Here is a 57,671-nt window from a genome sequence, read left to right on the forward strand (position 1 = left end):
TCCAGGACATGCGGCGTTTACCTCAATGCGTTCTCGTGGTGCTAAAGCAACGGATATCGTTGTACTAGTAGTAGCTGCAGATGATGGTGTTATGCCACAAACAATCGAAGCGATTCAACATGCAAAAGCTGCTGGTGTTCCGTTAATGGTTGCGGTGAATAAAATCGATAAAGAAGGTGCAGATTTTGACCGTGTTAAAACTGAGCTTTCTCAACACGATGTTATTTCTGAAGAATGGGGCGGTGAAAATATCTTCTCATTCGTATCTGCAAAAGTAGGTACTGGTGTTGATGAATTATTAGATAGCATCTTACTACAAGCTGAAATGTTAGATTTATCAGCTGTTTCAACGGGTCCTGCATCTGGTGTTGTTATTGAATCTCGCCTTGATAAAGGTCGTGGTCCAGTTGCATCTATTCTAGTACAGCAAGGCGAACTGAAACAGGGTGATATCGTACTTTGCGGTCTTGAATACGGACGTGTTCGTGCAATGCGTGACGAAAATGGTAATTCAATTGAATCTGCTGGTCCGTCTATTCCAGTTGAAGTTTTAGGTTTGTCTGGTGTTCCACAAGCGGGTGATGAAGCGACCGTTGTTAAAGATGAAAAGAAAGCACGTGAAGTTGCGTTATACCGTCAAGGTAAATTCCGTGATATTAAACTTGCTCGTCAACAAAAAGCGAAACTTGAAAACATGTTCTCTAACATGGAATCAGGTGAAGTATCTGAGCTTAACTTAGTACTTAAAGCGGATGTACAAGGTTCACTTGAAGCAATCTGTGAGTCACTAAACAAACTATCTACTGATGAAGTTAAAGTTAACATTATCGGTCGTGGTGTTGGTGGTATTACTGAAACTGACGCTTCATTAGCATCAGCTTCTGGCGCAATCGTAATCGGCTTTAACGTTCGTGCAGACGCAACAGCACGTAAGTTAATCGATAACGAAGCGGTTGAATTGCGTTACTACAGCATCATCTATGATTTAATTGATGAAGTGCGTGCTGCAATGAGTGGTTTATTAGCACCTGAGTTTAGACAAGAAATTACAGGTATTGCTGATGTACGTGAAGTATTTAAATCTCCTAAGATCGGCGCTATCGCTGGTTGTATGGTGACGGAAGGTACTATTAAACGTAATAACCCAATTCGTGTTCTACGTGAAAACGTGGTTATATACGAGGGTGTACTTGAATCACTACGTCGCTTTAAAGATGACGCAACTGAAGTACGTAATGGTGTTGAGTGTGGTATCGGTGTTAAAAACTACAACGATGTACGCGTAGGCGACCAAATAGAAGTATTTGAAATTATTGAAGTAAAACGTACTTTATAATTTCAATTTATAAATAATGATTAATAATGGGGGCTTTTGCCTCCATTCTCATTTAAAACAGCGCTAATAAGTGTTGTGCTAGGAGTTAAAAATGGCAAAAGAATATAGCCGTGCTTCTCGAGTTTCTCAGCAAGTACAAAAAGAACTTGCTCGAATCTTACAACAAGAAGTGAAAGATCCACGCATTGGAATGGTGACTATTTCTGGTGTTGATATTACTCGTGACCTTGCTTATGCAACGGTATACGTAACCTTTTTTACTATTGGTGAACAGACAAACGATGAATCATTAAAGGGCTTAAATGCTGCTGCTGGTTATATTCGTCGTTTACTTGGTAAGGCAATGAAATTACGTATTGTTCCTGAAGTACGTTTTTGCTTTGACGAAACACTAACTGAAGGTTTACGTATTTCTGAATTAGTAAGCGGTGCAGTAAAAAATGATAAAGTTAAGCTTAAAGAAGCTGGCCGTGAAGAAGACGAGCTAGAAGCAACAGAAGAAGAGGAAGCGAAGTAATGGCAAAACGTGGAAAGGGTCGCCCGATCAATGGCATCGTATTATTAGATAAACCTACGGACATCAGTTCCAATCATGCATTACAACGTGTTAAACGTATCTTCTTTGCACAAAAAGCAGGGCATACTGGTGCATTAGATCCATTAGCAACCGGTATGCTGCCTGTTTGTTTAGGTGAAGCAACTAAGTTCTCGCAGTTTTTATTAGATTCAGATAAACGTTATACCGTGACCGCTACATTAGGCATTCGCACCGATACCAGTGACTCGCAAGGTGATGTGGTATGTGAAAAACCAGTTTCGGTAACGCAACAACAACTCGATACTGCATTAGATACTTTTCGTGGCGATATCATGCAAGTTCCTTCAATGTATTCAGCATTGAAATTTGAAGGAAAGCCATTATATAAATACGCACGTGAAGGCATTACGATTGACAGGCCTGCTCGTCCTATTACTGTTTATGAAATTAATCAGCTACGTTTCGAAGAAAATGAAATTGATCTTGATATTCATGTTAGTAAAGGTACCTATATTAGAACAATTGTAGATGACCTAGGTGAATTATTAGGTTGTGGCGCACATGTGTCGATGTTACGCCGTACACAGGTTGCAGACTATCCTTATGAACGCATGATCACTATTGACGAGCTAGAAGCGTTAATTGTAAAAGCAAAAACAGAAGATATTAGTCCTTACGATCTGCTTGACCCTCTTTTGCTAGAGATGGATACAGCCGTTAAAAACTATCCTGAAGTGAATATTTCTGATGAAATGGGCGCTTATGTTTTGCATGGCCAACCGGTACAAGTATTTGGTGCGCCAGATAATACGATTGTTAGGATCACTGTCGGTGAACAGCATACTTTCATTGGTGTTGGTGAAATGAACGATGATGGCTTAATTGCACCGAAACGTTTAGCAAATTTAGATCTTTAAAATAAAGCTGAGGTTTTTAAATAGAGCTCAGCGTTTTAAATAAAATTTATATTGAAATAGATTGGCATAGTTAAGATGACTAAAATAGATTTTTCTCAAATAAATAAAACTGCCGCTGACTCTTTTAATCAGCAGCGTAGTGTAATTAAACGCCTTGCTAAGGGCAAAACAGTACTTTGCGAGCAATGCCAGCAACCGTTAACGTTGACTGTCATCAGTGAAGGCGAAAGTGGTGTGCAATGCAGTAAAGGTTGTACCCAGATAAATTTAGAACTCGATAGTTAATCGGTCGAAAAAGGTAGGTTTTATGAGCTCAGAATTATATTTTATTTACGACTCTCATTGCCCATGGAGTTATGCCGCAACACCTTTAGTTGTTGCTTTAACTGAAGCGTTTCCTGAGATGGAATTACATGCTTGGCATTGTGCTAATTACGATGGTGGTAATAGTGTTGGTTTTAATACCATTAAAGCGGTTGAGAGAGAAAGTGATGTGACTTTTTCACAGGAATATGTGCGTTTTGCGGATAGCCCTAAAAATAGTATCATCAGCGCGAATCTATTAACTTGGGTTGCAACTAAACAGTCAGATAAGTTTTTGCCGGTTTTAGAAGCTTTACAACATGAACATTTTGTTAACGGTAATTCTTTAGGTAAAAAGATAGATTTCAATGAGTTAGCTGAAGATCTTAAACTATCAATTCCAAACAAAGTTTTTAAAGAAGAATTAAGCAAAGATGCGATGTTTGTGCAATCTGAAATTAGTGATTTACAAGCTTTTATGGGGACCGCTGCTTTCCCCGCATTACTGTTAGTGCACAATGACAATGCGGTCTTATTGAATCATGCTCAATACATTGGCGCACCTGAAAGTATTGTAGCGGATGTACAAAAACAACTGCAAGACTAAACCTGCTATTATTTTATAGTTAATCTACTGGTTTTTGAATTCAAGTAATAAGTGAAATAATGGATATCATTATTTCACTTTCTCCTTAATTCTTTTTTGATAACAGTTCTTTTCTTCATTTATTTCACTTCTGATAAGTTGTACGGTGCAATGATATAACCCACTATTTCATTTTTAATCGTAAATTTCTTTATTGATAACAGTTCTTTCCTGTACTTATTGCACTCCTGATAAGCTATGCGCATACTAGAATTCCTTTTAATATTTGTATTGAGAATCGAATATGGCTGATAGTTTTTTACTTTTTGATATTGAGCAAAAAGATCAGTTAGCTGAGCATTTGTTGCCTTTTTTTAAACAAGCCATTTTACCTCGAGCTTGGGAAGAAGGTGATGTCCACTTTAGCGTAGATAGTCGTGTTTATGCTTATCTCAACGACCAACAAACACCAGCTGTTATAGAGGCGGCGATAGAAGGGGGGTGGCATCTTGCTATTTTACCTCACCCTGACTCTCGTTATGCGAAACGTGGATTTTGTGCTCATCGTAACCTCGAAAAAGCGATTCAAGAAGCGGAGCTAAGTAGTCCTGAACAAGTTGATATTGTTCGTTGTAATGGCAATATATTACTTTCATCATTGGTGATTGGTGAGAGTTTTAGTTTATTACCTAGCGCTAAAATATTAGATCTAGTCGAAAGGGCTAAGTTGGCTTGGCATAATGCCAGTAAAATTCGCCAAGCGTGCCCTCAAAAAATAATTTTTAATACTGAAAATGAAAGCAAGATCACTACAGCCGCTTTAGGTGTTGTTGTCGTTGGTCATGTCCATGGTTCATGGTTAGCTAGACGCATATTACCCAATAGCCATATTAACGATGGTATGTGCCATGCCATGATCATTGCTCCACGCAGTATCATGGAATTATTACGCTTTTTTGTTGTATCAACATTAGGCAGACATTACAGCTTGCCAAGCTTCTTGGGATTAATAAAAACCAAGCAATTAGAGATTTCTAATGGCGAACAATTAACTTATCAGTTGGATGGACAAGAGCAACAAACCGAATCATTGTCGGTGACCATTGATCATCATGTATTGAGCCTCTTAGTAGGTGAAGAATTGCCGATCATCGATACCTCCAGTGCGCAAAAAGAACAAATTAAAATTGAAAGATTACCTGCGGGTGAGGCGGTAATGGAAATGGTTGCTAAGCCGTTAGCTTTTGTTGGGCATGCGGCAACAGACGAATTCAAAGACTTATATCAATTGCTACGCGATAATGCGACTGCAACATCTGCTTTTTTAACGTTAATGGCATTATCTACGTTATTAGCAAGTGTAGGGCTATTTGCAAGTTCAGCACCTGTAATTATTGGTGCAATGATCCTTGCCCCGCTTATGGCACCTATTATTTCATTATCGATGGCCTTAGCAAGACAAGACCCTTCTTTATTAACAGCAAGTGCAACGACTTTATGTATTGGCATGTTGGTTTCTCTTGGTTTTTCTTCTTTTGCTAGTTTTATTATTCCGATGGAAATAGTGACTCCTGAAATTGCTGCAAGGTTAAGCCCAAGTTTACTTGATTTAGGCGTTGCTGTTATTTCTGGTATTGCTGGTGCCTATGCACATGCTCGTGTCGATGCAGCCAAAAGTTTAGCCGGTGTCGCGATTGCCGTAGCACTCGTTCCACCTTTAGCCGTTACTGGGATTGGTATTGGTTGGGTAGACTTTCATGTTGCCTGGGGCGCATTATTGTTATTTCTAACTAACTTGGCTGGTATCGTTTTCGCTGCTGCTTTGACCTTTTTAGCGTTAGGATTTGCGCCATTTACACGCGCAAAAAAAGGCTTGATGATTGCTTTCATCGGTGTTGCGCTTGTCTCAATTCCACTGGTCTTTAGTTTCATACGTTTATCCGATGAAGCCGCCATTATGCAGCAACTTGAGGGTAAAAAAATAGGTGAAGTAGTGATTAGAGAAGTGCACGCAAGGGCACTTGAACCAGTAGAAATATCGGTTAAATTAATGACCCCAACGACCTTAACCTCAGAAAAATTAGATACGATTAAACAAAGCATTGAATCACAGCTGCAACAAAAAGTGATCCTTGAAGCACAAGTTATTATTCGTCGATGAGTGTTTATTAAAAATAGCTTCCTATTCACCTAAAGTGGCTGGTTGGAGATTACTGACCTGCCATTGATTTTTTTATCACCAATGGGTTGAAAATGCTATGCTTACTCTTTTCTTAATTACTCACTGCGTATTGTTTTATGTATCAACTTCGTCCTTATCAACAAGATGCTGTTAATGCCACACTGCATTATTTTCGTCGTCATAGTTCGCCTGCCGTTTTAGCGCTTTCAACTGGTGCGGGTAAAAGCCTGATCATCGCTGAGCTTGCTCGAATAGCCAAAGGCAGAGTGTTAGTACTTGCTCACGTTAAAGAATTAGTTGAACAAAATCATGCTAAATATGAAAGTTATGGCGTAAAAGCATCTATTTTTTCTGCAGGATTAGGACGTAAAGAGACATCGCAACAAGTCGTCTTTGCCTCGGTGCAGTCAATTGTAAATAACCTTGACCTGTTTGCTGATGCTTTTTCACTGTTAGTGATAGATGAGTGTCATCGTGTCCCTATGCAAGGTGATTCTAGTTACCAAAAAGTGATTAAACACTTACAGGCTATCAACCCAAATTTAAAGGTTTTAGGTCTAACGGCAACACCTTATCGCCTAGGTTTAGGTTGGATATATCAATATCATACCCGTGGCCAAGTGCGCAGTGAAGAAGCACGATTTTTCCGTGATTGTATTTTCGATTTGCCTATTCGGTTTTTATTAGACGAACAGTTTTTAACTGAGCCCAAAGTTATGGATATGGCGGTACTCAGTTATGACTTTTCTCAAATATCTGTAGCTAATACTGGAGCTTATCGAGAGTCTGATTTAAATAAAGTAATAGAAAAGTCTGGTCGAGCTACGCCTGAAATTATCAAATCAGTAATTACTCATGCCCGAGACCGTCAAGGTGTGATGATATTTGCCTCTACAGTAAAACATGCAGAAGAAATTTTAGGTTATTTAAAAGATCAAAGTGCGGCATTAATTATTGGTGATACAGCCGCTAAAGATCGCGACCAGATCATTCAAGATTTTAAAAATAAAAAAATTAAATATTTAGTTAATGTTTCGGTCTTAACTACTGGTTTTGATGCCCCACACGTTGATTTAATTGCTATTTTGCGCCCAACTGAATCCATTAGTTTATATCAGCAAATCGTCGGGCGAGGGTTGCGTTTATCGGAGGGGAAAAAAGATTGTTTAGTGATGGAGTTTGCTGGCAATTGTTATGACCTGTATCAACCAGAAGTGGGGCAAGAAAAACCAGAAAGTGGCAGTGAAATAGTGAGTATTCCATGTCCAGCTTGCCAGTTTACTAATAACTTTTGGGGCAAGGTGGACCCCGCTGGTTTTGTGATTGAGCATTATGGTCGTAAGTGTCAGGGGTATTCGTTAAAAATTACTGAAGATGATGATGGCAATAAGTTTGAACAACGCATGCATTGTAATTATCGTTTTCGCGCTAAGTTTTGTGACCAATGTGGAATGGATAATGATATTGCAGCACGAGTTTGTGGTCATTGTGAAGCCGTGTTAGTTGACCCCGATAAAAAGTTAAGAGAAGCATTAAAGTTGAAAGATGCGATGATCATTCGTTGCGATGATATGGCACTTACTGCTAGCAAGAATAAACATGGGAAAAACCAATTAAAGGTTACCTATAGCGGCGGTCAAGGACAAATAAGTGAAGTATGGCAATTGACCACTGCAAAGCAAAAAGCGCAATTTTTACAGCGCTTTATCCAACCACACTTAATTGATCGTTTTCGTCCTTTTACTCACTCATCAGTGACCAAAGTGATGCATAATGAACACCGATTACAAGCACCTGAAATAGTCATTGCTAATAAAGTGGGGCGATTTTGGCAAGTAAGAGATAAGTTATTTAATATTGAGCAATTTCCCAAAGCTGTAGAAGTATTAGCTCAGTTGCAACCTGAATAGCGATGGAGAGTTATATTGCCAGCTAAGCATAACCAGCTATATAAGCGCTATACACAACTAACATAAATAGTTAAGTTGAAACAAAAAATACAAGGACTTAAGAGAATGAATAAAATTTTAATTATAGTGACGGCAATTTTCGTTGTGATAGTAATCGCTTTTTTTGTGCTAGGCGTAATGTCTAAAAGTGGACATGCTCCCGGATTAAAACAAGGTCAATTACAGGCTTGTACTAGTATTGAAAATTGTGTGTTTAGTGAAAATATTGATGGTGTTGAAAATAATATCCAACCTTTTGCTTTTGATGGAGAGAAAGCGGTGTTCCTTACTCAACTAAAAACTAGCGTCGAATCAATGGGCGGGAAAATTGTCGATATTGAAGATGGTTATATTGCGGCGACCTTTACATCTGCTATTTTTGGATTTGTTGATGATTTGGAGTTGAGGGTTAGTGACGATTATTTGTTACATTTCCGCTCTGCATCCCGTGTAGGAAAAAGTGACCTTGGTGCTAATAAAAAACGGGTCGAAGCCCTCAAGCTTTTATTACAAAGAGCCTCTAAATAAGTGTTAAAAGAATAACTTGATTCAGAAATAAGCAATATTAGTTGCTAACTAGAGTAGTAGAAAATCGGGAATAATAAATGAATAAAAATATTCAACAACTGCTAACGTTAGTGGCTAGCTGTAATGATCAATTAACGGAAAAATATCCGCAACTTTCTACTGCGGTGGGCTTACTAGAGCAAAGTTTACAGGCATCTAATGCGGTGACCATTGATAATGTTAAGCTTAAAAAAAGGTTAATGTTTATTATTCTTGATGCACACCCCGAAATAGTCGGTATTGGTACCGGTCAATCCGGTACTGAAGACTTTACTTTTATTAAGCAAGTGTCATTGACTGAAATATCACAAAGTTTATTGATCGAATTGTTAGAGCAGCATATTACAGATTGATAGTTAGGAGGACGATGCCTCCATTGAAAGTAATAGGATTGACAGAAAATGTTTAAACAATATCAAACTCAATGTGAAGGTTTTATTGCTGAAAATATGAAAACTGATTTAGCGCATGATCTGTTGCATGTTAAACGTGTGGTTAAGTTAGCAACCCTGATAGGGAAGAAAGAGCAGGCGGAATTAAATGTTGTATTACCTGCTGCTTGGTTACACGATTGCGTTAGCTACCCTAAAAATCATCCTCTACGTAGTCAAAGTTCATTACATGCGGCAGATAAAGCCATACAATTTTTAGTAAGTATCGAATATCCAGAACAGTACTTAGATGCTATTCATCATGCAATTGCAGCACATAGTTATAGTGGTGGGCTAATAGCCAATAACCTTGAGGCAAAAATTGTGCAGGATGCTGACAGATTAGATGCGATTGGGGCGATTGGTATTGCGCGCTGTATTCAAGTTAGTAGCCAATTAACGCGACCGCTATATGCGCCCGAAGATGCATTTGCTGAGCAAAGATCCTTAGATGACCAACGTTTTACACTGGATCATTTTTATCAAAAGTTATTAAAGCTAGCTTCCTTAATGCATACCCGAACGGCGCAAGAGATTGCAGCGCAGCGGACGCAGTTTATGGAAAGTTATCTGCTGCAGTTAGCTTTAGAAATTTAAAGCAATAATTATCCAGGCACTGGCGATTGGGGTATATTGCTTTACTCTAATCAATTCTATTTTCAACAACATTACCCTAATCAACTCTATCCTAAATAACATTCCCCTCAATAATTTGCTCTAATCAAATTACTTAAAACAAGTGCCTTTTAGCTAATTCAAATATCCTTTAAATAATATAAAGAAATAATTCGCTAACTGTCATATTGATATTAATAATTAATATTGACAATTTACCTGCCTAGGCAGTATTATTTTTTCTTGCCTAGGCAGGTAATAATCAGGAAATATGCTCACTATGACTCATCAGCTAAACATTAAATCATTAGGTTTACCACTAGCGAAACTAATTGGCTTAGTAAATCAACATAAAGAGTTGTTACTAAATCAATATTTAGCGCCTTTTAATATCAGCTCTGCACAGTTTAAAGTATTAGCTGCAGTGCATTATTATGAGATTAATTCTCCGGCAGAGCTGAGTAAATATCTCACTATTGATGGGGGCTCAATGACCCGAATGGTGAGCCGGTTAGTAAAAAAAGAATTATTAGATAAACAGCCTAACCCTAAAGATAAACGTGCTGTCATACTCCAACTAACCATCGCAGGAAAGGTATTGTTAGATCAATGTGTGGAGTGTCTTGACAATCAAGTGGCTCCCTTATTGACAGGGGACTTATCTGTGCAAGAGATAGAACTGTTGAGTGCGCTTCTAACCCGTTTATTACCAACCCGAGCAACCTAATTATAAGCACAAGCTTGAGTGTTACATTCCTATTTTATTTATCTCCTATAACAACACAGAGTACTAACAAATAAGTGGTAAAGCATGCAGACATCAGAAAAAATAACAGCAAGTGCTATGGGTAATGAGCCCGTTAAAAAAGGTAAGCGCAAAACTTCTTTCTTGATTTTATTTATAGCCTTAGTTGTGATTGGTGCTGCTTGGTTTTTTTATTATGAGGTTTATGCAAAATACTCTGAAGAAACAAACGATGCTTATGTTAATGGCGATTTAGTAGTTATTTCTCCTCAAATTTCAGGCACCGTGAGTAAAGTGGTCGTGGATCAAGGGGATTACGTTAAAAAAGGCCAAGTATTGGTCAGTTTAGACTCCAATGATACACAAATTGCGTTACAGGCTGCGGAAGCTAAATTAGCTAATTCAGTGCGTGAAGTACGTAGCTTATATGCGACTGCTGGTAACGCGAAAGCGAGTTTGGAAGCCACTAAGGTAGAGTATAATCAAGCGATTAGTGATTATGAACGTCGTCAAAAGCTGGCTAAATCAGGGGCTATTTCACAGGAAAATTTAAATCATTATCAAGATCTGGTTGAAACCACTAAAAGCCAATATCTTGCTTCACAACAAGCGCTTAAAATGGCTATTTCATTAGTTGATAATACTGTGCTGGAAACCCACCCTGCGATTAAATCAGCAGTGGCTAATTTACGTCAAACTTATTTAAATAACCTACGAGCAGACATTGTTGCTCCAATCAGTGGCTACGTCGCAAAACGCGCAGTGCAATTAGGTAGTCAAGTCCAGCCTGGCACACAGATGATGGTGATTGTCCCATTACACCAAGTGTGGGTGGATGCGAACTTTAAAGAAAGTCAAATGCGCGATATGAGAATTGGACAATTGGTTACATTAACCTCTGACTTGTATGGAGAAGATGTAGAATATAAAGGCGAAATTGAAAGCTTAGGTATTGGGACTGGCAGTGCTTTTTCACTATTACCCGCTCAAAATGCTAGCGGTAACTGGATTAAAATTGTTCAACGGTTACCGGTGAAAATACGCTTATATAAAGATAACCAAGCACAATATCCCTTAAGAATTGGTTTATCAATGTTAGCTAAAGTGGATATTAAAGACACCTCTGGACCATTATTATCGAAAAGTGTGCAGCTGGAAGCGCGCTTTGATACTGATGTTTATCAGAACACGTTGCAAGAGGTTAATCATTTAGTGACCCAAATACTGCATGAGAATGTAGGTATTAATAATATTAACCCTGAATAGGGACGGTTATGAATGATCAAACCTATACGCCGCCGAGTATTGTCCTAGCAACTATTGCATTGGCTTTAGCCACTTTTATGCAAGTACTGGATAGCACCATTGCTAATGTTGCTTTGCCAACGATTGCTGGAAATTTAGGCGTTAGCTCAGAGCAGAGTACCTGGATCATTACTTCTTTTGCGGTGTGTAATGCTATTGCATTGCCACTCACAGGATGGCTTTCACGCCGTATTGGAGAACTGAAGTTATTTATTATTTCTGTTTCATTGTTTACGTTAACCTCTTTTTTGTGTGGTATCGCCACTAGCATGCCAGAGTTGATTACCTTCAGAGCGTTGCAGGGCTTTTTTGCTGGACCAATGTTCCCAATGTGCCAAACGTTATTACTTGCTATCTTTCCTTCGATAAAGCGAGGTGCTGCATTAGCTTTGATTGCGATGGTGACAGTAGTTGCTCCGATAGTAGGGCCGATCACAGGAGGTTGGATCACCGATAATTATTCTTGGCCTTGGATCTTTTTTATTAATATTCCAATCGGTATTTTCTGTTGTGTAGTGGTATGGGAGCAGTTAAAAGATCGAGTAGAAACAACGGCAAAAATGCCCATTGATTATATTGGTATTGCATTGTTAGTGTTAGGGGTTGGTTTATTACAAGTAGTATTAGACTTAGGCAATAATAAAGATTGGTTTGAATCCACACAAATTGTGATCATGAGTATTATTTCTGTTATTGCATTAATCTCATTTGTTATTTGGGAACTGACAGAGAAAAACCCAATTGTAGATTTATATTTATTTAAAGATCGCAATTATACCTTCGGTACCATTGCTTTAGTTTTGAGTTATGCCGCTTTCTTTGCCATCAATATTATATTGCCGCAATGGTTGCAGCTATATATGGGCTACACCTCTATCTGGGCTGGTCTTGCCGCTGCACCGATGGGAGTACTACCTTTAATATTAGCGCCATTAGTAGGGAAATATGCACATAAATCAGACTTAAGATTGCTCGCGAGTATTTCATTTGTGGTTATTGGTATTTCTTGTTTCCTACGCGCTAACTTCAATACATTTGTGGACTTTGCTTCAGTGGCCGAAGTGCAATTATTTATGGGGATTGGTATTGCTTTCATGTTTATGCCATTGACCACTATTTTCTTGTCTAACTTAAAAGGTCATCAAATAGCAGATGCTTCCGGTTTAACAACTTTTTTAAGAGTATTAGGTGCGAGTTTTGCGTCTTCCTTAACCACTTGGTTTTGGAATCGCCGTGCCGACTACCACCATGCAACTTTGACCGAGCACGTTAGTAATTACCAGTTAGGGGCGATGGACTATTTAGATAAAATGGGAGGCGCGACACAAGTTAATCTAGCATCCGTTAATAACATTGTTACTCAGCAATCATATATGATGTCGATGAATGATTACTTTTATATGCTAGGTTGTTTGTTTTTTGTCTTAATTGGTCTGATATGGTTTGCAAAAGGGCCTTTTATCAAATCGGCACCAGCGGTAGCTGGGCATTAAGCATAAACTTGTATTAGTTGAGTGGTTGGCAATAGGTTTTTCATTTAAGGTTGCTTAATGTAACTTATTGCTTTTGATTAGGAATAAATTATGTAATTGTGTCTCCATAATGCCCATTTTAATACTATTTTTTCAACACTATTTATTCAATGCTACTTTCAAATGTTATTTTTTTATAGGAAGGTTTCAATAAAAAAATAAAGCTACAAAGGTTACTTTACAGGGATTAATCATGACTGAATTAGAACAGCAATTAGCGTTTATCATCGAAATAGACAAACTAAAAGCGGTATACCGTCAAACCACGGTTAAAGAAGATAAAAACCGCCATGAAAATAGTGCAGAGCATAGCTGGCACATCACACTTACTGCACAGTTATTGCAAGGTTATGCAGAACAGCCGATTAATATGACGCGGGTAATTAAAATGCTATTGATCCACGATATTATTGAAATTGATGCGGGAGATCTATTTGCGTTTGCCAAACAAAAAGACCATCAGCAACAAGCTTTAAAAGAAGAAAAAGCGGCACAACGTTTATTTGGTTTATTGCCCACTTCACAAAACGAAGAGTATAAAAGTCTGTGGCTTGAGTTTGAAGAAGCTAACACTAGCGATGCACAATTTGCTAAATCTATGGATAGAATATTACCACTCGTGCAAAACATGAATAACCAAGGCGGTAGTTGGGCTAAACATAAAATCAGTCAATCTCAGGTATTAGCACGCAACAATCACTTACAAACTATAGCGCCTAAATTATGGCAATATGTTGTCGCGCAAACAGAGCTTGCAGTGACCAAGGGATGGTTACTTTAAACTCGTTCATTGAAGGTTCGTTTTTAACGTTTTGTCGATTGGAGTTACTGCTTTAACTTTTGTGAATAAGCCTTCCTAAATAAAGGTCTGCATAAACGTCTGCATATAGCCTTAAGCTGCCAATTGAATAACGTTGCTGGTTAAGGCTATTTGTATTTTTAAATAACTCCTATTTATCAATACTCTCTGTTTATAAATACTTTCTGTTTATAAACAATGTAACTCTATAAATGAACTCTGCTTATCAATAAACCATTCATCAAAAAATTCAAACAGCCTCTGCTTTGCCTTAGTATTTGTAACAAGAATTGTAAAAAATTAAATTATTTTTGTTCGCTTTTTAGCTGTACTATTTTATCTCTTCAGTCCTTTCAATAGTAGCTTTCAAGCGGTGCTAGATGTATTGTGACTAGCTAATAGTTATCAATTAAATAGCTGTCACAGGTTTGATTAAAATGAATGCGATAAAGAGAGATGATATGAGTAATAAAGTAGATTCTGTTATACCTACTGCCCCGATTAAACCCTACGTACACGACACTCACGGACATAAGCGCAAAGATAATTATTTTTGGCTACGCGATGATAAGCGAGAAGACCCTGAGGTACTGGCTTATTTAGAAGAAGAAAATAACTATACAGAACAACAAATGGCTCCTTTATCTTCATTGCAACAAGCGTTGTATGATGAGATGGTCGCAAGACAAGAGCCTGAAATAGAATCCGTTCCATATTTCAAAAAAAGCTTCTGGTATATCTCTCGTTACGATCAAGGTAAGGATTATAGCGTTTATACACGCCGTCAAAGTACCTTAGAAGCACCCGAAGAAATCTTTTTTGATTGTAATGAGCGAGCAAAAGGTTTTGCCTACTATCAATTAGGTGCACTTGCTTTATCGCCTAATTCAATGCTTTTGGCTTTCAGTGAAGATACGGTTAGCCGTCGTCAATATACTTTACATTTTAAAGATCTGCGCACTAATGAGATATTTGCAGATAGCATTGAAGATGTGACTGATGTAGTTTGGGCAAACGATAACAAAACGGTTTTTTATGTAAAACAACATACGCAAACATTATTGTCATATCAGGTATATCGTCATACCTTAGGAGAGCCTACTGCGAACGATGTTCTTATCTACGAAGAAACTGATGATACTTTTTCTCTGGGTTTATATAAAACACGATCAGAAGAATATTTAGTGATTTGTGCTGATAGCACAATGACCTCTGAATGTTTGATCATCGACGCAAACCAACCATATAAAGATTTTAAATGTTTCTTACCAAGACAAAGAGACCATGAATACAGTGTTGATCATTTCCATGGCCAATTCTTTATACTGAGTAATTACAGCGGCAAAAACTTTGCTTTACACACAATAACGACACAATTGGATGAGTTGCAAACGGTCCAACCTGAACACTGGCAAACACTAGTACCGGCAAGAGAATCTATTTTGTTGGAAGGTTATGAGTTAATGCAGGACTGGTTAATTGTTGAGGAGCGTGAACTAGGCTTGCCAGTATTACGACAAATCAATTTTAAAACCGGAGAGTCCCGTGCTCTGACTTTTCATGATCCCGTTTACACTGTGTTCAGCCACCATAACCCACAACCTGCGACGAGTAAATTTCGTTATCAATATACCTCTTTTACAACACCCTCTACAGTCTACGAATTAGACCTTGATAGTGGCAAAATTGTGCTGCTAAAACAAAGCCAAGTAATGGGGGACTTCGATAGTGAAGATTATCAAAGTGAACGTGTTTGGGTAACCGCAAGAGATGGTGCAGAAGTGCCTGTTTCATTGGTTTATAAGCGTGAACTATTTAATCATAATAATCCATTACTTGTTTATGCTTACGGCTCCTATGGCCATAGTTTAGATATTGGTTTTAGCTCTGCTAACCTAAGCTTGCTAGATCGTGGTTTTGTTTATGCTGTTGCGCATATACGTGGTGGTGAAGAGTTAGGTCGTGATTGGTATGAACAAGGTAAATTACTGCAAAAGAAAAATACCTTTAATGACTTTGTTGATGTGTCGAAGGCTCTGGTTGCAAAAAAATATGGCGCTGAAGATAACGTATTTGCAATGGGAGGGAGTGCTGGTGGTTTATTAATGGGGGCTGTTATTAACCAAGCTCCTGAATTATATCGCGGCGTGGTTGCTGCTGTGCCCTTTGTGGATGTTGTTTCAACGATGTTAGATGATTCAATTCCATTAACTACGGGGGAATATGATGAATGGGGTAATCCAAATGATCCTGAATTTTATCATTATATGCTTGAATATAGCCCCTATGATCAAGTTAAAGCCAAAGCTTATCCGAATATGCTAGTTACCACTGGATTGCATGACTCTCAGGTTCAATATTGGGAACCTGCAAAATGGGTTGCCAAGTTACGCGAGTTAAAGACTGATGATAATCAGCTAATGTTATATACCGATATGGAAGCCGGACACGGTGGTAAATCAGGAAGGTTTAAACATTTTGAAGATACGGCCAGAGAGTTTGCTTTTTTGATTGGCTTAGCGAACTGTTAAACTTTGTTTTGACTTGTAGGTGGTCTTGGATGGCTTACTTAATTAAAAAACTGTGCGACTGATTAATGGATTAACGCTTAGATAACAACTAATAAGTGATAAAAATGTAGCCCGTTTTTATCACTTATTTTTTACACATAATGTTAGCTAAAACTCCTTAATCTATTCATATCAAATTAATACTAAAACACTTCCACTTTTGTACGCCACTTTAGTAAGTAAGTTAGTAAGTTAAGAGCATGAAAGTAAAGGTATAATTGTTTTGAAAAATAACAAAAAAGGTGAGGTTTTATTGAAAGTGTTCTTTTTTTGATACTTACCCCTACGGTTGCTTTAGTCTTGTCGGATTAATTTACAGCCGTAAATGGATAACTTGAAATAAAAATCTATCCAAATATTCGATAACCTTCAATATTAAATGATGAAATAATATTATCTATACTTCTTTATGAGTGCTCTAGTTTAAAAAAGTATTTTTAATACTCATAAAAGAGTAAAGATATTTAGCCATGTTTTTTATATTCTAAGTATTTATTCTTACTCATACTCTTCATTTTTTTATGCATACTCTTTAAGCTTTTATATTTATATTTACTGACGATTTCTTTTACACTTAAAAATATAACTCTATGAGCTTATTTTTACATTTGCACTTAATCTTCTTAAAAAACAATTACTTAAATAGTTGGCCTGAAACCTGCAGTGTACTATACATACAAGTCACATTGACATGTTATTGAGTTTCAACCGATAGATACATGTTTATTTTTACAATAAAGGAATATAAAAATGAAAAAATTATTCGCACTTTTTACTTCTGCCGCACTTTTATTTGTTTCTAGTGTTGCTTCTGCTGTTCCAATTGATGGTTCAATTAAATTTTTTGGTGTTGCTAATACAACGACTGTAGCTGGAGTTGCTACGAAGGTTATATTTACAAATCAATTAGTAGGTGTGTCATCAGGAGATTTTGCTGTAGTGGCTCCTCTTACTGCAGCTGCGTTTACTAACTTAAACCCTGTAGTACCAACAGCTTCTTTATGGTCAGTGGGTGGCTTTACTTTTGACCTTTTGAATGTAATTACTAATACAGTTAGTGGAGCAGGTGCTGTTGAAATCTCTGGTTCTGGTATTGTTAGTGGTAATGGTTATGATGCGACTATATTTAGTTGGTTGTACACAGCACAACAAGGTGCTAACCAAACATTTTCAGCGAGTTCAATTCCAGCGCCTGCAGGTACTGCGTTACTAGGTTTAACATTACTTGCATTTGGTTTGTCTCGTCGTAACAAAAAATCATAATAATTAATTTTAAATAATTATTAAATATAATATTTATTAAGCTCAGGTTAAGTGAAAACTACCTGAGCTTTTTTGTTTTTTTTGAAGGCTATGACTATAGATATTCTGCTTGCGTCTATTTTAGTTATTCATTTTTATACTATGGTTTTATAAATTTCTTTAGTTATCTCCTATTTAGAATTTAAATTACTCAACACGCCCCCCCTGTTATTTCTTTATCAAAATACTTTTTTCATCCTCCAAGTTTGTAAATAAATTTAACTTATTACAATATTTATTTTTATACTCAATTGATGGTTTTACCATGATAATATTTCTTTTTTTGCTTATTGCTAACTTTGTGTTTTGAGGTTTTTATGGTTAAAAAAGATTCGTTACTACTCTCTTCAAATTATCTTCATATCAACTTGCCTTATTAGCGAATTACTTGATCTAGTTATATATACACTTAATATAATCAACTTATAGTTTGATTATAGTTTGATTATTTTTTTTTAATTAAGATCTTAAATTATTGATTTAAAAGTTTATGAGTGTATTGTTGAATTGAATTTATCAAGCTAATGAAGTGATTAGTTATTAATAAGGATATAAGATTCTTCTTCCTCTAAGTCATTAAGTAATGGAGACCTGAATGTACCTATTTAAGTATTTTGAGCCCGCTAGGTTGGATGTCATTGAAAGTGGATGTATTCGTTTAACGCAACCTATCGACTTTAATGATCCTTTTGAATTAAAGCCTGTTACTTCTATTTGTGGTATCAAAGATGCTATGCCAGATCTATCCAGCACAGAAGAAAACTTAGGTTCAAATAATAAAATAGATAAGCTACCAATAAAAGTGTCGAGCCCAGATTTAGAGTTTAAAGTTATTAAAGCGAATAAAAATTCATTCGAAGAGCAGCAAGTGCTTGCAACTACGCCGCCAGAGACTAATGGTGTTATGGGTGAAACTAGCGAACAAAATCAGGGAGAAGTAATAGGTGTACTTTGCTTAACTGAGGAGCCAGATAATTTATTAATGTGGTCACATTATGCTGACTCTCATCAAGGGTTCTGCGTTAAATTCGATACTTCTAATTACTTTTTTAATCAAAAGAGAACCAAGCAAGACGATTTTTACCATCTTAGAAAAGTTGAGTATATTGAGCAACATCCAATTAAAGTGATTAAGTCTAATGTCGGTGTAGACTTACTATTACATAAATCTGATACCTGGTCACATGAAAAAGAGTGGCGGTTTTGTGCAGTTTTGCACGACTCAGATATGCTTATCGAATGTGCGGATAGCGATATACATTTATTTAAATATCCTAAAGAAATCATTAAGGAGATTATTTTAGGAGCGAATGCTTCAGAGGAGCTTGCTGACAAAATAAAAACAATTATTGACCAAACTCCAGAGTTTTCACACGTGAAGTTGACTAAAGCCTATATTGCAGAAAAGTCCTATCGCTTAGAATTTAAAAGTTTATAAATACACTTATTATTTGAATCCAAGTAATTCCCTAAGTGCTTTTTTGTAATAAAAAATAGTCGTAACGCTCGATTAGTAACATTCGATTCGTAACATTCGATAAAGGTTAAGCTTATTTATTGGAGCAAGTTATCATTTAAATCACTAAACTGTACCTTTACGCCCTGAGCTCCTTTTTGCACAAAGAGTTACTTTTGTACAAGGAGCTACTTTTTGAACATCGAGCAAGTAACTAAGGTATAAACGAATAAGCATAAGCGGCTTAATTCAGGACATTTAACCCTTATTTGAGTCACCAATGCTAACGCCTTTAAGACTCTATTTGCTTACGAAAAAACTGCACCATTTCATCACGGGTCTTAAGGTGTTTGAGATGAAAAATATCCATCGGGAATAGTAGTTCAATCACGCCAGTATCAAAGATACGTTTTACTTCGTACTCATTATGAGCAACATCTTGTTGGTATCTATAATTTAACCAAGTTTTATTCGTATGGATAATAAATTCCACTCGCATACCGCCTAAACGAGCAAAAAACTTCATCATAGCTGTTTTATCACTCGACCCTACTGCGCGACCTTGATATTGAGAATGTTCACTTAAAGTGTCGGAGATATCCTCTAAAACCATTAAAGAATTAGCTTTTGAAGCGCTACGCGTAAGGTGTTGTTGAAAAGCTTTTACATCGCTTACCGAATCAAGTACAGCCATCAATCCAAGTTCATCATCTACTGCAACCGCTGGATTTTTTTGGTTTTTTCGTAATAACTTTAAAACCTTTGCCTGCGGTGGTTTTTTTCTAATAGAAACATAAATGGGTGTTTTTTTCACTCCGACGGTAAAACTACGACGTTTTAATAGAGTTAACTTTTCACCTTTTGCTAGTTGTATTAACTTAGCCTGTGCTGGATCCAAAACCGTTACTGCATTACAGCTAAAGTCTTCTGGTCGATGTTTTGAATAAAGGTAGACGGGATCCAGTTCTCCTATTTTTAAATTCGGACTCCAAACATAACCGTTTAAAAAGGCTAGAAAAGCGGAAAATTTGCTTTCAATGTCTGTTTCTCGTTCTCGTTGATCGATACTTGCTGCGAGGGTCATTAAAATGAGTTTACGGCGTGCTTCAAAGCGTGCTTTTTTATGGTAACCATCATTGAACATGATTAATAATAGCTCAACGGGGTTGTTAGTGACTTCTATCTCATTGGTCGCTTCAATATGTGATGCATAGGGAGAAAGGATTTTACCAATAATAGAGTGAATGACCGCATCAGCTGTCCGTGAGTACTCATCTACACGGCTCTTTATTTCATTGAGGTTACCGTTGATGCCAAACATATTACCTAATAAGCATAATGCTCGCTCAGAGCGCTTTTCTCGTAATGCTTTATCTGAAATGAGGGTTTGAATTTGCTCAAAATCATCAACACCTAAAAATTCAAATATTTGGCTACGTAAAGCGCGATATTTTGTGACGTTGTTAGGATTCTTTTGTAAATTTTTTAGCCATTGACGCGTTTGTTGAGAAAAGCGTCCGATATTTAGTGAATGTTCAGAAACAGTGAAAGGCCCTGATTGTTGAAGAGAAGTAAAAACGCTGTTTGTAGAGAGCACTGACATAAAACCACCAAAACGATATAAAACCCATGCATTAACTGCATTCATTCAATAAATATACACTAATTAATTGATTTAAAAATAATAAAAATGAGAAGCACTATTAGAATGATTATTACGGTTGCTGAGATGAAGTTTAATTAAAGCGGCTTAGCAAATAATTTTATCCCTGATTTAATATAAAAATACATAGAAAATGAGGTGTTAACTGATTCTGTTTATTTGTCACTAAAGGTGTTGATATGGCGAGTAAATAATATTTAATTCCTTGTTCTGGTTTGATAATAACTAACATAGAGAGCATAAGATATTGAAAAAAAATGTAAGTGTAACGGATCTTTATCTTAGAGCTGTTTGTAAATTTAACTTTTAGGTTTCAAGGATTTTACCTGCATTTACATTTGTTCATCTTAGTTCTCTGTTTTTTTACTCGGTATTTAACAAGTCATAATAAAAAATAAAGCTATTGATTTTATTGATGTTTTTGATCTCATTAGTCTTTAAGTAAACTAACGATAATTTCCATTCTTGCTACACTTTAGAGGTATCTGTCAATGTCGTCAGATACTAAATAGGTGCTTTTAGATCTCTGATTGAGCACATTAAAAACTAAAGGAAATAATAATGATTGATAACCTAGCAAGAAAAAATAACGTAAATATTATCGCTCAACAAGATCAGTTAAATAAGGAATACTCACAGCTTAAAACACACTATGATGAAAAATATAAAGCAGGTTGGTACTTTATGAATGCGCAGCCTCGCCCATGTTTTAGTACCTTATTATTAGATGAGTTAAATGATTATGCGAAAAACATTAAAGCAGAGATGGTTACTAGCGAACAGCAAAAATATGATTATCTGATCCTTGCTTCTGATGTTGATGGTATTTTTAATTTAGGTGGCGATTTAGCCGTTTTTCTTGAATTGATAAAAAAACAAGATCGCGCAGGATTGCTCGCTTATGCGACCAAATGTATTGATGTTTTGTACCATAATATCACTCATCTTGATTCAGAACTGACTACTATTGCTTTAGTTCAAGGTGATGCACTTGGAGGAGGGTTTGAAGGTGCTTTATCAAGTAATGTCTTAATTGCTGAGCGCGGCACCAAGCTTGGCTTGCCAGAGGTCTTATTTAATCTATTTCCTGGAATGGGAGCATATTCATTACTTAGTCGAAAAGTAAGTGCAGCAAAAGCAGAAGAAATTATTTTAAGTGGTAAATTGTATGTAGCAGAAGAGTTGTTTGAGTTAGGGATCGTTGACATACTGGCTGAGAAAGGAGAAGGAGAAAAAGAAGTCTATCGTTATATTAATGCGGCAAATCGAAAAGCAAACAGTTATCAAGCTATTCGCAAAGTACGTGATATTTGCGCGCCGATTCCTTATAAAGAGCTAATAGATGTGACTAATATTTGGGTCGATTCAGCGTTAAAGTTAACAGCTAAAGATCTTAGAATGATGGAAAGGTTAGTGATGCGTCAATCAGCAAAAAATATCTCATAATCTAAGTTATGCAAAGTTCCCATTTCAAAATAGATATAAATCCATAGCAAAAGCACTATAACTTTTATCTTATTTTCCTGTAGAAGATTTTACTAAGGCATTATTTAAAGCTTCTACAGTTTTAATAAAATTGTATTCAATATCACTCACTAATACAGTGATCTCTTGAGTGCCAATATCATAAGGTTTGCATTCCTCTCCTTTCCTACATATTTCAGCTAGTCTGTTTGCTCCAAGCTCCGATGCAGCACCTTTTAAAGCATGCAGTGATTCACGGAATTGCAAATAGTCACTATTAATAGCTTGTTGTAAGTATTTAATATGTTTATTACCGTCTTCTGTAAAACCTGTTATTAATCGTCTCATAAATTCAACATCATCATCTAATAGAAATAGTTCTTCAAGGACGGCACTATTATACCATTCACTCTCTGGCTGTTGCTTGTTAAGGTTTGTTATGGTAGTTGAAGTATTCGTTATGTTGCTAATAGTCGAATTAGAAGTGTTGGAAATTACCGCTATTTTTTTCAATAGCTCATGAGAATCAATGGGTTTAGTTAAAAATTCATTAATACCTAAGCTAATACCTAATGCCCTCGCTTCAGGGGTGGCATCGGCCGTTAACATAATAATTGGAAGTGTGTTGTTGGTGTCCATAAAGCGTAATGCTTGTACAACTTCATCACCAGAGCACTTAGGCATATTTTTATCGACAATTAATAAGTCAAAGTGTTCTAAATTGGCCGCTAATTTATCTAACGCCTGCTCTCCGTCATCAGCGATGACAATAGAATGACCTGCTCGTTTTAGAATACCTGACAGTACTTGTTGGTTAACCTTATTGTCTTCTGCAATTAAAATATTTAATGCTTTAGCGCCGTGCTGGCTTTCATAAAACTCACTCAAAGAAACGACTTTTTTATTCTGACTATCGATATGTTGTGCGGTATGTAAGGCATTAAATAATGATCGTTTATCATTGATGTCGGCAATCACCGATACAAAGTGTTGCTCTATTTTTTCATTATGCAGGTGTTTATCTTCTGGGTTAAGCAGTACTAATGAGAGTCCGTCTAATAATTTTTCGGATGTTAATAGTGTAATAAATTGTGTGGGGCTCATGCCTTGTAGGCTAAAGCGATCCACAAGCAGTATTTTATAACCAAGTTGTTGTTCTAATGCTTGTTTTTGCATCGATAATGCATGCACTGGAGAGGTGACAAAATCTGCTGATAGATCCCAGGCTTTTAGAAAAGACTGGATCGATTTTTGGGTGGTTTCGGTTGCCATAATTAATAAATCATTGTCACTAACGGTTAAAGATATATTGGGGAGAATAGTAAAAGGCAATTCAAACCAAAAGGTTGAGCCTTGATCTAATTCACTTTTAACACCTATTTTTCCACCCATTAACTCCACTAATTCTTTTGAAATAGTGGTACCTAGTCCGGTACCATCTATATGGCGTATTGTGGCTTTTCCGACCTGCGTAAAGTCATCAAATACGTTAAGTAATGACTGTTTATCAATACCAATCCCAGTGTCCTTGATGTCAAAACGAATGACAGTGGTATCTTTCTGCTCTGATACTTTATATACATGCAGTTTAATGGACCCTTGGTCAGTAAACTTTATCGCATTACCGATTAAATTAACTAAGACTTGACGAATGTACTGCTGGTCAGCTTCAAGCCGTAACGGTACATCAGAATCAATCGTTGAAGTAACGATTAATCCTTTTGCTTTAGCAATCAATTTTTGGGTACCAATAATAGAGTTAATTAACGCATGTAAATCCACAGACTCTTTATTAATCTCTATTTTCCCGGCCTCAATTTTGGAAATATCGAGTACTTTTTCAATCAAGCCTAATAATGTTTTTGCTGAGCTTTGCATGGTGCTTACAAGGCTGCGTTGTTCTTGGTCGAGTTTAGTTTCAGTGAGTAAGTCACCAAGACCTAAAACACCATTCAAAGGGGTTCTTAGTTCATGTGACATATTAGCTAAAAAGCGAGTCTTAGCTTGGTTCGCTTTCTCTGCCATGTCGATTGCTGCATATAGTTTTTTTATTAAAAATATGGAATACAGCGGGATCAAGGTAATGACGATTAAGAGACTGATTGCCACCCTTGTATTTTCTTGCCAATAATCCCCCCAATAAATAGCAGATAAAAAACCTATTGTTGCTACTATCAGGGAGATATAAAGATAATTAACACCGAACCTAAATCCATTACCTAAAATAACCCATAGATAAAATACAAATAAGTAGACGGTTTCTTCGGCGGCGGTCGCCATTAATATAGAGAGTGAAATTAAATCTAAAAATATTCCAATTACTCTTCTTGTTGGACTGATTCTAGTATTGACCATAATGGAAATAAAGATAGCGAGCGCCATGCTTGTCGCCGTTAATATTACTATTTTTATGGTTGAATCGAATAGGCTACTAAGTGGCGCTTCAACGCTCCATGGGATGCACAAAAAAATGACTAATAACAGGCTTATAAAAACACGTACTAAGGCTTGTTCAGGTTCTGGATCATCAGTTTGATTTACATAGGTTTTGACTGCATTTAGTTTTTTACATAGTAGGTTCATTAAGACATCGAATCCATTTAATCGTCTATTGTGAGCTAGAGGTTATGGTGTGGTGTTCTAATGTTTAAATTGCCTTGCTAACACTCCACCTTTTATGTGTTAGCGATTACATTCTAATAATTGTCAGTAGCCAGCGATTAAGAGCAAGTGCTCAGTCATTTTCTATTGAGAATAAGTTATTAGTCATTAATATTTAGTTGCTATCAGCTATCAGGGTATTCTCGGTTTATTGCTATTATGTTATCTAATCGTTTTAAAAATGCATCAACACAGCGAGGATCAAATTGCGTACCGGATTGTTTTTTCAGAAAATCAATCGCATCTTCAAGTGGCCAGGCTTTTTTGTAGGGTCTAACAGACATTAATGCATCAAATACATCGGCAACGGAAACAATACGTGCGATTAGTGGGATTTGAGAACCAGTTAACTGATTAGGGTAACCTTCACCATTAAAGCGCTCATGGTGATTAAGGGCTATAATGGCGCCCATTTGCATATATTTTGATTGACTACCCGAAAGAATTTCATATCCAATCGTGGTATGAGTTTGCATGATTTCCCACTCTTCTGGAATAAACTTTCCTTCTTTTAATAAGACACGGTCAGGAATACCAATTTTTCCAATATCATGCATTTGCGCAGCATGTTCAAGATCATTACATTCATTCTCATTTAAGCCGATTTCTTTAGCTATTTCTTTGGCATATTTTGCCATTCTAATAACATGATTACCGGTTTCTTCATCGCGATATTCACCTGCTTTCGCAAGTCTTAAGATCGTTTCTTGTTCTCGCTGAAGAATTTGTTCTGTGGCTAAATGTACTTGCTCTGCTAACCAATCGGCTCTATTTTGAATGATCACATGTTGCTTATGTAGTTTTAATAAGTTTCTGCAACTTGTACGGCATTCGATTTGGTCGATAGGTCTATTTAAAAATGCGGTTGCACCTGCTTCTAGGGCTTCATGACGCACTTTTTTTTCACTAACAACAGTGATCATCATGATCGGAATATGTTCACCTGTTGCTGTGTTACGCACCGCTTCAATGAACTCTATTCCATTTAAACCGGGCATTCTATAATCGGTGACAATAAGGTCTGCTTGGTTGTCTTTTAACCAGTTTAGTGCTTTTCTAGGATCAGCAAAATCAATAACTGTAATATCATCAGCAATTTGTAGAATAATTTTTTCTAAGATCATCCTTCCCGTTGATTGATCATCAACGATCACCACTTGTCTTTGGTCATTCACAATAGTACTTCCACTTAAATTTTAAATAATTAGCTTATGAATAGGATTGGGGTAATTTAATTTACCCTCTAGTAATTTTCCTATTACTTGGCATCTAATTTTATACATATGATTATTATTATGTGTATCAGCATCTCCAAGACCGCTGTAAATGAGAAGCTTGTTGAGATGGTTTTATGACAGAGTATAGATGATAACGTATCTTTTAGGTTGTTTAATAAAAAATGATCAATTAAATCCTATTGGGACACTAATTGCGTTATTTTATCACTACTATTATTGTTTTTGTTGATTTTAAATAACACAAAAATACTCAGTTATGAGTAGCGTAAATGACTGCAATTTAGAACACAACCTAAACCTGAACTTTAATTACATATGTTTATAAGTAAAATTATCGGTATATTACAAAGGTACAGATTCTTTAATCGTGAAGTATTTGATAATGAACTAGTTAATGCTAGCGCAGTTAAGAACGTGAAATAAATATTGATTCAGTAAATAGTAATGCGGTCATGTAATTTATTTTATTAATCGATTTTGATTAAATCATCGTATGTAATAACCTCGTACTATTAACGCATAATCATTTACTATCCACTATGTGATTATTTTCTTCTTAATAAATTAAGGAAACGACCATGACTCAAAGCTTCAATAACAGCCTCATTAAAACGGCTATTGTTGGTTATGGCTTTTCAGCTAAAACCTTCCATCTTCCTTTTATTGACACTCTATCTGAATTTGATGTAACCGCGATCAGTAGTAGTCAAGTTGATACTGTTGAGCAAGATTGGCCCAAAGTGCAGCATTATCTAACTGCAGAAGAGATGATTTGTAATACCGATGCGCAATTAGTGATTATTACTGCACCCAATAATGTACATTTTTCATTAGCTAAATTAGTGTTAGAAAATAATAAGCATGTTATTTTAGAAAAACCATTCGTAACAAAAATCACCGATGGAAATACTTTGATAAGTCTTGCTAAAGAAAAAGGCTTATTACTTAGCATTTATCATAATCGTCGTTGGGACGGGGATTTTTTAACGGTTAAGAAGCTTATTGAAGAAAAAACACTGGGGCAGATCAAGCATTTTGAATCTCATTTTGATCGTTTCAGACCTGTTGTTCGTCAACGCTGGCGAGAAAATTCTCAAGATGGTGGTGGTATTTTATTTGATTTAGGGCCGCACCTAATTGATCAAGCTTTACAACTATTTGGACTACCTGATGCGATTACAGCACATTGTAAGATCACGCGTGAAGGCTCCTCAAATATTGATTATTTTAATTTAACACTCCATTATCCCGATAAATTAGCCTCTTTGAGTGCTTCTTTATTCTCTGCTGGCCCCAATTTACGTTTTAATATTCAGGGGGACCAAGGTACTTACAGAAAATTAGGATTGGATCCGCAGGAAGATCTATTGAAAGCAGGTATACGACCTGACGGTGAACATTGGAATAATGAAAGTGTAGAGCAATACGGTACTTTATACACTGAAGACGCGTTAGTGGCGGTTAAAACAGAATTAGGTGGTTACCAACACTTTTATCAAGGTATTGCTCATGCTATTAATAACGCTGGTCAAGTGCCCGTTTCTGCAGAGGATGCATTATGGAATATCCGTTTGATTGAATTAGCGATGGAAAGTGAACGTTTAGGTAAAACAATGGCAGTTAAATTATGAGTTCAACCTATTCATTAAATGATTTATTAGCACAAGAATCACAGTTACAGTTTACGTTTTTTAACCATCAAACAGCTTGGGCGTTAGGCTGTAAATTGAAACAGTTAGCCGAAACGAGAGAGGCACAAGTTACGATTGAAGTTTATGCTTTTAACCAATGCCTATTTAGCTACGCAATGCCTGGAACTCAGCCTGATAATCTACATTGGATCAAACGTAAACGTCAAACCGTGTTGCGTTTTGGTCATAGTTCTTATTATATAGGTCAATATAATAGCGCTAAGCATAGAGTGTTTGAACAGCAAGACCATATTGACGCTGATCTGTATTGTGCTCATGGTGGGGCTTTTCCAATTATTATTAAAAATTCAGGTGTAGTAGGGGTGGTGACAGTTTCTGGATTACCGCAGGAGCAAGATCATCAACTGATAGTAGATGCCTTGGCGGAGTTAGTTGAGTCGTACTGACCATGATTTATTTACTTTGAAATTTTATAAAAGCCATTGCTTATGTTATCTGCAATGGCTTTTTGCTATTTCTCTGTTGCGCATTCTTACTTAATACAGTTTATCTTAGCTAGGTTTAATGAGCGCCTTTAAATCTATTGCCCGTAGATATCAAAGCTAAAATAACTTGCTGCTATTTTATCATAGGTACCATTTTTACGGATTTCTGCAATAGCGGCATTAAATTTCTCTGCTAATGCTTTATTATTTTTACGAAAAGCCAGTGCAGTACCTTCCCCTACATAAGCTTTATCAGTTACTAACTTACCTTTTAACGCAAAGTTAGCGCCACGTTCTTTTTCTAAAAAAGCTAACACTAATTGATCTGAATTTGCAAAGGCGGTATCTAAACGACCATTGGCTAAATCAATATATACTTGGTCTTGTCCGCTATAGCGTTTGATAGTAGCAACATCACCGTACATATCAGTCACATAATTATCATGTATGGTACCCACTTGAACGCCAATAACTTTACCTGTTAAGCCTGCTTTATCGATATTGAAATTTGCATCTTTAGCGGTCACAAAACTGGCTGGTGTTTGGTAATATTTATGACTAAATAAAACACGTTTTTTACGATCTTCAGTAATGCGCATAGAGGCCATAATCGCGTCCGATTTTCTTGATAATAAACCTGGAATTAGTCCATCCCAACTTTGTGTTACCCACTCACATTTTAGCTCTGCTTGTTTACACAAAGCATCTGCGATCTCTATATCAAAACCAACCGGCTTACCGGTATTATCCTTATAATTAAAAGGGGGGTAAGTAAAGTCAGAAGATAGGCGTATAGGCTTAGTTTCTTGGGCTTGTAATGGGGTAATAAAAAGTGACGATAATACAATCGCTGCAATATGTAATGCTTTCATGTTTAGATCCTTCTAGCGTAATGTTATTGTATATGTTTTAGTGTATTGAGTGTTTCGAGCATACTTTTTTTGGAGCCGATAGTGATTCGTACACAGTCACTAAGCGCGGCTTCATGAGCTTGGTTACGTGTAATAATTCCCTGCTTAACGAGGTAATTAAATACATTAAGGCCGGCATTAAACTTAATTAATACAAAATTAGTCTGGCTACTATAAATCGTCTCAACAATATCTAGTTGTTGTAACTCAGATGTAAACCAATCACGAATCTCAATCAATTCAGTCGTTTGTTTGAACATGGCTTGTAAGCCAGTGTCTGATAATGCTTTTAATGCAATTTCAGCACTAGGATCCGCGATAGGGTAAGGTGGAATAAGACGGTTAACATAAGCCATTACACTGCTATCTGCTAACAAAAATCCACAGCGAATAGCGGCTAATCCAAACGCTTTTGATAGGGTGCGTATTACGATTAAATGTGGGTATTTATTCATTAAGTGCAACGCACTTTGATGTGCTGAAAATTCAATGTAAGCTTCATCGATAACCACTAAGGTAGATGTTTTACTGGTCTCTAATAATTCAATAATATCGGCTTGGTTAATACTATTACCGGTAGGATTGTTAGGTGAACATAAAAACAATAAGCTGCTGGTGGGCAACTGAGTTTTAATCTGTTCAACATTTAATTGAAAATTATCTAACAACGGGATTTTATTGCTTGTTACTGCAAATGAATCGGCGCAAAACTCATACATTCCATAGGTGGGAGGGCAAATAATTATTTGGTCATTCCCTGGTGTACAAAAAGTACGAATCAATAGATCTATTGCTTCATCTGCACCTCGTACGGTCACTATTTCACTATCTAATTTACCAACACCTTGCTCGCAATAAGCGAGGTAAGCTTGTGCAGTGTCCTGTGGTAAAAAATCAGGATAACGATTGTATTGGTTATTGCTACCTTTAGAGAGGTCACCATATTGAGCGCACGTTTCAAGTTCATTAGCATTTAGCCATAAATGTCCGCTACCGCCTAAACGACGTGCAGACTGGTAAGGAACTAGCTTTTCTACTGCGCTTGGTACTAATGTTGATGCTAATGATTTCATTAACGTGTTTCCGATTGAAGTTAAATACAGCTAAAAATTAAAGTTGAATATTTATACTGCAAAAGTGCGTAAATATTCATTTTTTGGATTGTAAGCGATTTAAACAAATGTTCATTGAAATAAGAAACGAAAAATTGGTATAGTAGATATGCAAAAAACACATGGCTCAATGGTTGCCCCTGTTAATAGGTAACGGGGTAGATGCTTTATTCGTATAAACACATCTAGTGTTGCACTTACTTTCAAGTGTTTAATTAATTGATTAAGTTTAAAGCTTGTTATTTAAGCCTAGTTATCTAACCCCTTTTTATTTGAGAAACAGCACTGTCATTGAATAAAAAACAATAATTGACTAATCTTTCACGTTATAAAAATGAGGTAATGATGGATAACCGTTTACCGTCTACAAAGGAGATGCTGGCATTTATTGTTACTGCTGAACATTTAAAGTTTACTGTCGCAGCACAAACTTTAAATTTAACCCAGGGAGCGGTCAGTCGTCAGATTATTTCACTTGAGAAAAAATTAAATATTCCTCTGTTTCATCGCCATGCACGTGGTTTGAGTTTAACTGATAAGGGCAGAGATTTTTTGCCGCTGGTTAAGCAAGTGATTAATCAGATGAAAAGCGCAGTCGAAAAAGTTTCTGATATTAAACCTAACATTAGGTTGAAAGTGCCTAGTTGCATTACCACATGGTTATTACCCAAAATAATGGCATTTCAGCAGGCATTCCCAGATATTGCCGTAGAACTAACGTCATCCATTAAACATGATATAAATTTTGACTTTGAGTCATTTGATGCTGCTATTTGCTATTGCACTGTTATTAAAGATAAAAACTTAAGTAGTCAGTTGCTATTTGAAGAATATTTAACACCGGTGTGTTCTCCTTCTTTATTAACTAAGGCACAAACACAGCTTAGTATCGAAGAGATGGGGCAATTACCATGGTTACATGCAACACCACAGCAAAGCGATTGGATTTTATGGTTGAATGAAGCTGGTTGTGCATCATTCACCACCAAACATCATCAAAATTTTGCAACGTTGGATTTGGCGGTCGGTGCTGCTATTCAGGGGTTTGGGATCAGTATTGGGGATGTGACGTTAGCTGCTTCTGATCTTGAAGCAGGAAGACTTTGTCAGCCTCATTCATTGCAGGTTAAATCTGGAAAAGGCTATTATTTCGTTTTTCCAAAGGTCACCAATAACCTTACATTACAGAACTTAATCAATTGGTTAGAGAATTAATAGTTTTGTTTTTTTAGCGTTAATCGAATAAAAATACAATGCATAAAAAATCCGAGAGCAGTAATTGCTCTCGGATTTTATGTGATCTATTTACTCAACAAGCTCGTTCGCTTAATAAGCTGCTTATTTTTAAAGCTACTTACTCTGAAACTAATAAAGCGTTAAGTTAATCGTTAGATTCTTCACGTGGCGTGCGCTCATTTGCTTCACGTACTTTCAATGAACGTTCTTGGAACTCTTGTTCATTTAATTCTTGAATTGCATTGGCGGCATCACTTTCTGGCATTTCAACAAAACCAAAACCACGGCGTTTGCCTGTATGTTTGTCCTTCATGAGACGCACTGAAATAACTTTACCGTGTTCTGAAAATAGCGTGCGGATCGCCATTTCATTTGCACGGTAAGGTAAATTACCAACATAAAGCGTAGTGGTTGCAAAATCACCTTCTGCATCGCTGGTTGTTGAAGCCGCTACTGAGCTTGTACTTTTTGATGCAGTGCTTGTACTTGAATTTGCAAATTGAATTAAGAATCCACTAATGACAGCACCTGCAGCAAATAAAACGGCACCACCTAGTGTGATTGGAAGTAAAGTGATCGCAGCTGCACCAATAACGGCAACTGCAACAGAAAGCAACACTGGAGTGTTTGATTTCATAATTTAATAACCTCAAAAAAATAATAAAAGAAAAATAACTAGAAACGTAAGTGTTTATTCAAAAACATTGTTTGAATTCATCACATAGTGCTTTAGAGAATGGTGGCTGTATCCTTGCCATTGTCAATCCATTAAAAGCTAAGCTATTGTATGTCAAAAAAACGATTTAGCGTTAATAGATTGGCAAATCCACTTTGATCTTGTTGATGAAAAGTTAAAAATGTGAAGCAAGCCTCGCTGCTTGTGTATGAAATATAATCGTTGGGCGCTGTTTTTTTATACTGCGTTTTGTTTGAATTGCAAAAGTTAAACTTTCAAACGGATAAAATAATAGGATGTTAAATATTGACTTCAAATGATAAAGACTGAAGTGTTTAAAGATGGAGATTAAAACAGAAATTAGCTAGAATGCACCGCAATTAAGCTGCGCAAATTAGGCGTGCTATCAACAGATATTAAAAATAAGCATTAAAGCCGCTTAATAACTGCAAAAAAGCAGTGTTAAGTAATGCCAATGGTATCAAATATACGATTTTAATTTTACGTTAATAATAACTTAGTTTGATGTGGAAATTGCTGGAAATTGCTGGAAATTGCTGTAAATGGTTGTTCCCTTTACGAAACTGGCAATTAAAAACAAGCTATTTTAACAAGTAGAATAGATCTCTTAATGATTACGATTGGTATAAGCTGCGATAAAGTGGTTCTCAATTTTGAAGAACTTGTATCGCAATGCACAATGTCGTCACTAACAAGGTATTTAAAGTATTCATGAAAAATATTCGTAACTTTTCAATCATTGCCCATATCGACCATGGTAAATCCACATTGTCAGACCGTTTAATCAGTACTTGTGGTGGTTTAACCGAACGTGAAATGGCGGCACAAGTAACCGATTCTATGGATATTGAGCGCGAACGTGGTATTACCATTAAAGCGCAAAGTGTGACTTTGGATTATAAAGCTAAAGATGGTGAAACGTACCAACTTAACTTCATCGATACGCCTGGGCACGTAGATTTCTCTTACGAAGTATCACGTTCTTTAGCGGCTTGTGAAGGCGCGTTATTGGTGGTTGATGCTGGGCAAGGCGTAGAAGCACAAACTTTAGCAAACTGTTACACCGCATTAGAAATGAACTTAGAAGTGGTACCTATTTTAAATAAAATCGATTTACCGGCTGCTGAACCAGATCGTGTTGCTGAAGAAATTGAAGATATCGTCGGTATTGATGCAACCGATGCGGTACGTTGTTCTGCTAAAACAGGGTTAGGTATTGATTTAGTACTAGAAGAGATTGTTAGAATGATTCCACCACCAGAAGGTGAGATGGATGGACCATTACAAGCATTAATCATCGATTCATGGTTTGATAACTACCAAGGCGTAGTGTCCTTAGTACGTATCAAGCATGGTAAAATTAAAGTCGGCGATAGAATGAAAGTAATGACCACGGGTCAAGTTCATCTTGTTACTAAAGTGGGATATTTTACACCGAAACAAAAAGAAACAGGTATCTTGAAAGCAGGTGAAGTGGGTTACGTCATCTCTGGTATCAAAGATATTTTAGGTGCGCCAGTGGGCGATACATTAACCTTAGCTGATAATCCAGCGCCTAAACCATTGCCTGGTTTTAAACGTGTTCAGCCACAAGTTTACGCGGGTTTATTCCCTGTAAGCTCAGATGATTATGAAAACTTCCGTGATGCATTGGGTAAATTAAGCATTAATGATGCTTCATTATTATATGAGCCAGAAAACTCGTCTGCACTAGGCTTTGGTTTCCGTTGTGGTTTCTTAGGTTTATTACACATGGAGATCATTCAAGAGCGTTTAGAGCGTGAATACGACATTGATTTGATCACAACGGCTCCAACTGTAATTTATGAGGTTGAAACCAATAATGGTGAAGTTCAATATGTTGATAGTCCAGCTAAATTGCCTCCGACTAATAATATTAAAGAAATTCGTGAGCCAATCGCTGAATGTAACATTTTAGTACCACAAGCTTACTTAGGTAATGTTATTACCTTATGTATCGGTAAACGTGGTGTGCAAACAAAAATGACTTACCACGGTAATCAAGTCGCGTTAACTTACGAGATCCCAATGGGTGAAGTAGTAATGGACTTCTTTGATAGATTGAAATCGACTAGCCGTGGTTATGCATCATTAGAATATAATTTTGTTCGTTTCCAATTAGCTGAAATGGTACGTGTTGATGTGATGATCAATGGCGATCGTGTTGATGCATTAGCATTAATTACACATCGTGATAATGCAGAAGCTTACGGACGTGAATTAGTCGAGAAAATGAAAGAGCTCATTCCTCGTCAAATGTTTAATATTGCAATACAAGCAGCGATTGGCAGTAAAATTATTGCTCGTTCAACGGTTAAACAGTTGACCAAAAATGTATTAGCAAAATGTTACGGTGGTGATATTAGCCGTAAGAAAAAATTGCTGAAAAAACAGAAAGAGGGTAAAAAACGCATGAAGTCTGTGGGTAATGTTGATGTGCCACAGGAAGCCTTCTTAGCTGTATTGCATATAGGTAAAGATAAGTAGTCTTCAATTGCTAACCCCTTGTTAAGTAAAGGGCGATAGTAATTAATAAAAGCTAATGCGCTGGTTTATTAACCCGCGCATTTTGTATTTTAAACGAGTCATATTAGTTAAAAATATTAATTAATATGATTTATAAAATTAATAGGAAAAAAAATGGCAAATTCATTTGCATTGATATTAGTGGTTTTAACGCTCTTAACGGGCGCAGCCTGGGTATTTGATAAAATAAAGTGGGCGAAAAAACGTAAACAGGCTTATGCCGATTTTCAAGCTCAATCTGAAATAGAATTAGATGATAAAACCTTAGCTAAAATGTACCCAGAAAATCCAATTATTGAGAATGCACGTAGTTTATTTCCAGTGATTGCAACGGTATTTATTTTACGTTCATTTATTTATGAACCGTTTCAAATTCCATCGGGTTCGATGATGCCAACACTGTTGGTGGGGGATTTTATTCTCGTTGAGAAATTCTCATATGGTATTAAAGAGCCTGTTTGGCAAAATACACTTATACCAACGGGGCATCCAGAACGTGGTGATGTTGCTGTGTTTAAATACCCTGAAGATCAACGCGTTGATTTTATTAAACGTGTGGTGGGGTTGCCCGGTGATCGTATTGTTTATAAAGATAAACAACTGTACATCATTGCTGCCTGCGAAGAAGCCAAGTGTGGTGATTATAAAAAGTTAGATATGGAATTCTTAGGCGAGCAAAACTTCAAACATGAAGCAAATACTGTCAAAGTGTATTCAGAAGTATTAGGTGACGTGAAACATCAGTTATTAATCAATCCATTACGTGGTGAACCCGTGCAAGCTTATTTCCAACAAAAAGATGTCACCACTTATGCTTATGAGTGGGTGGTACCGGAAAGTAATTATTTCGTGATGGGTGATAACCGTGATAACAGCCGTGATAGCCGTTTTTGGGGATTTGTCCCTGAGCGCAATTTAGTCGGTAAAGCCGTTGCTAAATGGATCAGCTTTGAGTTTGACCGTGGGGCGGATAGTTTCTTACCAAATTGGGTACCAAGTAATGTACGTTTTGAACGTATAGGTAGTATAAAATGAAGATCAAAGAACAAGAATTAAAACGTTTAGAGAAGCGCATTGGATATGAGTTTTCAGATTTTTCATTATTAAAACAAGCACTAACTCATCGAAGTGCCTTGGGTTTACATAATGAACGATTAGAATTTTTAGGAGATTCAATTTTAAGTTTTGCTATCTCGACTGATTTATATAAACGTTTTCCTAAAGTAGATGAAGGTGATTTAAGTCGTATGCGTGCCACCTTAGTTTGTGGAAAAATGTTGTCAGAAGTGGGACGTGAATTTGTATTAAGTGACTGCTTAATTTTAGGTCCTGGTGAACTGAAAAGTGGTGGATTCCGTCGAGACTCAATTATTGCTGACGGTGTGGAAGCAATTATCGGTGCGATTTTTTTAGATTCTGATATCGATACTGCAAACAAGCTGGTATTAAGCTGGTTTGAAAGCCGCCTTAATACAATCCAACCGGGGATTAGTCAGAAAGATCCTAAAACTCGCCTACAAGAACACTTACAATCGCGTAAACAAGCATTGCCACTTTATGAAGTGTTAGATGTAAAAGGTGAAGCGCACAACCAACAATTTACCATGAGTTGTCAAATTGAAGGCATGAAGCAAGTGCAAGGTAAAGGCACTAGTCGTCGTAAAGCGGAACAAGTTGCCGCGAAAAACATGTTAACTGCATTATTAGGTGAGCAATAATGTTACTACTCAATACTATTTATTTACCTGTACTTTTAACTTTAACTTTCATCTATTTAGGAGCTAAATAATGACACAAAAATGTGGCTTAGTCGCAATCGTCGGGCGCCCTAATGTAGGGAAATCAACGCTTATTAATGCATTACTTGGACAAAAAGTAAGTATTACTTCGCGTAAGGCACAAACTACGCGTCACCGTATTCTAGGTATCGATACCGATGGTGATTACCAAACTGTTTTTGTTGATACGCCTGGATTACATATTGAAGAGAAGCGCGCCATTAACCGTTTAATGAACCGTGCAGCATCAAGTTCTATCAATGATGTTGAAATGATTGTGTTTGTGGTTGAAGGTACGCATTGGAATGCCGATGATGAAATGGTATTAAAAAAATTCCAGTATTTAAAATGCCCGGTTATTTTAGCGGTTAATAAAATTGATAATGTAGAAGATAAAGAGTTATTACTGCCGCATTTACAGAAAATCGGTAAGCTTTATGATTTTGCTCATATTTTACCTATGTCAGCCAAATCCGGTGATAACGTTGAAAAAATTCGTGAATGGGCAAAAGCGGTATTACCCGAGTCTGAGTTTTATTTCCCAGAAGATTATATCACTGACCGTTCATCTCGATTCATGGCATCAGAAATTGTACGTGAAAAATTGATGCGCTTCTTAGGTGATGAATTACCTTATTCTGTGACCGTAGAAATTGAACAATTTAAACAAAAAGCCAATGGTCTTTTACATATTAATGCACTTATTTTAGTTGAGCGTGATGGCCAAAAACGTATGGTGATCGGTAATAAAGGCGAAAAACTAAAAGCGATTGGGAAACAAGCGCGACTAGATATGGAAGAGTTATTTGACTCAAAAGTATTCTTAGAAATCTGGGTTAAAGTTAAATCGGGTTGGGCAGATGATGACAGAGCGTTACGTTCGCTTGGTTATGGTGACGATTACAACGGTTAATACAGCGGCGTAATTTATGTCCATAGAATGCCATAATGCATTTATATTACACCGACGTCCCTATGGAGAAACAAGTCAAATTGTTGATTTGTTTTGCCAAGATGTCGGTAAAGTTAGCCTTGTTTTTAAAGGCGGTCGTAGTAGTACTCGTATGAAACGCGGTATGGCACAACCGTTCACCCTACTGCTCGCTAGTTACTTTGGCCGTAGTAGTTTGAAAACAGTTAAGTCATTAGAGGCGCAAACACAGGTGGTGCCTTTACAGGGGCAACGTTTGTATATCGCGATGTATATGAATGAACTGTTATATCGGCTATTACAAGCTGAGACTGCTTGTGATGGTTTATTTGAGTGCTACCAACGTACTCTGATCAGTGTCGCTAGAGATGATGATCCGCAAAAAGCTCTACGCTTATTTGAATTAACATTATTAGAAACGCTCGGTTATGGTGTTAATTTTGATCACGATGTATACAGTGATGAAGTGATTGAAGCAGGCTTTCAATATCAATATAAACAACAGCTTGGCTTTTTTGCTAAACAGGCTATTTGCAATCCTCAACAGGTTTACGATGGTGCAGATATAATTAACTTATCACAGCGTAAGCTTGATAATGAAGCTACATTAAAGATGGCTAAGCGCTTTTGTCGACAGGCGCTTGCTAACTTATTAGGTGATAAACCATTACATAGCCGTGCTTTATTTGCGGCCAAATAAATATAATAAAGGAAAGAGCATGAGCAAAATATTATTAGGTGTGAATATCGACCATGTTGCAACACTTCGTAATGCACGTGGTACATGTTATCCAGAACCTGCACATTTAGCGGCGGTAGCTGAAACCTCTGGTGCTGATGGTATTACTATTCATATTCGTGAAGATCGCCGTCATATTAACGACCGTGATGTTGCTGTGCTGGCACAAACATTACAAACACGTATGAATTTAGAAATGGCTGTAACCGATGAAATGGTTGAGATTGCCTTAAAAACTAAACCTACTTTTGTTTGTTTAGTCCCTGAAAAGCGTGAAGAATTGACGACGGAAGGTGGCTTAGATGTTGTCGGTAATTACGATAAAATAGCAGCTGCAGTGAAGCGTTTAAACGCAGCTAATATTCAAGTGAGTTTATTCATTGACCCTGAAGCTGCGCAAATAGATGCAGCGGTAAAAATGAAGGCTGCTTATGTTGAATTACACACAGGTAAATACGCTGATGCCGAAACGGAAGATATTCAAGAAGCTGAATTAGCACGTGTTGCTAAGGCCGCAACTTATGGACATCAAGCGGGTATTAAAGTGAATGCGGGACATGGTTTGAATTATCATAACGTTAAGCCTATAGCTGCTTTACCTGAAATTATCGAACTGAACATTGGCCATGCGATTGTGGCACGTGCGTTAATTGATGGTTTCTCGGTTGCCGTTAGTGAAATGAAACGTTTAATGATTGAAGGCCGAAATCATAGTCTATAAATGACAGCCAATAAATCAACAATTGAATATAAGCATGAGTCATTCACAAAGATGAGTGCTTATTAATCTGCTTTTATGCGCCAGTTGGCAAGCTAGAACACATCCCTTATTTTATCCCCTTTACAGAGGTGTCACGTGAGTTCAGATCTTTATATTGAGCAATTACGCGCACAGTTTCCTATTTTAGATCAGCAAGTTAATAAGCATCAGCTGGTTTATCTTGATAATGCCGCCACCACGCAAAAACCACAATCTGTGATTGATGCTATTTGTGATTATTATCAAACCAGTAATGCAAATGTGCATCGTGCCAGTCATGCGCTGAGTAACCAAGCAACGGCATGCTTTGAACAGAGCCGTAGTAAGGTGCAGCAATTTATTAATGCATCTCGTTCAGAAGAAATTATTTGGACTAAAGGTACTACAGAAGGCATTAATTTATTAGCAAACATATTTGCTCAGCAACTGCAGGCAGGTGATGAAATTATTATTAGTGCTCTTGAGCACCATGCTAATATTGTCCCTTGGCAAATGCTTGCGAAACAAACGGGCGCTATTATTAAGGTTATTCCGTTGACGCAGGAGCATTGTTTAGATGTCGAAGCATTTAAAGCATTACTAACGGCAAGCACTAAACTTGTCTCTATTGCACATGTATCAAATGTTTTAGGCGTTATTAATCCAATTAAAAAAATAATCGATTTAGCCCATCAGAAGGGCGCTAAAGTCATTATTGATGGTGCCCAAGCAGTTGCACACCTTGAGGTTGACGTACAAGCCTTGGATTGTGATTTTTACTTATTTTCCGGACATAAGCTATTTGGCCCAACTGGCATTGGTGTAATGTATGGAAAATATGATTTATTACAACAACTTCCTCCTTGGCAAGGGGGAGGGGAGATGATTGAGACGGTTAGCTTTGAACAGACAACTTATAATCGACTGCCTTTTAAGTTTGAAGCTGGTACGCCGAATATTGCTGGTGTGATTGGTTTAGGTGCTGCTATTGATTTTGTAAATAGCTTAGAGAAAAGTATTCTTGAACAACATGAACAAAGGTTATTAGCTTATACCGAGATAGCTTTAAAAGAGATACAAGATGTTGTTGTATTTGCTCAAGATTTAAATAAATCTGGTGCCATTAGCTTTATTGTTAAAGGCGAACACAGCACTGATATTGCGATGTTATTAGATGCGCAGGGGATTGCCGTTAGAAGTGGTTCACACTGCGCTATGCCATTGATGTCGGTACTAGAGTACAGCGGCACTATTCGAGTGTCATTTTCAGTCTATAATACGCTAGACGAAGCGAAAGTGTTTATTAAGGCACTACAAAGCGTCATTCAAATGTTGCAGGAATAAATAAAGCTTGATCAAAGGGCCATTAGATAAAAGTATTAAAGGTCCATTAAATTAAAAGTTTCATTAAATTAAAAATCCCACTATTCTTCTCTGCTTTTATTAGCGCGAAGGTTAATGGGATTTTTTGTTTATTATGATGCTTTATTCTTGTAATGAGCGCTAACTGCTAACTATTGCAGTTAGCGCATTAATTACTCTACAGCTTGTGTTGGCGTTAACTTAAACGCTTTGTTGATCTCTTTTTTATCACCTAATAAACGTGATGTGATGGTGCCTGCTGTCATTGAACCACTGACATTCAAGGCAGTACGAGCCATATCGATTAAAGGTTCAATTGAAATAAGTAAGGCTGCTATTGTGACCGGTAAGCCCATTGCTGGTAACACTATCAAGGCTGCAAAGGTCGCACCGCCACCAACGCCTGCAATACCAAATGAACTGATTGCAATAATCGCTACCAATGAAAGAATGAAGTTAAATTCCATTGGGTTAATACCCATGGTTGGAGCAACCATAACAGCAAGCATCGCAGGGTAGATACCAGCACAACCATTTTGACCAATGGTTGCACCAAAGGTCGCCGATAAGTTTGCAATCGCAGGCGGCACATTTAGTTTGGTAATCTGTGCTTCAACATTCAATGGAATGGTCGCAGCAGAACTACGTGATGTAAAAGCAAATGTTAGTACAGGCCAAATACGTTTAAAGTATTGTGTTGGACTTACACCAACTAACGAAACTAATAATCCATGCACGATAAACATTAAGAAAATCGCGATATAAGAAGCAACAATAAATCCGAGCAGACTTAAAATATCACCTAAGCTCGATGTTGCGACAACTTTTGTCATTAATGCCGCTATACCGTAAGGTGTTAGCGCAATAATCATTTTAACAAGGCGCATAACAATTGATTGAGCCGCTTCAATAAAAGTGCGGATCGGCGATTCAAGCTCTTTCTTTTCAATCATCACTCGACGTGCTGCGATACCGACTAAAATACCAAAAATAACCACCGCAATAATCGAGGTTGAGCGTGCGCCTGTTAAATCTGCAAACGGGTTAGTAGGGATAAAACTGACTAGCATTTGCGGAATAGTGAGGTCGGCTACACTGCCTAGACGAGTCTCAAGCACACTAATGCGAGCTGTCTCACGAACACCTTCAGAAAGGCCCGCAGCAGAAAGGCCAAAAATTTGCGTGACCGCAATACCAATCAGCGCTGCAATCATGGTCGTAAATAATAAAACGCCAATGGTTAATGCACTAATTTTACCTAATGATCCCGAATTTTCGAGCTTCACTACTGCTGCAATCATGGATACTAAGACTAATGGCATAATCACCATTTTTAATAGGCCAACGTAACCACTGCCTACTACATTTACCCATGCTAATGTTTCACTGATGATAGGGTTTCCTTCACCATAAAACATGTGAATAATAAGACCAAAGGCACTACCAAAAACTAAACCGAGTAATACCTGTCGAGACAAGGTAGTCGCTTTTGTTTGTTGTTGAAACAGGAACAAAAGGATGAAAACAAATATTGCAAGATTAGCGATAACTGCAATTGACATGGGATTTCCTTAATAATGATAAATATGAGTGAAATGAACAGCTTTTGACGTTATTTGTACTTTGAAACTGTGAACTAGATGATAGTAAGTTGAGATTTTAATTACCTAATCGCAAAATGACAAAGCCAGTTAAAGCATGATATATATGATTTAGTTATAACAGGTTTTTACTGTCATTATCGAAGCTAAAGTTAAGTAAAAACTTAACGCATATTTACTCCCACAACGCTATTTATTTCTACAGCACTATTTATTTCCAAAACAGTATTTTCAAACAACCTAGCTTAGTGTTTATTCTTTTGATTAGGGCCGCAGAGGCGTATCCCTAAAAAATATTTTCTAAATAATAGATCCAATCATTATGGATGTATTGATCCACAATGATTGGATCTATTATCTCTTTTTCTTAAACTCACTTATCTCTAAGATGACTGTCATCGCTAACACTCTTTATTATTAATTTATATTTGGAAAAATCATGGCTCATCAAATTATTACAGATCTTAACAATCGTTACACAGCTAAAATGTATGATGCAACTAAACGTATTTCAGCAGAGGATATGGAAATAATCAAAGAAGCAATGCGCTTATCAGCTTCTTCTATTAACTCACAACCTTGGAAATTTATCGTGATTGAAAGTGATCAAGCGAAACAACGTTTACATGATACTTTTGCTAATAAATTTCAATTTAATCAACATCATGCAAAAGAAGCTTCACATACTATTTTGTTTGCTCACAATCCAAACTATACTAAAGCTGATTACCAAAAAGTGCTCGATGTCGAAGTGTCTTCAGGCCATTTGCCTGCTGAAATGGAAGAAAACATGATGAAGGGCGGTTTTGGTTTTGTTGATTTAAATACAGACGAAGCAGGCTTTAATGGTCATTGGTCAAAAGCACAAACATATATCGCTTTTGGTAATGCATTACATACACTTACTCGTTTAGGCATAGACTCGACACCAATGGAAGGGGTAGATCCTGAGTTAATCGGTGAAGTATTTAAAGAGGAACTAGATGGTTATGTATGTCACGTTGCTCTAGCAATGGGGTATCATTTAGGTGACAAAGATTATAACCACGGTCTTCCAAAAGCTCGCCTGCCTATGGATGATGTATTTACGGTTTTATAATCTTCAATTCCTAGAGCACTAAATCCATAGAGTGCTAAATCTATAGAGTACTAAATCAATATTTGTTGAAAGGTAATATGTAGAAAAATAAGCTAGTTGTTTAACTAGCTTATTTATGAATTTATTTATTCTTGAAATCAAGTGATAAAGTAATAATAGTTGAGTGCTGTCAGGCATATAACACCTGCGATTAGCTGCAAGTAATAACTTAAAAAACCTGCAACCTAATCATTAATGGCGTTTTGAAATCAAGGTAAATTTGTAATCGGTGGTTTTGAAAAAGTTAATGCTATATTCAAATACCGTATTATCTTGTAAAAAGCTGCGTGTTCGTTTTTCAATAATAGGTTGATTGGGGTCAATACCCAATAACGTCGCAATGTCTCTTGATGGCAATATCGGTATGATCTCTTGTTCACTGCGATCAATCACTAGTCCTTTCTGTTTTTCGATATATTCATATTTGGACTTGCGCATTACTTCGTAGGTTAAATCTGGAAAAAGCGCTAGTGGCATCCAAGTTTCTTCTACAGTGATCGGATTATTTTCGATATAACGTACGCGTTTGACATAATAAACACGGTCTTGCTCTGTGATATTAAGATTATCTGCCAGAGCTAAGCTAGGTTTCATTACTTCAAAAGTAAGTACATCGCTGTGAGTGGCTAAATTTAAATGCGCCCATTTTTCATCAAAACTAGATTGTTGGTAGATATCATAATTAACTTTTTTTTCTTTAACGTAAGTCCCGCTACCTTGCACACTCTCAAGCTCACCATTTTCAATCAAGAGCTTTAAAGCTTGTCTAACAGTGACTCGACTAGCTGCAAATTCTTCAACTAATTCAGCTTCAGTGGGTAACGCTTCTCCTACTTTACACTCCCCTGTATCTATTTTGGTACGTATAATATCGGCTATTTGACGATATCTTGGTAGTTTAGCCATGTGATCCTCTTAGTAGGTATGAATCAATTTATTAATATTTACAGAGTACTGATAAATAGCTTTTAATACAAATATTTAAAAGTAATACAAATTTACCCCTTCGTTTTTTTATTGCCTATAATTTATTTTTTAGATACTTTTTGTGCGATCTGAGTCGTATTTTTGAGCTAATTAGAGATTTTTAATACAAATTCCAATACAAATATTGCTTTGGGTGATCTAAATCACACAATTTGTATCAAATAGGTATTACAATTCGTTTCGTTGAAGTGTAACCGATTTTATTTGTGGGACTTGTGGAAATAGGACAAAGATTATGAAAATGACAACATTAACGAATGCATCTTTGATGACATTGCAAACTACGTTTGCTAGTCGCGATGATGCTATTCATGCACTAACTGAAAAGTTAGATCAGCAAGGTAAACTACATAACAAAGAAGAATTTTTAGCGGCAGTATTTGCGCGAGAAGAACAAGGGCCTACCGCTTTAGGTGAAGGACTTGCTGTACCGCACGGTAAATCTGATGCAGTAAAAGAAGCAAGCTTTGCCGTTGCTACTTTGAAGCAAGATTTAAAGTGGAAAGGTATTGATGAAGATGAAGACGAAGATGTTAATTTAATCTTCTTACTTGCGATCCCTAATGCTGAAGCTGGTTCGACACATATGCAAGTGTTGACTGAATTAACAACCACTTTAGTGGATGATGACATTCGTGAAGCTGTACTTAATGCGACTACTCCTGAGCAAGTGCTTGCTTTATTAGACGGTAAAAAAGCCGCTAAGGAACAAGTTGAATTAGATTCAAGCAAACCAACCGTTGTTTGTGTGACAGCTTGCCCTGCAGGCATTGCACATACTTATATGGCTGCTGAATATTTAGAAAAAGCAGGTAAGAAATTAGGCATTAATGTCTATGTTGAAAAACAAGGTGCAAACGGCATTGAAGACCGTTTAACTGCTGCACAATTAAATGAAGCAGTTGCCTGTGTTTTTGCCACTGAAGTATCTATTAAAGATATTGAACGATTTGATGGTATCCCACGTGTTGAAACAGCAGTGGCTGAGCCTATCAAACATGCAGAGCGCATTCTTAATGAAGCCTTAGAGGCGGCTAAAAACGGAACGGGCGCAGAGCGTGTTGCACAGACTGAAGATAAACCTAAAAGGTTACCGCTTAAAACAGAATTGAAACGTGCTTTATTGAGTGGTATTTCATTTGCTGTTCCATTAATCGTTGCCGGTGGTTCAGTATTGGCTATTGCCGTATTGATTGCTCAAATTTTCGACCTACAAGAACTGTACGGAACAGATGGTTCATGGCTATGGATGTACCGTAAATTAGGTGGCGGTATGTTAGGCACCTTGATGGTACCGGTATTAGCAGCTTATACCGCTTACTCTATTGCTGATAAACCTGCATTAGGTCCTGGTTTTGCTGCGGGTCTTGCGGCTAACTTAATCGGTTCTGGTTTCCTAGGTGGTGTTGTTGGTGGTCTATTAGCCGGTTATGTAATGCGTTGGGTAAAAGAAAACGTACGTTTAAGCCCTGCATTCAACGGTTTTTTAACTTTCTACCTTTACCCTGTTATTGGTACGGTTGTAGTCGGTAGCTTGATGCTATTTGTTGTTGGTAAACCTGTTGCTTTCCTAAACCAAGGATTGACTGATTGGCTAAACAGCCTCTCGGGTAGCAACACATTGTTACTAGGTGCAATTATCGGTATTTTTGTATCTTTCGACTTAGGTGGTCCGGTTAATAAAGCGGCTTATGCATTCTGTTTAGGTGCGATGGCAAATGGTGTTTATGGCCCTTACGCAATATTTGGTTCAGTTAAAATGGTTTCTGCCTTTACTGTTACTTTCTCTACTATGATTGCTCCTCGTTTATTTAAAGAGTTTGAAATTGAAGTGGGCAAATCAACCTGGTTGTTGGGTTTAGCAGGTATTACCGAAGGCGCGATTCCTATGGCGATTGAAGATCCAATACGTGTTATCGGCTCATTCCTTGTAGGCTCTATGGTTACAGGTGCAATTGTTGGTGGTGCGGGTATTGGCCTTTCAACACCGGGAGCTGGTATCTTCTCAATCTTCTTATTGCATGACGCTGGGATCGGTAGCTTTATGGCTGCAGGTATCTGGTTCGGTGCTGCATTGGTTGGTACGGTTATCTCTACAGCAATGTTAATTACTTGGAGAGCACATCACGCTAAAAAAGAAAAATTAGCGGGCATGACTGCAACTAACTAATAAAAACAATGATTGGCATAGTGGGGGGGGCTCACTATGCCTTTTTGCAATTTTCTCAAAGTAGCTGGTTATTCTATCCATTAACCACTTATCTTAAGGTATAAAATTATGACTACATCTCGCGTACACATTACTCCACACATGCACTGGGATCGTGAATGGTATTTCACTACGGAAGAATCTCGTATTTTATTAGTGAACAACATGGAAGAAATCATGGGACGTCTGGAAACAGATCCTGATTACAAATACTACGTACTTGATGGACAAACTGCATTATTAGAAGATTATTTCGCTGTTATCCCTGGTGGTAAAGAGCGTGTTAAAGCATTGGTTCAAGCTGGTAAATTAATTGTAGGTCCTTGGTACTCACAAACCGATACGATGCAGGTTTCTGGTGAATCAATTGTACGTAATATGCTATATGGCATGCGTGATTGTTTAGCATTAGGCGAGCCGATGAAAATTGGTTATCTACCAGATTCTTTCTCAATGAGTTCTCAATTACCAATGATCTACAACGGCTTTGGTATTGACCGTACTATGTTTTGGCGTGGTTGTTCTGAACGTCACGGCACTAACAAAACTGAATTCTTATGGCAGTCAAATGACGGTAGTGAAGTCACTGCGCAAGTACTTCCTTTAGGTTATGCAATTGGTAAATATTTACCAGAAGACAAAGATGCATTAACAACACGTTTAGATACTTACTTAAAAGTATTAGAAAACGCGTCTGTGACTAAAGATATCCTATTACCGAATGGCCATGATCAAATGCCTATTCAAAAAAATATCTTTGAAGTGATGGACATCTTACGTGAAGCATATCCTGACCGTGAATTCTTGATGAGCCGTTTCGAAGATGTATTTGAAAAAATTGAAGCTAAACGTGATCAATTAGATACCATTAAAGGTGAATTTAACGATGGTAAATACATGCGTGTTCACCGTACTATCTCTTCTACTCGTATGGATATTAAGCTTATTCACGCTGAAGTTGAAAACAAAATTGTTAATATTCTAGAGCCACTTGCTTCAATTGCATTTAAACTTGGTTTTGATTATCACCATGGTTTAATTGAAAAAATGTGGAAAGAAAGCATGAAAAACCATGCTCATGATTCTATCGGTTGTTGTTGTAGTGATAAGGTTCACGCTGAAATCTTAAATCGTTATATTCTTGCTGATGATATGGCCACTAACCTGATTAATTTCTACAAACGTAAAATCGTCGATCATATGCCAGAAAAAGAGGGCTGTGATAAATTAGCATTATTCAACTTATCGCCTTATGCACGTGAAGAAGTTGTTAATACAATGATTACGATTCGTGCTCAAGAATTTAAAATCTTTGATGATGCCGGTAATGACGTTGAATACTTTATTGAAGATCAGCAAGAAATTGACCCAGGTAAAATTGACCGTCAAATTGTACATTACGGTAACTATGACCCGTTCATGGAATTCAATATTCAATTGAAAGTTAACGTACCGGCGATGGGTTTCACTACATTACATGTCCAAGCTAATGAAAAAGGCGCGCTACAAGTTGCTCCACAAAATGAGCAAAATGTATTAGAAAACAGCTTCTACAAAATTACTGTGAACAATGACGGTACGTTGGCTGTCTTCGATAAAGAAACAGAACAAACATTTGAGCAGGTATTACGCCTTGAAGATGGCTCTGATGATGGCGATGAATACGATTACTCTCCTTCACGTAAAGAGTGGTTGTTATATTCAAATGACTTTGATGTTGAAACCAATGTAGAGCATCAAGCATTACAATCTGTTGCGCATATTAAATTCCGTATGAATGTGCCTACCAACCTTGAGTCACGTGAACAACGTAGCAACCAAGATGGTTATGTTGATGTGGTCTGTCAGGTTGTATTAAAACAAGATACCCGTCGCATCGAAGTTCGCATGGAATTAGATAACCAAGCTGATGATCACCGTGTACGTGTGCTTATCCCAACACCATTTGTAACCGATACAGTTGTGGCTGATAACCAATTTGGTCTGATCACTCGTACTACTGATGACCCTGCAATGCAAGTTTGGGAAGCAGAGAAGTGGAAAGAAGCACCAGTACCTGTTTACCAATTAATGAACTTTGCTGCGCTTGAGAATGGTCAAGCTGGAATGGCTGTGATGACCAATGGTTTACGTGAATTTGAAGTCATTGCTAATGAAACTGAACAGCGTGATACATTTGCACTGACCTTATTCCGTGGTATCGGTGTGTTGGGTAAAGAGAATTTATTACTTCGCCCTGGTCGTCCATCTGGTATCAAGATCCCTGCTCCTGATTCGCAAGTACGTGGTAAAATTGTTTGCAAATTCACCTTGTTTGGGTTTGCTGGTGATCATATTACTGCTAATGTAATGGCTGAAGCACGTGATAACGTCACACCAATACAGTGTTACAACAAAATTCCATTTAATGCGATGAAATTAAATGTGGGCGAGAAAAACATTCCATTAACTTATAGCTTATGTAGCGCAGAGAAAAATGGTTTAGTGTTAAGTGTTCTGAAAAAAGCTGAAGATGAAGATGCGTTAATTATCCGTGTTTATAACCCTTCAGAAACAGAAACAGAAACAGTTCAAGGTGATATTGAATTTACAACACCGGTAACTGAATGGTTAGAAACCTTAATGGATGAAACGCCAAAACCGGGCGCAGTCGCTCAAAAATCGCAAAATTTTGGTGCTTTAGGTCCATGTCAGGCTAAAACGTTCCGCGTTAAGTTTTAATCATAATGGAGCAATACACTTAATGAGTTGATTCGCTCCCTTGATATAAACTATTTTTTAGTTAACTATAATTAGAACCCCTCGCCAGAGGGGTTTGTAGGTGAAATGATGAAAATTGTTATTGCCCCTGATTCATTCAAAGAATCACTTTCTGCTGCTGACGTAGCAACCTGTATAGAAAATGGGTTTTCAGAAGTTTTCCCCGATAGTGAATACATTAAAATCCCACTTGCGGATGGCGGTGAAGGAACCGTTGATGTATTGGTTGATGCGCTTAATGGTCAAAGACAAAACCAAACTGTGCGCGGCCCAATTAAAGGTGCTGTTAACGCCGTTTGGGCCTTGCTGGATGATGGCCAAAGTAAAACTGCATTAATTGAAATTGCAGCGGCTTCCGGCCTTGATTTGATAACACCAGAACAACGTGATCCATTGATAGCGACCAGTTTTGGTACTGGCCAATCAATATTACAAGCGTTAGACCTTGGTGTGCAAAAAATCTTGATTGGTTTAGGGGGCAGTGCAACCAATGATGGTGGCGCAGGAATATTGCAAGCATTAGGTGGTAAATTATTAGATGCACAGGGTAGTGAATTACCTGTTGGTGGCGCTGCATTAGCTAACCTAGCGAGTATTGATTTAACCGATCTTGATAAACGTTGTGCCAATGTTGAATTTATTGTTGCCTGTGATGTATCTAATCCATTAACAGGTGAAAACGGTGCTAGTGCTATTTTTGGTCCACAAAAAGGTGCCACTGCAGAGATGGTTGAGTTACTTGATAATGCCTTAAGTCACTTTGCCGACATCGCAGAAAAAACAACGCATATTAATCACCAACAAAGTGTTGGTTTTGGCGCGGCCGGTGGTGCACCTTTAGGTTTGTCATTAGCGTTTAATATTCAAATAAAAGCCGGTATTGATATGGTATTGGATATCTTGAATGTCGATGAATTACTTCAAGGTGCTGATTTAGTCATTTCCGGTGAGGGCATGATGGACAATCAAACGTTGAACGGTAAAGCACCCTATGGTATCGCTCAACGCGCAGTACAACGAGGTATACCTGTGATTGCTATTGCGGGTTCTCTAGGCACTGAAGTTGATGCTTTGTATGACTCGATGGGCAGTATTTTTGGTACGGTGAGATCACCACAATCGCTACCGCAAGTATTAGATGAAGCAGATAAAAACTTAACGCGTACCGCAAGAAACGTAGCGGCAACATTAGCGATGGGAAATAAACTTTCTATTAAATAACTATTTTTAAATAACGACTTTTAAATAACTATTTTTAAAATACTACTTATAAAACTAAAAATGAATTAATAAGGGCGCATCATGACTCAAGTACTTTCACCTTGCTTTTTCCCCATGGAAAACGTGATCCAAGATTATATATGGGGAAGCCGTACTTCTATTAGCAAATTATTAGGCATTAATAACCCAGAAAACAAGCCTCAAGCTGAAATCTGGATGGGGGCACATGCTAATGGTTGCTCTAAAATTATCAACAATGGCAATACACAGCTTCTATCAGATTTTATAGCACAAGACAAAGATGCTATTTTAACACCTAAAACTAATGCCCAATTTGCCGAGCTACCTTATTTATTTAAAGTATTAGCTGCAGGCGAAGCGTTATCGGTGCAAGTTCACCCAAGTAAAGCGCAAGCTGAAGCTGGTTTTGCAAAAGAAGAGGCAGCGGGTATTTCGCGTAACGCTGGTAATCGCAATTATAAAGATCCAAACCATAAACCTGAATTGGTTTATGCATTAACACCTTATCAAGCAATGAATGGCTTCCGTGAGTTCGAACAGACTATCGAATTATTTAAAAAAATCAATGTGGCAGCAATTGGTGACCTTGTTGATGCGTTTTCTTCTTCTTTAGATTCAGCAGGATTAGAAACATTTTTTTCTGCGTTACTTTCTTTAAAAGGTGAAGTAAAAGAATGTGCTGTCAATGAACTGCTTGAATATGCCAATGAAAATAAAGAAGACCCATTATTTGCGCTTATTTTGGAACTATCACTTCAACACCCCGGCGATATTGGTTTATTCACCCCATTAATGCTGAATGTGATCACGCTACAACCTGGTGAGGCTATGTTCTTATATGCATGTACACCACATGCTTATTTGAAAGGCACGGGTCTTGAAATCATGGCAAATTCTGACAATGTATTACGAGCCGGATTAACACCAAAGTATATGGATGTTGAAGAGCTTGTGGCATGTACCAAATTCGATGCTATCCCTTTTGATTCATTACAATTCACTCCTGAATTAAAAGAGGGGGGCGAGTATTACGCAATCCCAGTTGAAGATTTTAAATTTGCATTGTTTGAATCTATTACAGATTTATCGTTAACAGTTGATAGTGCTGAAATATTATTAGCTCTAGACAATGATGTCACCCTAACTCATGAAAGTGGCGAAACGGTTGTTATTAACAAAGGGCAATCAGTATTTATTCCTGCCTACACAAAACAATACCAGTTAACTTCAAGTGGCCGTGTGGCACGCGCATTTAACTAATATTCAACTAGTAAAGTGTGATTGATTTTCTATCTAACCATTACCATTCAAGGTGCAAAAATAATGCATATTGATTGGTAATGGGAATAAAAAAGAAAGCGGGTTTAAGTCATTAAATTGATTTGTTGGCCGTCGCGCTTTACATTCCTGCTTTCAATTGTATCTGCAATGATAAAATAAGCCTATTGACTCTTCATTCACACTTTATAAAATAAACGGCTTTTTTATTCATAAATACTGCCCGCAAATATATCTATAAATACAGCCACTCACTTTATATCTCTATTAATTTGAACTCTTTTTTCTCATCTTTCTGTGTATTGATTAAAGCTTTGCATAAGCCGACCTGAGCATTTACTATTTGAACCTAAGTTTTTAATTATCATTGCTTTGGGAATCATTATGTCAGCAAATTTATCGCAATTATTATCCATCATGCAGCAATTACGTACCCCTGAAACAGGCTGTCCATGGGATCTCAAGCAAACCTTTGATAGTGTGGTGCCACATACCATTGAAGAAGCCTATGAAGTCGCCGATGCGATTGCCAATAAAGATTTTGATGATTTAAAAGGTGAGCTTGGAGATCTGTTATTTCAAGTAGTTTTTTATGCTCAGCTTGCAAAAGAGCAAGGTTTGTTTGAGTTTGATGATATTTTAGTCGTTTTAAACGAAAAACTGATTCGACGCCATCCGCATGTGTTCTCGACCACTGAGTTTACCAGCGATGCTGAAATCAACGCCAATTGGGAAGCTGAAAAAGAAAAAGAGCGCTTAAAAAAAGCTAAATCATTAAATGCTGAAGAAAGTATTTTAGATAATATCCCATTAGCGTTACCGTCACTCACACGCGCTTATAAAATTCAAAAACGAGCTGCTAGTGTCGGATTTGATTGGGCTGAAATAGAACCTGTGATTGCTAAAATACATGAAGAGATAGATGAAGTATTAGTTGAAGTTAAACGAACTGATTTAACACCTGAACAGCAAAAATCGCGTATTGTAGATGAGTTAGGTGATTTGTTATTTGCTAACGTTAATCTCGTTCGTCATTTAAAAGCGAACCCAGAACAGGTTTTAAATCAAGCAAATCAGAAGTTTTCATCTCGTTTTCGTTTAGTTGAGCAACATGTAAAATCATTAGGTAAAGAGATGGGGGATTGTACTTTGAACGAACTAGATGCGATATGGAATGACATTAAAAAACTAAAAACTAAAAACTAAAAACTAAACGTTAATCCCAGTGAAATATTTTTCTCTTTTTTATTTTGTGGGGCTGATTTAATGCGTTATTAAAGTAATGACTCAGCTCTGCTTAACTTAACTGATAGACCTTGTCATAACAGCAGGGTGAAGATCCAGTTGATAAAGTGTTTAAAAGTTAAATTTTAACCCTATATCATTAATAGTAAAATTGTTGCATGGTTATGGGTTCGAGCAAGATGGTGAACTTAATCGTTAACTTGATATTGATGATGCTAGGTTTTTTATTTATTAATAATATCGTCTGATTCGTTTTGATAGCAATCTTTAAGTACCGCATAAGTACCGTTAAGTACCTTTTTATTCATTGAAAGTAGTGATTTATGACATTAATAGTTGGCCAAAATATCTTAATTGAAAAAATTGGGTGTGTTGAAATTGATTTCGCATGGCGCAGCCTTAAAAGTGATTTAAATTTAGCAATTTATGCTGTGCCTTTTAGCGATGGGAAAATACTCACTGAAAAAAATATAGCCCCTAATCAATGGCCACTCCCCAAAGCGGTGAGTCAAGATAAATCAGGTCGGCATTTTACTGTTCAATTCCCACAACTTGATGCAAAAATTGATCGTATTGCTTTTTATGGATTTTTACCCGAAAACAGTCGTTATTCTTTAAAGCAAATGAGCCACTTTCAAATTAGAGTTAATGACTTATCGCTTGGCAGGTTGGCAAAAATGGATGTTGAAGCGTTTGACGATACACATAAAAGCGTGTTGTTTTTTGAGTTTTATAAACATAACAATGCCTGGAAGCTAGGCTATAAAGCGTTGCCTTTAAAGACAAGTTATTTGACTACTTTAACCCAACTAGGGGGTAGTTTTATGACACCGGTTGCGCCTGAAAGCCCGCAAGCCACTTCAATACCATCGCATCAAGAAAGTGAAGCAGAAAGTGACGTTCCTTTATCTGCGAGCAATTTACTTGATAATGTGGAATTACAAAAAGGTCAGAATTTATCGCTTAGTGAACACTTTACACATTGCACCGCGATCACTTGTAAGCTTGATGTTGTGCCTAAAATCGATGATTTAGCTCTTAATGTAGTTGCTATTAATCGTGATAATAAAGTGAATAATATTAAAGACTTTCTATATCATGAAAATACAATATTACGTGGTGAAGGAGTAAAACTGAGCGATGCAGAAGTATCTATTAATTTAGATAAACTGCCTCAGGACGTCACTAAAATTCAAATATTAGTGACTCGGCGTGCCACGAGTAAGCGTATTAATAGTGCTGATTTTATTGAGCTGAGCGTAAGCAATACTTATACCGACCAAAAGATGGCGAAGTATGTCTGCGAAACCACTGATAAAAATTATAATACGATGGTGCTGCTGAACTTCTATCGTCATCAACAAGGTTGGTCGATTCGTGCCGTAGGCCAAGGATTTTCAGGTGGGCTAGATAAAATAGGTCAGCGTTATCAGTTCTCACCACCTAAGTTACGTTATGTAGCACCTAAAGCTAGCGTAGCATCGAACACGTTACAACAAGAGATCGCTTCCTTTGAAGTTGAGAATAAAACCGCCGTGGATAAATATAAAAAACTACAGTCTTTATCTTATTTATTGATGGGGATTGCCGCATTACTGGTTTTATTAACTTTTAGCCGGATTTTATTTTTACCGCTTGCCTGTTTGTTAGGTGGGCTAGGTTGGTTTTGTTTCCAACATGCATCTAAGTCATTAAAAACAATTCAAGATGAACGCTTTGAACGTTTAGTGCTCAACATGATCAAAGCAAATAACTATCAGCTCACACCTTTTGACATCGCAACTCATTGTCGAGTTAATATTGAACGCGCGACTGAAATGTTAGATAGCCTGTGCGACAAAGGACTTGGACATACCGCTATTAATAGAGAAGGTAATATTTTTTATGACTTTTCTAGCCTTAAAAATTCAACTTATTAAGATATAATAGCTAGCATTGCTAAGCATTCTATATTTGCATAATTTATAAAGATGTACTTTTGCTGGCGCAACATCATTTCTTAAACACTATGTTACGTTTATTGCTGCTTTCATTGTTAGGAAGAGAGGAGTTAAACCTTGTTTTTACAGGCAAAATAAATATTATGAGTAAATGCAGAGAAAAGATTGTCGAAAATAAGTGCGCTTGCTATAATGTCATCCCATCTAAATGTTCAATATTCTTCATTTTTGATAACAATGTCACATAACGTATAAACATCACTTAACTTAGCTAAGTTGATGATTTTTGCTGTGTGATTATTTTTATGTGGAATACCGGCTTCTTTCTACTCTTTAATTCTTAGGGTTACTATGACGACAAAATATATTTTCGTAACTGGTGGTGTTGTTTCATCACTAGGTAAAGGTATTGCAGCAGGCTCTCTTGCCGCAATTTTAGAAGCACGTGGTTTAGACGTGACTATTCTAAAACTTGACCCATATATTAATGTTGACCCTGGAACAATGAGTCCAACTCAGCATGGTGAAGTATTTGTTACCGATGACGGTGCTGAAACGGATCTCGATTTAGGCCATTACGAACGCTTTATTCGTACCAAAATGACTAAACGTAATAATTTTACAACCGGTCGTATCTATTCTGACGTATTGGCAAAAGAGCGTCGTGGTGATTACCTTGGTGCAACAATTCAGGTTATTCCTCATATTACTAACGAAATTCAAGCACGTGTTATTGCTGGTGGTGAAGGGCATGATGTCGCTATTGTTGAGTTAGGTGGAACGGTTGGTGATATTGAATCACAACCTTTCATTGAAGCGATTCGTCAACTAGCGTTAAAAGTAGGTCAAGCTAATGCTATGTTTATGCATTTAACATTATTACCTTACTTAAAAACAGCAGGCGAAGTTAAAACTAAACCAACGCAGCATTCTGTAAAAGAATTACGTAGTTTAGGTATTCAACCTGACATTCTTATTTGTCGTAGTGAAGTGAGCTTCCCTGCAAATGAGCGCGCTAAGATTGCGTTGTTCTGTAATGTGCAAGAAAAGTCAGTTATTTCATTACGCGATGTAGACTCAATTTACAAAATTCCAGCATTGTTAAAACAACAGGGTTTAGATCAAATCTGTGTTGAACGTTTTGGTTTAGAGTGCCCTGAAGCTGATTTAAGTGAGTGGGCAAAAGTTGTTTCTGAAGAAGCAAATACAACCAGTGAAGTTGTTATCGGCATGGTCGGTAAATACACTGAGTTACCAGATGCATACAAATCGGTTAACGAAGCCTTAAAACATGGCGGCTTAAAAAATGCTGCAACAGTAAAAATCAAATATATTGATTCACAAGATGTAGAAATTAAAGGTTTAGGCGTATTAGAAGGTATCGATGCGATCTTAATCCCTGGTGGGTTTGGTGAGCGTGGTGTTGAAGGTAAAATCTTAGCCGCGCAGTATGCTCGTGAAAATAAAATTCCGTATTTAGGTATTTGTTTAGGTATGCAAGTCGCACTTATCGAATACGCACGTAATGTTGCAGGCCTTAAAGATGCACATTCAACAGAATTTAATGCTGAGACTAAATATCCTGTTGTTGGTTTAATTACTGAATGGATTGATAAGTCAGGTGAAGTCGAACAACGTACTGAAGATTCTGACTTAGGTGGTACGATGCGTGTAGGCTCGCAAAAATGTCACTTAGCAGACAAGTCTAAAGTATTAGAAATGTACGGTAGCAAAGAGATTTTTGAACGTCATCGTCATCGTTATGAAGTTAACAATAATTTATTACCAGCGATCAAAAAAGCAGGCTTAAAAATTACTGGTTTATCAGAAGACAAAAAATTAGTCGAAATAATTGAGAACCCAGATCATCCTTGGTTTGTTGCTGCGCAATTCCACCCGGAATTCACCTCAACACCACGTGATGGACATCCGTTATTCAAAGGATTTATAAAAGCTGCGATAGATCATCAACAAGGTCGTTTTTTATAGTTTTTGTTGACCCGATCGCATTAGTTTGTTAAAAAATTACACAATAAAAGCTGCTCGATGTAATAGCAGCTTGTTTTAAAAAATTTTAAAATTTTATTTTTACTTAAACAAAGGAATAATCATGTCAAACATAGTTAAAGTACTTGGTCGTGAAATCATGGATTCACGTGGTAACCCAACGGTAGAAGCTGAAGTTCATTTAGCAGATGGTTCTATCGGTATGGCTGCTGCGCCATCTGGTGCATCTACTGGTTCTCGTGAAGCTCTTGAATTACGTGACGGCGATAAAGCTCGTTACTTAGGTAAAGGCGTACTTAAAGCTGTTGCTGCTGTAAATGGTCCAATCGCTGAAGCGCTAGCTGGTAAAGATGCACTAGCACAAGCTGAGCTTGACCAAATCATGATCGACCTAGATGGAACTGAAAACAAAGCTAAATTCGGCGCAAACGCTATCCTAGCTGTTTCTCTAGCTGCTGCTAAAGCTGCTGCAATCTCTAAGAAAGTGCCTCTATACGCTCACATTGCTGACTTAAACGGTACTTCTGGTGTTTACTCTATGCCTCTTCCAATGATGAACATCATCAATGGTGGCGAGCACGCTGATAACTCTGTAGATATTCAAGAATTTATGATCCAACCAGTTGGCGCTCCTAACTTCCGTGAAGGTTTACGTATGGGTGCTGAAGTATTCCATAGCCTTGCTAAAGTACTTAAAGCTGACGGTCACTCAACAGCTGTTGGTGATGAAGGTGGTTTTGCTCCTAACCTTGAGTCTAACGAAGCTGCACTTGCTGCAATCGAAAAAGCAGTTGCAAATGCTGGTTACGTATTAGGTAAAGACATCACTTTAGCGATGGATTGTGCTGCATCTGAGTTCTACGACAAAGAAGCAAACATCTACGACCTTAAAGGTGAAGGTAAAAAATTCACTTCA

45 protein-coding genes (2 of these 45 cut by a window edge) are annotated in these 57,671 nt (G+C 37.1%); 37 read left to right on the top strand and 8 right to left on the bottom strand.

Annotated features, from left to right (window positions below; all coding sequences use genetic code 11):
* From infB to H5084_RS02875, 17 genes are all read left to right on the top strand, one after another.
* Positions 1–1,336 carry the 3' portion of a translation initiation factor IF-2 gene (infB, locus tag H5084_RS02795; protein WP_182689463.1) on the top strand. 1,316 nt of this gene lie to the left of the window's left edge, so only the last 1,336 of its 2,652 coding nucleotides appear in the window; its start codon lies beyond the left edge, outside the window; the stop codon is at positions 1,334–1,336.
* Between the two features lie 91 nt (positions 1,337–1,427).
* Positions 1,428–1,853 (top strand): 30S ribosome-binding factor RbfA, encoded by a 426-nt coding sequence (rbfA, locus tag H5084_RS02800; protein ID WP_028867992.1) that lies wholly within the window; start codon positions 1,428–1,430, stop codon positions 1,851–1,853.
* On the top strand, positions 1,853–2,791 hold the full coding sequence (truB, locus tag H5084_RS02805) for a tRNA pseudouridine(55) synthase TruB (RefSeq protein ID WP_028867993.1): 939 nt from the start codon (positions 1,853–1,855) through the stop codon (positions 2,789–2,791). Before rbfA ends, truB begins: the two co-directional genes overlap by 1 nt.
* A 75-nt stretch (positions 2,792–2,866) precedes the next feature.
* Positions 2,867–3,076, top strand: coding sequence for a hypothetical protein (locus tag H5084_RS02810; protein ID WP_028867994.1), 210 nt, complete (start codon positions 2,867–2,869; stop codon positions 3,074–3,076).
* 22 nt (positions 3,077–3,098) lie between these two features.
* A complete protein-coding gene (locus H5084_RS02815) occupies positions 3,099–3,701 on the top strand; it encodes a protein-disulfide isomerase (RefSeq protein ID WP_182689464.1) in 603 nt (200 codons plus the stop codon).
* A 283-nt stretch (positions 3,702–3,984) separates the two neighbouring features.
* Positions 3,985–5,841 (top strand): TIGR00341 family protein, encoded by a 1,857-nt coding sequence (locus H5084_RS02820; RefSeq protein ID WP_182689465.1) that lies wholly within the window; start codon positions 3,985–3,987, stop codon positions 5,839–5,841.
* A 137-nt stretch (positions 5,842–5,978) separates the two neighbouring features.
* Complete coding sequence (locus H5084_RS02825) at positions 5,979–7,772, top strand: DEAD/DEAH box helicase (protein ID WP_182689466.1); 1,794 nt, start codon at positions 5,979–5,981, stop codon at positions 7,770–7,772.
* A gap of 105 nt (positions 7,773–7,877) precedes the next feature.
* Complete coding sequence (locus tag H5084_RS02830; RefSeq protein ID WP_182689467.1) at positions 7,878–8,339, top strand: DUF1499 domain-containing protein; 462 nt, start codon at positions 7,878–7,880, stop codon at positions 8,337–8,339.
* Between the two features lie 77 nt (positions 8,340–8,416).
* Positions 8,417–8,731: a hypothetical protein gene (locus tag H5084_RS02835; RefSeq protein WP_182689468.1), complete on the top strand. Its 315-nt coding sequence runs from the start codon at positions 8,417–8,419 to the stop codon at positions 8,729–8,731.
* A 48-nt stretch (positions 8,732–8,779) separates the two neighbouring features.
* Positions 8,780–9,406 (top strand): HD domain-containing protein, encoded by a 627-nt coding sequence (locus H5084_RS02840; protein WP_182689469.1) that lies wholly within the window; start codon positions 8,780–8,782, stop codon positions 9,404–9,406.
* 298 nt (positions 9,407–9,704) lie between these two features.
* A complete protein-coding gene (locus H5084_RS02845) occupies positions 9,705–10,151 on the top strand; it encodes a MarR family transcriptional regulator (RefSeq protein ID WP_182689470.1) in 447 nt (148 codons plus the stop codon).
* Between the two features lie 84 nt (positions 10,152–10,235).
* The gene (locus H5084_RS02850; RefSeq protein WP_182689471.1) at positions 10,236–11,435 is read left to right on the top strand and encodes an efflux RND transporter periplasmic adaptor subunit; all 1,200 of its coding nucleotides are present in this window, start codon (positions 10,236–10,238) and stop codon (positions 11,433–11,435) included.
* Positions 11,436–11,443: 8 nt separating this feature from the next.
* Positions 11,444–12,967 carry a DHA2 family efflux MFS transporter permease subunit gene (locus H5084_RS02855; RefSeq protein ID WP_182689472.1) on the top strand — a complete coding sequence of 508 codons (1,524 nt, stop codon included), beginning with the start codon at positions 11,444–11,446 and terminating at the stop codon, positions 12,965–12,967.
* A gap of 232 nt (positions 12,968–13,199) precedes the next feature.
* Positions 13,200–13,787 (top strand): HD family hydrolase, encoded by a 588-nt coding sequence (locus tag H5084_RS02860; RefSeq protein WP_182689473.1) that lies wholly within the window; start codon positions 13,200–13,202, stop codon positions 13,785–13,787.
* 479 nt (positions 13,788–14,266) lie between these two features.
* On the top strand, positions 14,267–16,336 hold the full coding sequence (locus tag H5084_RS02865) for a S9 family peptidase (RefSeq protein WP_182689474.1): 2,070 nt from the start codon (positions 14,267–14,269) through the stop codon (positions 16,334–16,336).
* Between the two features lie 789 nt (positions 16,337–17,125).
* A complete protein-coding gene (locus tag H5084_RS02870) occupies positions 17,126–17,638 on the top strand; it encodes a hypothetical protein (protein ID WP_028868005.1) in 513 nt (170 codons plus the stop codon).
* A gap of 634 nt (positions 17,639–18,272) precedes the next feature.
* Complete coding sequence (locus H5084_RS02875; protein ID WP_182689475.1) at positions 18,273–19,115, top strand: DUF2971 domain-containing protein; 843 nt, start codon at positions 18,273–18,275, stop codon at positions 19,113–19,115.
* Positions 19,116–19,425: 310 nt separating this feature from the next.
* Here the strand turns inward: H5084_RS02875 and H5084_RS02880 are convergent, their stop codons facing one another.
* Positions 19,426–20,781, bottom strand: a complete 1,356-nt coding sequence (locus tag H5084_RS02880; RefSeq protein ID WP_240923612.1) for a hypothetical protein — start codon at positions 20,779–20,781, stop codon at positions 19,426–19,428.
* A 576-nt stretch (positions 20,782–21,357) separates the two neighbouring features.
* On the opposite strand from H5084_RS02880, the gene H5084_RS02885 reads away from it, so the two are divergent.
* On the top strand, positions 21,358–22,242 hold the full coding sequence (locus H5084_RS02885; RefSeq protein WP_084296259.1) for a crotonase/enoyl-CoA hydratase family protein: 885 nt from the start codon (positions 21,358–21,360) through the stop codon (positions 22,240–22,242).
* Positions 22,243–22,311: 69 nt separating this feature from the next.
* Here the strand turns inward: H5084_RS02885 and H5084_RS02890 are convergent, their stop codons facing one another.
* Together H5084_RS02890 and H5084_RS02895 are read right to left on the bottom strand one after the other, a co-directional pair.
* A complete protein-coding gene (locus tag H5084_RS02890; RefSeq protein WP_182689476.1) occupies positions 22,312–24,843 on the bottom strand; it encodes an ATP-binding protein in 2,532 nt (843 codons plus the stop codon).
* A 203-nt stretch (positions 24,844–25,046) separates the two neighbouring features.
* Positions 25,047–26,096, bottom strand: a complete 1,050-nt coding sequence (locus H5084_RS02895) for an HD domain-containing phosphohydrolase (RefSeq protein WP_310735729.1) — start codon at positions 26,094–26,096, stop codon at positions 25,047–25,049.
* A 641-nt stretch (positions 26,097–26,737) separates the two neighbouring features.
* On the opposite strand from H5084_RS02895, the gene H5084_RS02900 reads away from it, so the two are divergent.
* Positions 26,738–27,790, top strand: a complete 1,053-nt coding sequence (locus H5084_RS02900; RefSeq protein ID WP_182689477.1) for an oxidoreductase — start codon at positions 26,738–26,740, stop codon at positions 27,788–27,790.
* Entirely contained in the window at positions 27,787–28,257 is a 471-nt protein-coding gene (locus H5084_RS02905) for a heme-degrading domain-containing protein (protein WP_182689478.1), read from the top strand. The genes H5084_RS02900 and H5084_RS02905 overlap by 4 nt, the downstream gene beginning before the upstream one ends.
* A gap of 134 nt (positions 28,258–28,391) precedes the next feature.
* Here H5084_RS02905 and H5084_RS02910 read toward each other — a convergent pair whose 3' ends face one another.
* Together H5084_RS02910 and hisC are read right to left on the bottom strand one after the other, a co-directional pair.
* A complete protein-coding gene (locus tag H5084_RS02910; RefSeq protein WP_182689479.1) occupies positions 28,392–29,168 on the bottom strand; it encodes a transporter substrate-binding domain-containing protein in 777 nt (258 codons plus the stop codon).
* 23 nt (positions 29,169–29,191) lie between these two features.
* Positions 29,192–30,280, bottom strand: coding sequence for a histidinol-phosphate transaminase (gene hisC, locus H5084_RS02915; protein WP_182689480.1), 1,089 nt, complete (start codon positions 30,278–30,280; stop codon positions 29,192–29,194).
* Positions 30,281–30,664: 384 nt separating this feature from the next.
* Here hisC and H5084_RS02920 point away from each other — a divergent pair, with 384 nt between their 5' ends.
* The gene (locus H5084_RS02920) at positions 30,665–31,534 is read left to right on the top strand and encodes a LysR substrate-binding domain-containing protein (RefSeq protein WP_028868671.1); all 870 of its coding nucleotides are present in this window, start codon (positions 30,665–30,667) and stop codon (positions 31,532–31,534) included.
* 166 nt (positions 31,535–31,700) lie between these two features.
* Here H5084_RS02920 and H5084_RS02925 read toward each other — a convergent pair whose 3' ends face one another.
* Positions 31,701–32,192 (bottom strand): RNA-binding protein, encoded by a 492-nt coding sequence (locus H5084_RS02925; RefSeq protein WP_028868672.1) that lies wholly within the window; start codon positions 32,190–32,192, stop codon positions 31,701–31,703.
* Positions 32,193–32,963: 771 nt separating this feature from the next.
* On the opposite strand from H5084_RS02925, the gene lepA reads away from it, so the two are divergent.
* The 7 genes from lepA (at position 32,964) to H5084_RS02960 (ending at position 40,330) form a co-directional block, all read left to right on the top strand.
* Positions 32,964–34,760 (top strand): translation elongation factor 4, encoded by a 1,797-nt coding sequence (gene lepA / locus H5084_RS02930; protein WP_028868673.1) that lies wholly within the window; start codon positions 32,964–32,966, stop codon positions 34,758–34,760.
* Positions 34,761–34,913: 153 nt separating this feature from the next.
* Positions 34,914–35,834, top strand: coding sequence for a signal peptidase I (gene lepB / locus H5084_RS02935; protein ID WP_182689481.1), 921 nt, complete (start codon positions 34,914–34,916; stop codon positions 35,832–35,834).
* On the top strand, positions 35,831–36,517 hold the full coding sequence (gene rnc / locus H5084_RS02940; protein WP_028868675.1) for a ribonuclease III: 687 nt from the start codon (positions 35,831–35,833) through the stop codon (positions 36,515–36,517). Before lepB ends, rnc begins: the two co-directional genes overlap by 4 nt.
* A 70-nt stretch (positions 36,518–36,587) precedes the next feature.
* Positions 36,588–37,490: a GTPase Era gene (gene era / locus H5084_RS02945; protein WP_028868676.1), complete on the top strand. Its 903-nt coding sequence runs from the start codon at positions 36,588–36,590 to the stop codon at positions 37,488–37,490.
* A gap of 16 nt (positions 37,491–37,506) precedes the next feature.
* Positions 37,507–38,208: a DNA repair protein RecO gene (recO, locus tag H5084_RS02950; RefSeq protein WP_028868677.1), complete on the top strand. Its 702-nt coding sequence runs from the start codon at positions 37,507–37,509 to the stop codon at positions 38,206–38,208.
* A gap of 19 nt (positions 38,209–38,227) precedes the next feature.
* Positions 38,228–38,968, top strand: a complete 741-nt coding sequence (gene pdxJ / locus H5084_RS02955) for a pyridoxine 5'-phosphate synthase (RefSeq protein ID WP_028868678.1) — start codon at positions 38,228–38,230, stop codon at positions 38,966–38,968.
* A 135-nt stretch (positions 38,969–39,103) separates the two neighbouring features.
* Entirely contained in the window at positions 39,104–40,330 is a 1,227-nt protein-coding gene (locus tag H5084_RS02960; protein WP_182689482.1) for an aminotransferase class V-fold PLP-dependent enzyme, read from the top strand.
* 191 nt (positions 40,331–40,521) lie between these two features.
* Here H5084_RS02960 and H5084_RS02965 read toward each other — a convergent pair whose 3' ends face one another.
* On the bottom strand, positions 40,522–41,910 hold the full coding sequence (locus tag H5084_RS02965; RefSeq protein ID WP_166371640.1) for an L-cystine transporter: 1,389 nt from the start codon (positions 41,908–41,910) through the stop codon (positions 40,522–40,524).
* Positions 41,911–42,388: 478 nt separating this feature from the next.
* Here H5084_RS02965 and H5084_RS02970 point away from each other — a divergent pair, with 478 nt between their 5' ends.
* The gene (locus H5084_RS02970; RefSeq protein ID WP_028867285.1) at positions 42,389–43,048 is read left to right on the top strand and encodes an NAD(P)H-dependent oxidoreductase; all 660 of its coding nucleotides are present in this window, start codon (positions 42,389–42,391) and stop codon (positions 43,046–43,048) included.
* Positions 43,049–43,279: 231 nt separating this feature from the next.
* Here the strand turns inward: H5084_RS02970 and H5084_RS02975 are convergent, their stop codons facing one another.
* On the bottom strand, positions 43,280–43,993 hold the full coding sequence (locus H5084_RS02975; RefSeq protein WP_028867286.1) for a GntR family transcriptional regulator: 714 nt from the start codon (positions 43,991–43,993) through the stop codon (positions 43,280–43,282).
* 316 nt (positions 43,994–44,309) lie between these two features.
* Here H5084_RS02975 and mngA point away from each other — a divergent pair, with 316 nt between their 5' ends.
* From mngA to eno, 8 genes are all read left to right on the top strand, one after another.
* A complete protein-coding gene (mngA, locus tag H5084_RS02980) occupies positions 44,310–46,244 on the top strand; it encodes a PTS 2-O-a-mannosyl-D-glycerate transporter subunit IIABC (RefSeq protein WP_182689483.1) in 1,935 nt (644 codons plus the stop codon).
* A gap of 108 nt (positions 46,245–46,352) precedes the next feature.
* Entirely contained in the window at positions 46,353–49,004 is a 2,652-nt protein-coding gene (gene mngB, locus H5084_RS02985) for a mannosylglycerate hydrolase (protein ID WP_182689484.1), read from the top strand.
* A 108-nt stretch (positions 49,005–49,112) separates the two neighbouring features.
* Positions 49,113–50,264, top strand: a complete 1,152-nt coding sequence (locus H5084_RS02990) for a glycerate kinase (RefSeq protein WP_182689485.1) — start codon at positions 49,113–49,115, stop codon at positions 50,262–50,264.
* Positions 50,265–50,345: 81 nt separating this feature from the next.
* Positions 50,346–51,545 (top strand): mannose-6-phosphate isomerase, class I, encoded by a 1,200-nt coding sequence (manA, locus tag H5084_RS02995; protein WP_220485882.1) that lies wholly within the window; start codon positions 50,346–50,348, stop codon positions 51,543–51,545.
* 402 nt (positions 51,546–51,947) lie between these two features.
* Positions 51,948–52,769, top strand: a complete 822-nt coding sequence (gene mazG, locus H5084_RS03000) for a nucleoside triphosphate pyrophosphohydrolase (protein WP_182689486.1) — start codon at positions 51,948–51,950, stop codon at positions 52,767–52,769.
* Between the two features lie 362 nt (positions 52,770–53,131).
* Positions 53,132–54,727 (top strand): TerD family protein, encoded by a 1,596-nt coding sequence (locus H5084_RS03005; RefSeq protein ID WP_182689487.1) that lies wholly within the window; start codon positions 53,132–53,134, stop codon positions 54,725–54,727.
* A gap of 372 nt (positions 54,728–55,099) precedes the next feature.
* Positions 55,100–56,737 (top strand): CTP synthase, encoded by a 1,638-nt coding sequence (locus H5084_RS03010; protein WP_182689488.1) that lies wholly within the window; start codon positions 55,100–55,102, stop codon positions 56,735–56,737.
* A gap of 121 nt (positions 56,738–56,858) precedes the next feature.
* Positions 56,859–57,671: the 5' portion of a phosphopyruvate hydratase gene (gene eno, locus H5084_RS03015; RefSeq protein ID WP_028867294.1), read on the top strand. 486 nt of this gene lie beyond the right edge of the window; the window shows 813 of its 1,299 coding nt (coding positions 1–813); its start codon is at positions 56,859–56,861; its stop codon lies beyond the right edge, outside the window.

Origin of the sequence: Psychromonas sp. SR45-3, assembly GCF_014163575.1 — a bacterium.
Lineage (GTDB): Bacteria > Pseudomonadota > Gammaproteobacteria > Enterobacterales > Psychromonadaceae > Psychromonas > Psychromonas arctica.

Coding starts and splice junctions, on each gene's coding strand:
- rbfA (WP_028867992.1), top strand. CDS start 1,428: ATGGCAAAAGAATATAGCCGTGCTTCTCGAGTTTCTCAGCAAGTACAA.
- H5084_RS02880 (WP_240923612.1), bottom strand. CDS start 20,781: ATGAATGCAGTTAATGCATGGGTTTTATATCGTTTTGGTGGTTTTATG.
- H5084_RS02990 (WP_182689485.1), top strand. CDS start 49,113: ATGAAAATTGTTATTGCCCCTGATTCATTCAAAGAATCACTTTCTGCT.
- H5084_RS02905 (WP_182689478.1), top strand. CDS start 27,787: ATGAGTTCAACCTATTCATTAAATGATTTATTAGCACAAGAATCACAG.
- H5084_RS02875 (WP_182689475.1), top strand. CDS start 18,273: ATGTACCTATTTAAGTATTTTGAGCCCGCTAGGTTGGATGTCATTGAA.
- H5084_RS02865 (WP_182689474.1), top strand. CDS start 14,267: ATGAGTAATAAAGTAGATTCTGTTATACCTACTGCCCCGATTAAACCC.
- H5084_RS02815 (WP_182689464.1), top strand. CDS start 3,099: ATGAGCTCAGAATTATATTTTATTTACGACTCTCATTGCCCATGGAGT.
- pdxJ (WP_028868678.1), top strand. CDS start 38,228: ATGAGCAAAATATTATTAGGTGTGAATATCGACCATGTTGCAACACTT.
- H5084_RS02900 (WP_182689477.1), top strand. CDS start 26,738: ATGACTCAAAGCTTCAATAACAGCCTCATTAAAACGGCTATTGTTGGT.
- recO (WP_028868677.1), top strand. CDS start 37,507: ATGTCCATAGAATGCCATAATGCATTTATATTACACCGACGTCCCTAT.
- H5084_RS02820 (WP_182689465.1), top strand. CDS start 3,985: ATGGCTGATAGTTTTTTACTTTTTGATATTGAGCAAAAAGATCAGTTA.
- era (WP_028868676.1), top strand. CDS start 36,588: ATGACACAAAAATGTGGCTTAGTCGCAATCGTCGGGCGCCCTAATGTA.
- H5084_RS03005 (WP_182689487.1), top strand. CDS start 53,132: ATGACATTAATAGTTGGCCAAAATATCTTAATTGAAAAAATTGGGTGT.
- H5084_RS02975 (WP_028867286.1), bottom strand. CDS start 43,993: ATGGCTAAACTACCAAGATATCGTCAAATAGCCGATATTATACGTACC.
- H5084_RS02845 (WP_182689470.1), top strand. CDS start 9,705: ATGACTCATCAGCTAAACATTAAATCATTAGGTTTACCACTAGCGAAA.
- H5084_RS02920 (WP_028868671.1), top strand. CDS start 30,665: ATGGATAACCGTTTACCGTCTACAAAGGAGATGCTGGCATTTATTGTT.
- mngA (WP_182689483.1), top strand. CDS start 44,310: ATGAAAATGACAACATTAACGAATGCATCTTTGATGACATTGCAAACT.
- hisC (WP_182689480.1), bottom strand. CDS start 30,280: ATGAAATCATTAGCATCAACATTAGTACCAAGCGCAGTAGAAAAGCTA.
- H5084_RS02965 (WP_166371640.1), bottom strand. CDS start 41,910: ATGTCAATTGCAGTTATCGCTAATCTTGCAATATTTGTTTTCATCCTT.
- rnc (WP_028868675.1), top strand. CDS start 35,831: ATGAAGATCAAAGAACAAGAATTAAAACGTTTAGAGAAGCGCATTGGA.
- truB (WP_028867993.1), top strand. CDS start 1,853: ATGGCAAAACGTGGAAAGGGTCGCCCGATCAATGGCATCGTATTATTA.
- H5084_RS02860 (WP_182689473.1), top strand. CDS start 13,200: ATGACTGAATTAGAACAGCAATTAGCGTTTATCATCGAAATAGACAAA.
- lepB (WP_182689481.1), top strand. CDS start 34,914: ATGGCAAATTCATTTGCATTGATATTAGTGGTTTTAACGCTCTTAACG.
- H5084_RS02825 (WP_182689466.1), top strand. CDS start 5,979: ATGTATCAACTTCGTCCTTATCAACAAGATGCTGTTAATGCCACACTG.
- H5084_RS03010 (WP_182689488.1), top strand. CDS start 55,100: ATGACGACAAAATATATTTTCGTAACTGGTGGTGTTGTTTCATCACTA.
- manA (WP_220485882.1), top strand. CDS start 50,346: ATGACTCAAGTACTTTCACCTTGCTTTTTCCCCATGGAAAACGTGATC.
- H5084_RS02970 (WP_028867285.1), top strand. CDS start 42,389: ATGGCTCATCAAATTATTACAGATCTTAACAATCGTTACACAGCTAAA.
- H5084_RS02885 (WP_084296259.1), top strand. CDS start 21,358: ATGATTGATAACCTAGCAAGAAAAAATAACGTAAATATTATCGCTCAA.
- H5084_RS02810 (WP_028867994.1), top strand. CDS start 2,867: ATGACTAAAATAGATTTTTCTCAAATAAATAAAACTGCCGCTGACTCT.
- H5084_RS02870 (WP_028868005.1), top strand. CDS start 17,126: ATGAAAAAATTATTCGCACTTTTTACTTCTGCCGCACTTTTATTTGTT.
- H5084_RS02890 (WP_182689476.1), bottom strand. CDS start 24,843: ATGAACCTACTATGTAAAAAACTAAATGCAGTCAAAACCTATGTAAAT.
- H5084_RS02830 (WP_182689467.1), top strand. CDS start 7,878: ATGAATAAAATTTTAATTATAGTGACGGCAATTTTCGTTGTGATAGTA.
- mngB (WP_182689484.1), top strand. CDS start 46,353: ATGACTACATCTCGCGTACACATTACTCCACACATGCACTGGGATCGT.
- H5084_RS02925 (WP_028868672.1), bottom strand. CDS start 32,192: ATGAAATCAAACACTCCAGTGTTGCTTTCTGTTGCAGTTGCCGTTATT.
- H5084_RS02855 (WP_182689472.1), top strand. CDS start 11,444: ATGAATGATCAAACCTATACGCCGCCGAGTATTGTCCTAGCAACTATT.
- H5084_RS02850 (WP_182689471.1), top strand. CDS start 10,236: ATGCAGACATCAGAAAAAATAACAGCAAGTGCTATGGGTAATGAGCCC.
- mazG (WP_182689486.1), top strand. CDS start 51,948: ATGTCAGCAAATTTATCGCAATTATTATCCATCATGCAGCAATTACGT.
- H5084_RS02910 (WP_182689479.1), bottom strand. CDS start 29,168: ATGAAAGCATTACATATTGCAGCGATTGTATTATCGTCACTTTTTATT.
- H5084_RS02835 (WP_182689468.1), top strand. CDS start 8,417: ATGAATAAAAATATTCAACAACTGCTAACGTTAGTGGCTAGCTGTAAT.
- lepA (WP_028868673.1), top strand. CDS start 32,964: ATGAAAAATATTCGTAACTTTTCAATCATTGCCCATATCGACCATGGT.
- H5084_RS02840 (WP_182689469.1), top strand. CDS start 8,780: ATGTTTAAACAATATCAAACTCAATGTGAAGGTTTTATTGCTGAAAAT.